This is a genomic window from Delftia sp. S65, assembly GCF_016516495.1.
Lineage (GTDB): Bacteria > Pseudomonadota > Gammaproteobacteria > Burkholderiales > Burkholderiaceae_C > Comamonas > Comamonas acidovorans.
This window is the reverse complement of the sequence record NZ_JACVUR010000006.1, coordinates 166,012-221,441: the sequence shown is the minus strand read 5'-3', so window position 1 is coordinate 221,441 and position 55,430 is coordinate 166,012. Positions and strand designations below refer to the sequence as shown.

Here is a 55,430-nt window from a genome sequence, read left to right as displayed (position 1 = left end):
GACGAATCGCAAACGGGCGCGGCGCAGGCCGCGCACACCGAACAGGACCTGGGCCCGCTGGCCTGGGTGCTCGATGAGCTGCGCAAGTCGCTGGAAGGGGCGAGCAAGGCGGTGGCCCGTTTCGTGCGCGATGCCGATGCGGCGCGCGCCTCGGACCTTGAGGAGCTTGACACCTCGGCCCTGCGCATCGCCCGCCAGCAACTGCACCAGGCCTGCGGCGCCCTCGAAATGGTGGGCCTGGGCTCTCCGGCCCTGGTGCTGCGCGGCATGGAAAGCGCCGTGCAGCGCTTTGTGCAGCGCCCCGAGCTGTGCACCGACCAGGCCGCCGCCACGCTGGAGCGTGCCAGCTTCGCGCTCATCGAATACCTGGAAACCGTGCTGGCCGGCAAGACCGTCTCGGCCGTGGCCCTGTTTCCCCAATACCGTGACACCCAGGCGCTGGCCGGCAATGACAAGGTGCATCCGGCCGACCTGTGGCCTGCCGAGCGCCGCGCGCGCGAGCCTGAGTGGGCGCGCCAGCCCGAGCCGCTGGCCTACGGCCCCGATGCCCGGGCCCTGCTCGACGGCGTGGTGCTGCGCATGGTCAAGAGCGACGACCGCGAGGCCGCCGCCCAGATGCGCGACCTGTGCCTGCGCTTTGCCGTGGGCCAGACCGAGGATGTCACCGCGCGCAGCTTCTGGAAGGTGGCGGCCGGCTTCTTCGACGCGCAGTCGCGCGGGATGATCGTGGTCGACCTGTACGTCAAGCGCATGGCCTCGCGCGTGCTCATGCAGTACGCGGCCATGGCCAAGGGCGACCGCACGCCGCCTGCGCGGCTGCTGCAGGACCTGCTGTTCTTCTGCGCCCAGGCCCGCCCTGCCGAGCAGGCCGGCGCCGCCCTGCAGGCGGTGCGCCAGGCCTACGGCATGCAGGCCCAGCCCCAGGTGGACTACCAGCAGACACGCTTTGGCCGCTACGACCCGGCGGTGCTGGTGCAGGCGCGCAAGCGCATCACCACGGCAGCCGATACCTGGTCCGCCCTGGCCGGCGGCGATCGTGCCCGCACCAAGACCGTGGTGGACCAGTTCGCCCAGGTGGCCGAATCCCTGGTCAAGCTGCATCCGGCCAGCCATGGCCTGGCGCGCATGCTGATCAAGGTGGCCGAAACCGTGGCCCGCATCGGCGAGCCGCCACCGGCCGAACTGGCCATGGAAGTGGCCACCTCCGTGCTCTACCTGCAGGCGGCCTTTGCCACCATGGACATGGGCGACGAGGAACTGGCCGAGCAGTCCGCCAACCTGGTCCAGCGCCTGGAGGAATCCCTGCAGGGCGCGCCCGCGCGTCCGCTGGAGCCCTGGATGGAGGAGCTGTACCGCCAGGCCAGCGACCACCAGACCATGGGCTCGGTCGTGGGCGAGCTGCGTGCCACGCTGGCCGAGGCCGAGCGGCACCTGGACCAGTATTTCCGCAATCCTGCCGATGCCACCGTGCTGGCACCCGTCTCGGGCCAGATGGCCCAGATGCGCGGCGTACTGTCCGTGCTGGGCCTGGACCAGGCCACGCAGGCCATGCAGCGCATGCGCGAGACCGTGGAACGGCTGGTGCTGGGTGAGATCGACGACGCAGAACGTCCCCAGGTGTTCGAGAAACTGGGCAACAGCCTGGGCGCCATGGGCTTTCTGATCGACATGCTGAGCTACCAGCGCAGCATGGCGCGCAAGCTCTTCGTCTATGACGAGGCCGAAGGCGGCCTGCGCATCCTCATGGGCCGTCGCGGCCACCGGGCCGATGATGCGGGCAAGGCGCCCGAGCAACTGCCCGCCCTGGATACCGCCGCCGTGCCGCCGCAGCGCGAAGCCGTTGCCGTGGCCCAGCCGCTGCCCGTGCCGCAGGACGCCATCGCCGAGCCGGAATCTGCCGCGCCCTCCACGCCGCCCCCGCCGCCCCCGGCTCCCGTGGACATCGCGACCGAGCCGCTGGCGCAGCCCGCCGCCGCCGAGCAGGACGTGCTGGCCGATGCCGCGGAACTGGCGCAATTTGCCAAGGCCCTCGAAGCACCGGCCGAGCCGGTCTTCCAGCTGGACCAGTCCCTGGCCGAGCCAGAGCCGGCAGCCGAATCTGCGCCTGAAACCGTCTCTGCATCCGTGTCCGTGTCCGAGCCCCTGCCCCCGCCGGCCGGCCTGTCGGTCTCGGAAGAAGACTCGGACGACGAACTGCTGGGCATCTTCCTGGAAGAGGCTCGCGAGGTGGTGGACAACGGCCTGCAGGCCCTGCGCGCCCTGGCCGACGAGCCCGGCAACCTCAGCGAGCAGACCACGCTGCGCCGCGCCTTCCATACGCTCAAGGGCAGTTCGCGGATGGTGGGCCTGGATGAATTCGGCGAAGCCGGCTGGGCCATGGAGCAGATGCTCAACGCTTGGCTGGCCGAGCAAAAGGCCATGCCCCAGCCCATGCAGGAGCTGGCCAGCGATGCGTTGCGCGCCTTTGGCGCCTGGGCCTCGGCCATAGAGCGCCACCAGGCCGACGCCTGGCAGGCCACGCCTTTCCGCGCTGCGGCCGATGCCATGCGCCTGGAAGGCCTGCGCGCCGACGTGGCCCTGGTGCCGCGCACACCGCGTGCCGAGCCCCTCGCACAGCCCGAACCCGAACTCGAGCCCGCACCCGCTACCGTCGCAATCGAGGAATTCGCGCCCGTGGCCCAGGAGCCGCAGGCAGAACACCTGGATGCGCCCGAGCAGGCCACGCCCGCCCAGCCCGTCCAGCCATCTGGCGAGCTGGACTTTGCGCTGGACTTCGACCTGCTGGAGCCGGACCCCCAGCCTTCGGCCGCCGCGCCTCAGGAGTCGCTGGAGGCACTGACGCCGCAAGCCGCCGAGGCGCCTGCCGAACTGGCCACCGACGCCGTCGAGGAACTGGACTTTGCGGCCTTCGAAGCCGCCATGCGCGACAGCGAGCAGGAGGCCCTGGCCGTCGTCGCGGGCGACCCGCCCGCGTTGCCCGAGGCCGCCGCCATCGAAGCCGAAGCCATCGAGGCCGAAGCTGGAACCGAAACTGAAACTGAAGCACCGCAAGCCGCCGTGCCCCTGGCGCCCTTCGAGGGGCTGGACCTGGATCTGGGCCTGACCCCGGCAGCGGCACCCGCCGAAGCGATCGAGATGATCGCGGTGCCAGAAACGGTTGAGGCGGTTGAAGCGGTCGAAGCGCCAGAAGCGCCAGAAGCGCCAGAAGCGCCAGAAGCGCCAGAAGCGGTTGAAGCATCCGACGCAGTCGAGTCGGTCAAGGCGCCCGAGGTGCCCGAGGCAGAAACCCCGCAGGCCGAAAAGTCCGGCGACGAGGATCTGTCCGGCATCGACGCCGATGGCTTCAAGGTCGTGGATGGCCTGCGCATCAGCGCGCCGCTGTACAACGTCTACCTCAACGAGGCCGACGAATGGTCGCGCCGCCTGGACCTGACGCTGCAGCAATGGGCGACCGAGCCCGGCGAGCCCGTGCCCGACGACGCCGTCGCCTTTGCGCATTCGCTGGCGGGAAGCTCGGCCACCGTGGGCTTCAAGGCCTTGTCGGACCTGGCGCGCCTGCTGGAACATACGCTGACCCATCTGCAGCCGCAGCGCTGTGGCACGCCCGACCAGGTTGCCGCCTGCGTGGCGGCCTCCGACGAAGTGCAGCGCCTGCTGCACCAGTTCGCCGCCGGTTTCCTCAAGACGCCCCAGCCGGGCGTGGAAGAGGCCCTGCAGGCACTGCTGGCGCTGGACATCGAGGCCGCAGACGCGCCGGACAGCCGCCTGGACGCGCTGGAGCAGCTGGACCAACTGGACCAACTGGACCAACTGGACCAACTGGAGCCTCAGGACGCCAGCGATGGCACGGACGCCGTGCTCGACGCCGGTGCCCAGGCGCAGACACCGTCGGTGGCGCCCCTGGCCTACTCCATGCGTCCCCTGGTCAACGATGCGCGCCACGAAGCCGAGCTGCAGCGCCGCATCGACGAGGCCATCGCCCATGCCGTGGCCGTGGGCAGCGACCTGGACGATGACATCGATGCGCTGGACGAGGTCGATCCCGACCTGTTCCCCATCTTCGAGGAAGAGGCCATCGAGCTGCTGCCCCGCCTGGGCGCCGCGCTGCGCCGCTGGCATGGCCGGCCCTCGCTGGACGAGGCGCGCCACGAAACCCTGCGCGCCCTGCACACGCTCAAGGGCAGTGCCCGGCTGGCGGGCGCCATGCGCCTGGGCGAGATGGCCCACCGCCTTGAATCTGCCGTGGAGCGGGTCGATGGCGAATCTCCGACCGCCGAGCAGATCGAGCCCTTGCTGGGCAGCTTCGACGCGCTGCAGGCCGGCTTCGACGTGCTGCGCGTGGCCGGTGAGCAGGCGCAGGAAGCGCCGCTGGACCTGGGCGATGAAATCTCCCACGACGAGCCCGCAGCGGCTGCGGCCTCCGACGCATCGGCAGCGGCTGGATCACCGGCGGCCGCGGCCCCTGTGCCAGCGCCTGTCACTGCGCCGCTGCGCGCCGGTGCCCAGCAGACGGTGCGCGTGCGCGCCCAGCTGCTGGACCGCCTGATCAGCCAGGCTGGCGAGGTGCTGATTGCGCGCTCGCGTGTCGATGCGCGCCTGGCCCAGGCCCGTGGCTCGCTGGACGAGCTGGCCGGCAACCTGGAGCGCCTGCGCATGCAGCTGCGCGACATCGAGGTCCAGGCCGAGAGCCAGATGCAGTCGCGCCTGGCCCTGTCCAAGGACTCGGCCGTGGGCTTCGACCCGCTGGAGTTCGACCGCTTCACGCGCGTGCAGGAACTCACCCGCATGATGGCCGAGTCGGTCAACGACGTGGCCACCGTGCAGCGCAACCTGCAGCGCGACATGGCCGGCGCCGAGGACGACCTGGTCGCCCAGGGCCGCCAGGCCCGCGAGTTGCAGCGCGACCTGCTGCGCACGCGCATGGTGGAGTTCGACTCCCTGGCCGAGCGCCTGTACGCCGTGGTCCGCCAGACCTCCAAGGAGATGGGCAAGCAGGTGCGGCTGAACATCCTGGGCGGCACCATTGAAATGGACCGGGGCATGCTGGACCGCATGATGCCGGCCTTCGAGCACTTGCTGCGCAACTGCGTGGCCCACGGCATCGAGTCGCCCGAGCAGCGTGCCGCCGCAGGCAAGCCCGCCATGGGCACCATTGAAATCATCCTGAGCCAGGAGCGCAACGACGTGGCGCTGTCGGTGGAGGACGATGGCGCCGGCCTGAACCTGCAGCGCATCCGCGACAAGGCCGTGGCCCAGGGCCTGTGGCCCGAGGACCAGACGCTGACGGAGCAGGACGCCGGCCGCCTGATCTTCGAGCCCGGCTTCACCACGGCCACCGAGGTGACCGGCGTGGCCGGGCGCGGCATCGGCATGGACGTGGTGCGCTCCGAAGTCAACGCGCTGGGCGGCCGCATCGAAACCCACAGCGAGGCGGGCAGGGGCAGTGCCTTCCGCCTCGTGCTGCCGCTGACGACCGCCGTCACCCAGGTGGTCATGCTGCGCGCGGGCCAGTTGCTGGTCGGCGTGCCCGCCAGCCTGGTGGAAATCGTGCGCCGCGCGCCGCTGGAGCTGCTGCAGCAGGCCTATGCCAGCCACAGCTTCGAAGACGGCAGCGAGACCCTGCCTTTCTACTGGGCCGGCGCGCTGTGGCAGTCCTCGCTGCGCAGCGAGGAAACCGTGGGCCGCACCCGGCCCGTGGTCATCCTGCGCAGCGCGGCGCAGCGCATTGCGCTGCACGTGGACGAAGTGCTGGGCAACCAGGAAGTGGTGATCAAGAACCTCGGCCCCCAGCTGGCCCGCCTGCCCGGCCTGACCGGCATGTCGGTGCTGGCCTCGGGCGCCGTGGTGCAGATCTACAACCCCGTGGCGCTGGCCAACGTCTATGGCGACGAGGTGCGCGCCCGGACCGAAGAGGCCGAGCGCGCCGCAGGCCAGGGCGACGGCGAAGCCGTGCTGGCCAGCGCAGGGCCGGCCTCGGTGCCGCTGGTGCTGGTGGTGGACGACTCCATCACCGTGCGCCGCGTCACCCAGCGCCTGCTGCAGCGCGAAGGCTACCGCGTGGCCCTGGCGGCCGATGGCCTGCAGGCCATGGAACGCCTGGCCGAGGAGCGCCCGACCCTGGTGCTGTCCGACATCGAGATGCCGCGCATGGATGGCTTCGACCTGCTGCGCAACATCCGCGCCGACGAGGCCCTGCGCGACCTGCCCGTGGTCATGATCACCTCGCGCATCGCCCAGAAGCACCGCGAGATGGCGCGCCAGCTGGGCGCCAACCACTACCTGGGCAAGCCCTACTCGGACGAGGAACTGCTGGGCCTGATCCAGCACTACTCCCTGCAGGGCGGCAGCATCAGCGGCGGCCCGCTGGCGCCGCAGTCGCTGCAGGCGCAGCAGGTGGACAGCGAGCCCCTGGGCGAAGGGGCCTGAAGGCTGGTGGCCTGAACAAAAAAGAGCAGCATCCGCTGCTCTTTTTTGTTTCAACGGCCCGTGCGTGAGGCCCATTTCGAAGTGCTTATGATGTGCAGGATTCTGTACAACTCCTGGGGGAGCCGAACATGGCCATTTCTGCCGGTGACGTGATTCCGCTGTCGCAAGCCAGGGCACACCTGTCTGAACTGGCCGACCAGGTGAAGGCAGGGGCCGAGAAGATCATCACCAAGAACGGTGAGAGCTACGTGGCCATCATCGACGCCCAACGGCTGGGCTACTACCATCAGCTGGAGCGCGAGCGAATCCATTTGCTGCTGATCGACGATGCCAGCCAAGGCCTCGCGGATGTGGCGGCGGGCGAGGTCAAGGATGCGCGCAGCACGCTGGGCGCCATCAAGCGCCGACGTGCTGCCAGGGCGGCCGGGTAATGCATAGCACGCCCTGAACGCGGCCTCGCAGCATGGCAGTCAGGAGCACCGTCAAGCTCACGGGCAACTTCGAGCGGAACCTGCAAGTGCTTGAGGACTTCCTGATCGAGGCCCAGGCCCCGCACGCCTTCGACGCGCTGCTGGACGAACTGACGGAGACCGTCATCCCCAATCTGGAAAGCTTCCCTGGCATGGGTCGCTCGTTTCTTGAGCTGCCGGCTCGCTCGGTCGAGGGCGCCAGGGGTTTGGCACGTCTGAAGAAACAACTGGGCTCACTCGACAAGGACGGCGAGCTGCGTGAGTACGTGATGGCCCACTATCTGCTGCTGTATGCGCGGATCAGGGGCACGGTTTACCTGCTTTCGATCCGCCACCAAAGGCAGCTTTCCTTCGATTTTCCGAATCACTGGACCCTGCAGCGATGAGGTGGGCAGTGGGAATCATTTGGAGTCATCGGCCGCCTGCTTGACCACGCCGTAGCGGGCCAGCGTGCGCTCGCGCGCGGCGGCGTGGTCCACAGCGGGATGGGGGTAGTCCGTGCCCAGCACCACGCCGGCCTCGGCCAGCTCCAGCGGCCGGGCCTGCCAGGGCGCGTGGCGAAGCGCGGCGGGCAGGCGAGCCAGTTCGGGCACGTAGCGCTCGATGAAGCGCGCATCGGCATCGAACTTCTGGCTTTGCGTGATGGGGTTGAAGATGCGGAACCAGGGCTGGGCGTCGCAGCCCGTGGAGGCCGCCCACTGCCAGCCGCCGTTGTTGGCCGCCAGGTCGAAGTCGTTGAGCTGGCGCGCAAACCAGGCCTCGCCCCGGCGCCAGTCTATGCCCAGATCCTTGACCAGAAAGCTGGCCGCCACCATGCGCAGCCGGTTGTGCATGTAGCCCGTGGTGTTGAGCTGGCGCATGGCGGCATCGACCAGCGGATAGCCGGTGCGGCCCTCGCACCAGGCGGCGTACAGCGCATCGGCCTCGGAGCCGGTATCCCACACGATGGCGTCGTAGGCGGGCTTGAAGCTGGCGTGCACCACGTGCGGATGGTGGGCCAGGATCTGGAAATAGAAGTCGCGCCAGATCAGCTCGGACAGCCAGGTGGCGGCGCCCTCGGCATCATGGGGCTGGCTCTGCGTCTGCTCCCAGGCCAGCCTTGCCAGGCGGCGGATGGAGACCGTGCCAAAGCGCAGGTGCACGCTCAGGTAGCTGGGGCCCTTGACGGCGGGAAAGTCGCGCGCCTGCTTGTAGCGCGGCAGGCGCGGCAGGAAGTCGGCCAGCAGTTCCTCGGCGCCAGCGCAGCCCGTGGGCAGGCGCAGGCCGTCCAGCGTGCCGGCTTCGAAGCCCAGGTCGGCTGCGGTGGGCACGGGGCGGCGCTCGCCTTCGGGGCGCGGGGCCAGGCGCTCGGGCAGGTCGCGCTCGCTGGGATAGGCGGACAGGAAGAAGGGCGTGATCTGGCGCAGCCAGGCGTTCTTGTACGGGGTGAACACCGAGAACGGCGCGCCGGCCTGGGTCAGTACCTCGTCGCGCGCAAAGACCATATGGTCCTTGAAGCTGTGCAGGGCCACGCCCTCGGCGGCCAGGGCCTGGCGCACGCGGGCGTCGCGGGCCAGGGCGTCGGGCTCGTCGTCCCAGTTGCAGAACACGGCCTGGGCGCCGAGCTGCCGGGCCAGGTCCGGGATCTGCTCAGCGGGCTGGCCACGGCGCACGATGAGGCCGGTGTCGGCGCGGCCCGAGGCCTCGCGCAGCGCATCGTCCAGCCCGCTCAGGCTCTGGCAGATGAACTCCACGCGCCGGTCTGCACGGGGCAGGGGGGCGAGGATGTCGTCGTCGAAGATGAACACGCAATGCACCTGCCTGCACTGGCGCAGCGCGTGGTAGAGGGCAGCATGGTCGGCCAGGCGCAGGTCGCGCCGCAGCCAGACCAAGCCCACAGGGTAAGAAGGTGGCATGGATCGCCGGTAAAATCCGTGGTTATGTCTGCTGAAACTGCGCCTATCAATCTGACGCACCACTTCCTGATTGCCATGCCTGGCCTGGAAGACGAAGCGTTCTCGCGCAGTGTGATCTACCTGTGCGAACACAGCGAGCGCGGTGCGCTCGGTCTGATTATCAACAAGCCCTCGCAGCTTACGCTGGAAGGCTTGCTGGAAAAGGTGGATCTGGCCCTGGGCCGCGAGGACCTTCGCGGCAACCGTGTCTTCAACGGCGGACCCGTGCAGACCGATCGCGGCTTTGTGCTGCACGACCCCATGGTCATCGAAGGCGCGCCCGACGACGAGTCCGCCTACGCCTCGACCATGACCATCCCCGGCGGCCTGGAGATGACCACCTCCAAGGACGTGCTCGAAGCCCTGTCCGACGGCGCAGGCCCCAAGCGCCTGCTGGTCACCCTGGGCTACGCGTCCTGGGGCGAGGGCCAGCTGGAGTCGGAGCTGGCCGAAAACGCCTGGCTCACGGTGGGCGCCGACGCCAACGTCATCTTCGATACCCCGGTCGACGACCGCTATGACCGCGCCCTGGGCCTGCTGGGCCTGCAGCGCTGGATGATCTCGCCCGAAGCGGGGCGCGCATGAGCCTGCCCGCTCCCGAGTCCCAGGCAGCAGCGGCAGCCGGCACGGCCGTGCCGCCCACCGTTCCCTCCCATTTCCAGAGTTTCGTGGCCTTCGACTTCGGGGCCAAGCGCACGGGCTGCGCCGTGGGCACGCGCCTGCTGCGCTCGGCCAACCCGCTGCCCACCATCCGCGCCGAGGCCGGCGAGGCCCGCCTGGCCCAGGCCGGCGAGCGCATCAAGGAGTGGCAGCCCGATGCGCTGGTCATCGGCGTGCCCTACCACCCCGACGGCAATGCGCACGAGAACACGGCGCGGGCGAAGAAATTCGGCCGCCAGCTCAAGAGCCGCTTCGGCCTGCCTGTCTACGAGGTGGACGAGCGCTATAGCACCACCGAGGCCCTGGCCGGTGGCGCAAGGGATGCCGATGCGGCCTCGGCCTGCATCATTCTTGAACAGTTTTTGAGGAGTCTTCCATGAGTGAAACCATTGCGGGAGCCGGCAGCCTGGTGCTGGACGCCGAGGCCCTGTACCGCGAACTGCTGCGCGGCGTGCGCAGCCTCATGGGGCCTGAAACCCGCCTGGCTGGCATCACCTCGGGCGGCGCCTGGCTGGTGGAGCGCCTGCACAAGGACCTGAACCTGCCCGGCAACCCCAGCGTGCTGTCCTCGGCCCTGCACCGCGACGACTTCGCGCAGCGCGGCATGGCCACCAGCGCCCAGACGCAGATCGACTTTGACGTCAACGGCGCCGACATCCTGGTGCTGGACGACGTGCTCTACACCGGCCGCACCGTGCGCGCCGTGCTCAACGAACTCTATGACTACGGCCGCCCGGCCTGCGTGCGCCTGGCGGTGCTGGTGGACCGGGGCGGGCGCGAGTTGCCCTTCCAGGCCGACTTTGCCGCCGCGCGCATCGCGCTGCCGGCCGACCGCCTGCTGTCGCTGGCGCGCGATGACGCCGGCGTCTTCCAATTCCGCATCCAAGAGGCCTGACCGTGCTGTACAAGCGCAATCCCCAGCTCAACAAGAACGGCGAACTGATCCACCTGCTGTCCACCGAAGGACTGTCCAAGGACATCCTCACCCACATCCTGGACACGGCGGCCAACTTCGTCAGCGTCAATGACCGCGAGGTCAAGAAGGTGCCGCTGCTGCGCGGCAAGAGCGTGTTCAACCTGTTCTTCGAGAACAGCACGCGCACGCGCACCACGTTCGAGATCGCGGCCAAGCGCCTGTCGGCCGACGTGTTCAACCTGGACATCGCGCGCAGCTCGGCCAGCAAGGGCGAGTCGCTGCTGGACACCATCGCCAACCTCTCGGCCATGGCCGCCGACATCTTCGTCGTGCGCCACAGCGAGTCGGGTGCGCCCTACCTCATCGCCCAGCATGTGGCGCCCCATGTCCACGTGGTCAATGCCGGCGACGGCCGCCACGCCCACCCCACGCAGGGGCTGCTGGACATGTACACCATCCGCCACTACAAGAAGGACTTCGCCAACCTGCGCGTGGCCATCGTGGGCGATGTGCTGCACTCGCGCGTGGCGCGCTCCGACATCCATGCGCTGACCACGCTGGGCGCGGCCGAAGTGCGCGTCGTCGGCCCGCGCACCCTGGTGCCGCCGGACCTGGCGCAGATGGGCGTGCGCGTCTTCCACACGCTGGAAGAGGGCATCCGGGACTGCGACGTGATCATCATGCTGCGCCTGCAGAACGAGCGCATGAGCGGCGCCCTGCTGCCGTCCAGCCAGGAATACTTCAAGAGCTTCGGCCTCACGGCCGAGAAGCTGCGCCTGGCCAAGCCGGACGCCATCGTCATGCACCCGGGACCCATCAACCGCGGCGTGGAGATCGACTCCGAAGTGGTCGATGGCCCGCAGGCCGTGATCCTGTCGCAGGTCTCGTTCGGCATCGCGGTCCGCATGGCCGTCATGTCCATCGTCGCCGGTAACGAGGCTTGAGCCTCCACACACGCAAATGTTTTTGATCGCCGCAGGCCGCAGCCCATGCGCCGCCTGCGGTCTACGGGGTAGCAAACCATGAAGATACTCATCCGCAACGGCCGAGTGATGGACCCGGCACGGGGTCTGGACCAGCAGGCCGACGTGGCCATCGACGGCGGCAAGGTGCTGGCCATCGGCAAGCCGCCCGAGGGATTTGCCGCAGAACGCGAGATCGATGCCGCCGGCTGCTGGGTGCTGCCGGGCCTGGTCGATCTGGCCGTGCGCCTGCGCGAGCCCGGCCACGAGCACGAAGGCATGCTGCAGTCCGAGATGGCTGCATCGGTGGCCGGTGGCGTGACCAGCCTGGTCTGCCCGCCCGACACCGATCCCGTGCTCGACGAGCAGGGCCTGGTGGAGATGCTCAAGTTCCGCGCCGAGAAGCTGCACCAGTCGCGCCTGTTCCCGCTGGGCGCGCTGACGCTGGGCCTCAAGGGCGAGGTGCTGACCGAGATGGCCGAGCTGACCGAGTCCGGCTGCATCGGCTTCAGCCAGGCCGAAGTGCCCATGACCAGCACCCAGACCCTGCAGCGCGCGCTGGCGTATGCGGCCACCTACGGCTACACCGTGTGGCTGCGCCCGCAGGAGCTGTACCTGGGCAAGGGCGTGGCCGCCAGCGGCCCGCTGGCCACGCGCATGGGCCTGTCCGGCGTGCCCGTGGCGGCCGAGACGATTGCCCTGCACACCATCTTCGAGCTGATGCGCGGCACCCAGGCGCGCGTGCACCTGTGCCGCCTGTCCAGCGCCGCAGGCGTGGAACTGGTGCGCCGTGCCAAGGCCGAAGGCCTGCAGGTCACGGCCGACGTGTCCATCAACTCGCTGCACCTGACCGATACCGATATCGGCTACTTCGACAGCAGCGCCCGCGTCACGCCCCCGCTGCGCCAGCAGCGCGACCGCGATGCGCTGTCTGCCGCGCTGGCCGATGGCACCATCGACGCCCTGGTCTCCGACCACACGCCCGTCGATGAAGACGCCAAGGTCCTGCCCTTTGCCGAGGCCGAGCCCGGCGCCACGGGCGTGGAACTGCTGCTGTCGCTGGCCGTCAAGTGGTCGCAGGAAAGCGGTGTGCCCCTGAGCCGCGCACTGGCCGCCATCACGGCGTCGCCCGTGCAGGTGCTGGGAACGGCGCTGGGCGAGCTGCAGGAGCAACTGGGCCGTCTGGCCGAGGGCGGCGTGGCCGACCTGTGCATCGTCGATCCGCAGGCGGCCTGGACCGTGAAGCCCCAGGAGCTGGCCAGCCAGGGCAAGAGCACGCCCTTCGGCGGCTACGAGCTGCCGGCCCGTGTGCGCTGCACGCTGGTCGATGGCCGTATCGCTTACGAACGCCGCTGAAATGAAGCGCCCCCTGAGTCGCTTCGCGACTTCCCCCTCTCTACTCGCTACGCGAGGGAGGGGGACGACACCCTCGGTGCGGGGCGGCCCTTCCTCGGTGTCCCTGAGATGGAGCGTGCCTGTTTCACGGGCATGGGCGTTGCCAAACGCTCTGAATGGCTGAAATGAAACGCTTGCGTAATGGAGGGCGCGCCACGCTGCGCGCAGCGCGCCTGTTCGGCCATGTGTGCAAGGGGCTGTGGATCGTGGCCCTGCGCTTTCCGCAGCTGCCCGAGGCGCGCCAGCACGCCCATGTGCAGGCCTGGGCCCTGCAGTTGCTGGCCCATGCGGGCGTGCGCCTGGAGATCCAGGGCGAGCCGCCGCGCCAGGGCCCCATGCTCATGGTCAGCAACCATATTTCCTGGCTCGACATTCCCGTGCTGCATGCGGCGCGGCACTGCCGCTTCATCTCCAAGTCCGACGTCAAGGGCTGGCCGCTGATCGGCACGCTGGCCACGGCGGCGGGCACGCTGTACATCGAGCGCACCTCGCGCCGCGATGCCCGGCGCATGGTGCAGAGCATGGAGGAATCCCTGCAGCGCCGCGAGATCCTGGCCATCTTCCCCGAAGGCACGACGGGCGACGGCCGCAAGCTGCTGCCCTTTCATGCCAACCTGCTGCAGGCGGCCGTGCAGATCGATGCGCCCGTGCTGCCCGTGGGCCTGCGCTTCATCGACGGCGCCACCGGGCAGATCAGCCACGCACCCAGCTACGAGGGCGACGAAACCCTGCTGGGCTCCATCTGGCGCACGCTGTGTGCCGACGACCTGGTGGCCGTCGTCCACTATGGCCAGCCTCAGACGGCCGAAGGCCGCGACCGCCGCGTCTGGGCCCAGGACCTGCATGCCGAGGTGGACCGGCTGCGCCAGGCCTGAACGCTGCCAGAGACATGACTGACACCCTCACGCTTCGGCCCTCGCGGCCTGATGACCTTCCCGCCCTGAACGCCGTGCTCTGGGCCACCTACGAGAGCACCTGGAAGCCCCAGCTGACGGCGGACAAGCATGCGCAGTTCTGCGCCTCCGGCAAGACCGCGCAGTACGTGCAGTCGCGCGGCCACCTGTTCTGGGTGGCCGAGTGCGATGGCGTGGTCGCCGGCTTCGTGGACTGGGTGGATGATTTCATCGGCGCCCTGCATGTGCTGCCGGCCTGGCAGGGGCGCGGCGTGGGCCGTGCGCTGCTGGCCCATGCCGAGCAGGCTCTGCGCGCCGCCGGCCACGCCCAGGTGCGCCTGGAGACCGACAGCTTCAACACCCAGGCCCTGGGCTTTTACACGGCGCAGGGCTACGCCACGCTGGACACCTATCCCGACGAGGAATGGGACTGCGGCCTGACCACGGTGCTCATGGGCAAGCCGCTGGCCTGAAAGGCCGGCCCCTCAGTTGCTGTAGGGCTGTCGCTCCAGTACCAGGTTGGCGAAGTCCTCCACCAGGTCGGCGCCCAGTTCCTCGATGGCGTCGTCTTCCTCGTCGAAGGCCCAGAGCACGCGGATGTCCGTGCCCTTGCTGCCTGCATGGTCGAGCAGCTCGAACAGCGAGCGCAGTCCCATGGTCGATGCGCTGTTGATGTACTGCAGCTTCACCTCGGCCACGAAGCGTGCGGGCTGGCTGGCCTCGAAGTACTGGCCCAGCATGGCCAGCAGGGGGTTGAAGAAGGGCAGCGGGTTTTCGGGATAGCACTCGCCTTCGATGCGCAAAAGCTGCTCGGCCGGCGAGAAGACCACTTCGGGCGTGACGGAAGTGCGTTCGGATTTCAGTGCTTGCATGGCGGCGTCATTCGGATTCGGGAAGGGGTCCCGGCGCTCAGATCAGCGCCTTGACGTGGAACACGGCATGGGGCGCGGTATCTGCGGCGTCCTCTCCCGTGGCGATGTGGTATTGCAGCGGTGCCGAGGCGTCGCGCGCAATGGTCAGCCAGCCCAGGCCCGCGCCGCGGCTGATGTCATCGCTGGCGCTGTGGTCGGTGTTGTGCAGCTGGGCCTTGTAGGCGGCCTTGATTTCGGGGTGGCTCATGGCGCGCACGGCATCCAGCTTGGCGGCCAGGCGCGGCACATGTTCGCGGCGCACGGCGTTGCTGCAGGCAATCCAGAAGCGCGCCTGTGCCTGATCGGCCCCCGCGTCCGGGACACCGGCCGGTGCATCGATGCGGCCCACGCCTATGGCGCCCTGCGCCACGGGTTCGCCGAGTGCCTGGCTGGCTCCGGCGTCAGAGGCAGGCAGCGGCGCCGCGTAGTGCAGCACGTTCTGCGCCATCTCGATGAAGGTGGAAAACAGCTTGCGCTTGGCGCTGCTCGATCCGTCCTCGCTGGCCAGCCGGCACTTGAGCGTGTCGGCTGCCGCCTGGATCACGTTGGGGTTGAAGGTGCCCGCGTAGTACAGCAGCAGGCCGTTGTGCTCGGCCTGGGCGCGCAGGTGCGCGAATTCGGACGGGCTCATGGCTGCAGGGCCTGGTTGCGCCACACCAGCAGCGAGACATCGTCGCGGCGGCGCTGCGTGCCCTGCCACTGGGCAAAGGCCTGCCGGAATTCGGCGCAGGCCTGGGCGGCGGGGCGGTCGTGCTGCTCGTGCAGGAAGCGCGCCAGGCGCTTTCTGCCATGGGCGATCTGGCGCGGGCCGCCCAATTGGTCGATGACGCCATCGGTGGCCACCATCAGCAGCGAGCCGGGCGCGACCTCCAGCTCCTGCGTGCTCCAGGCCGCGTCGTCGGGCGTGGTCGCATAGCCTATGCCCAGCTTGTCGCCGGCATGGATCTGTACCTGGGCCGCCTCCTGCACGCCGGGTGGCGCCACCAGCAGGTCCAGCCGGGCCGAGGCAAAGCGCAGTTGCGTGCCGCAGGGCGACTGCAGGAACAGCGCGGCGTCCAGGCCGTCGCTGGAGGATTTTTCGGCGGGCAGGCCGTCGGCGGGCGCTGCCGGTGCGCCCCAGGCGGGCTGGACGTCGCGGCTGCGCTGCTGCAGCACGCGCTTGATGTAGCGGTTCATCTGGCCCAGCAGGGCGCCGGGGTCGATGGCGGCGCCGGTGCCGGTGCCGATACCTGCAGGCGCCACGGCCTGTTCGAGAAAGGACAGCGCAATCAGCGTCATGAAGGCGCCCGGCACGCCGTGGCCCGTGCAGTCGAACATGCAGCCCAGCAGGCCCTGCGGAGTGGCGCGGAAGAAGTACGCATCGCCGCCCACCACGTCGCGCGGCTCCCACAGCAGGCCGTGGTCGGCCAGCTGGCTGGCGAGCACGCGGTCGGATTCGACCAGGTGCGAGCGCTGGATCAGGCTGGCGTAGTCGATGCTGGCCATGAGCTGGCGCGTCTTGTCGGCCTCGATGTCGGACATGGCGGCCATCAGCGCGTGGCCCGTGCCTATGCCTGCGTAGCGGCCTTCCTCCACGGTGATGAAGCCGTCCTTGAGCACGCGGCTGCCGCTGGCCAGCGCCTGCTGCACCAGCTGGTCGATGGGCAGGCCGGCCGCCACCACCATGGGCGCGGTGTCGGTGAATACCAGGCAGCTGCGGCGGCCGAACACGTCGCGCGCAAAGGGCCGCGCGTACTGCTCCATGAAGCGCTGGCGGTTGATCAGGCCCAGCGGCCGGTCATCGGCCACCACGGCCAGGGTTTCGAGCAGGGGCTGCTCGCTGAACAGCCGGTGCACATCCTCGTTGCTGGCCTCGGGGGGGATCGGTGCCGTGGGCTGGCTGAGCTGGCCCGCACGGGCCACAAGGCGCGGCGCGGCGGGCGCCGGGGCCAGCGCGGGAACGGGTACAGGGTCAGGTAGCTGATCCGCTGCGGGGTGCTGCGTGGAGGAGGGGTCCAGAGCAAACATGGGTGGCCTTGAATTGTCACAAGATGTGACTGATTCTGGGTTCCACCCGTGACCGTCGAATGACAAAGCCCGGACGGCGCGGCGGACGCCGCTGGTTCAGGCTGCAGCGGACTGCGGGGCGCCCTGTGTTTCTCGCGGGAAGGCGACCACGTGATTCATGTCGAGCCGGATTCCCACCCACTCGCCCACCGCATGGTCGTGGTGGCTGGGCACATGGGCCATCACGCTGTGGCCGCTGGCCAGCTCCAGCGTGTAGAGGAACTCCGAGCCGCGAAACGCCTTGCGCAGGATGCGCGCCTGCACGGGCGAGGCATCGTCGTGCACCACATCGTCGGCGCGCAGCAGCACATCGCATTCGCCGCCCGGAAACTGCGCGGGCAGCGGGCAGGTGGCCGGATCGACCAGATCGCCCAGCGCCGTGCGCGCCACCACGCCGCCGGCCCCGGAAGGCGCCAGCGTGGCCGGCACGAAGACGCCGTGGCCGATGAAGTCCGCCACGAAGCGCGTGGCAGGGCGGTGGTACAGCGAATAGGCGTCGTCCCACTGCTGCAGCTGCCCCTGGTGGACCACGCCGATCATGTCGCCGATGGCAAAGGCCTCCAGCTGGTCGTGCGTGACGAACAGGGCCGTGGCGCCTGCGGCCTTGAGGATGCCGCGCACCTCATGCGCCAGGCGCTCGCGCAGGTCCACGTCGAGGTTGGAGAACGGCTCGTCCAGCAGCATCAGCTGCGGGCTGGGCGCCAGTGCGCGCGCCAGTGCCACGCGCTGCTGCTGGCCGCCCGACAGCTCATGCGGAAACCTCCCTGCGCTGCCGGCCAGGCCCACCAGCTCCAGCACCTCGGCCACGCGCTCGGCCTGGCGCGCCTTGGGCAGATGGTGGATGCCGAAGGCCACGTTGCGGCCCACGTTCAGATGGGGGAACAGCGCATAGTCCTGGAACACCATGCCGATGCGCCGCTGCTCGGGAGGGAGCGAGAAATCCGCGCTGCCCACGAGCTGGCCGTCGATGCGGATCTCGCCGCCGCTCACGGGCTCCAGGCCCGCCACGGCACGCAGCAGCGTGGTCTTGCCGCAGCCCGAGGGGCCGATGAGCACGCCGATGTCGCCAGCGGCCAGATTCAGCGTGACGCCCTGCACGGCAGGCCTGTCGCGGCCCGGGTAGCGCACCTCGAGTTGGGAGACGGTCAAAAACATGCGGCGATTGTAGAACCGCGCAAATGAATAGAATTCGCATTTGCATTGGCGGGCCAGGGGCATGCCCGGAGCCCGCCGACTCCAGCAGCCTGCAGGCACGCCCGGTCTCGGCGGCGCATCGGCCCACAGGCCGGCGGCAGCCGCAGATCCCGGCCCGTTCCATAGCCCGGCAGCCAGATCCTCCCCTCATCCTCTAGCCGAGACCTCCGCTTTGCGCCGTCTGTCGTCCGTACTCCGCTCCCTTCCCCTGCTTCTTCTGGCCCTGGTGCTGATGCTGCCCGTGCTGGCCGTGCTCGGCTCCTGGCTGCCCGTGGGGCAGGGCGATGCCCTGGCCGGCTCCATCCTGCGCGAGATGGCGGCCACCGTGCTGCCCGGCTATCTGTGGACCACGGTCTGGCTGGGCCTGCTGGTGGCGCTGGGCGCGGCCATCGTGGGCACGGGCACGGCGGCGGCCGTGACGCTGTTCGACTTCCGTGGCCGGCGCCAGCTCGAATGGCTGCTGCTGCTGCCGCTGGCCATGCCGGCCTATGTCACGGCCTATGCCTATACCGACTTCCTGCAGTTCAGCGGCCCGCTGCAGACCTGGCTGCGCGACACCTATGGCCTGGAAGGCCGGCTCCTGCCCGAGGTGCGCAGCCTGGGCGGCGCGGTCTGGGTCTTCATCTTCTCGCTCTACCCGTATGTCTACCTGCTGGCGCGCACCGCGCTGGGCGAGCGCGCCGCGCACCTGATGGAGGCCGCGCGCCTGATGGGCGCGCCGCTGTCGCGGCGCATCTGGTCGGTGGCGCTGCCGCTGGCGCGCCCGGCCGTGGCCGCTGGCGTGGCCCTGGTGGTGATGGAGACGCTGGCCGACTTCGGCGTGGTCAGCTACTTCGGCATACAGACCTTCACCACGGGCATCTACAAGGCCTGGCTGTCCATGGACAACCGCATTGCCGCCGCGCAACTGGCGACCTTCCTGCTGGTGCTGGTGGTGCTGCTGCTGCAGCTGGAGCTGCGCGCCCAGCGGCGCATGCGCTTCGTCACCGGCAGCACGGGCCGCGCCAGCTCGGCCGAGGCGCAGCCGCTGCGCCTGCGCGGCTGGCGCTGCGCGCTGGCCTGGCTGGCGTGCCTGCTGCCCGTGCTCATGGGCTTTGTGGCGCCCGTGTTCTTCATGCTGCGCCCGCTGGCGGCCGACTGGTCGGTGCTGCCCTGGGACCGCTTCCTCGACTGGGCGCTCAACAGCGTGCGCCTGGGCACCATCACCTCGGTGCTGGCCGTCATCATCGCCGTGGCCCTGGCGTTTGCCGTGCGCCGCCACAAGGAGTCGGCCGTCACGCGCGGCGTGGTGCAACTGGCCAGCCTGGGCTATGCGGTGCCGGGCGCCGTCGTCGTCGTCGGCCTGCTGCTGCCCGTGGGCTGGGTGCAGCAGGTGCGGCCCGAATGGGGCTTTGCCGGCCTGGTCACGGCCACCGCCGTAGGCATTGTCTGGGCCTACCTGGTGCGCTTTTGCGCCGTGGCCCTGCAGTCCATGCAAAGCGGTTATGCGCGCATCGCGCCCAGCCTGGACGACTCGGCCCGCATGCTGGGCACGGGCGCCTGGGGCATGCTGTCGCGCGTGCACTGGCCGCTGCTCAGGCGCTCCACGGCGGCGGCGGCGCTGCTGGTCTTCGTCGATGTGATGAAGGAGCTGCCCGCCACCATGGTGCTGCGCCCCTTCAACAGCGACACCCTGGCCGTCGTGGCCTACCAGCTCGCGCGCGACGAACGCCTGGGCGAGGCCGCCCTGCCGTCGCTGGCCCTGGTGCTGGTGGGCCTGATCCCCGTGATCATGCTCAGCCGCACGCTGCGCGCCGAGCGCCCGGGCACGGCCCGCTGAGCCTGCGCTGCCGGGTGCTGCAAAGCGCGGCCCGGCAAACCCCGCTACGCTCGCGCCATGCACGCCAGAGTCCTGCGCTATCTCGACGAAGTGGTCCGCCGCGGTTCCATCCGCAAGGCGGCCGAACATCTGCACGTGGCCCCCACGGCCGTCAACCGCCAGATCCTCGACCTGGAGGCCGAGCTGGGCACGCCCCTGTTCGAGCGCATCCACAAGCGCCTGCGCCTCACCCCGACGGGCGAGATGGTGCTGGCCCATGTGCGCGCCACGCTGCGCGAGCATGCGGCGCTGCGCGAGCGCATTGCCGAACTGCAGGGCGCGCGCAGCGGCGAGATCACCGTGGCCGCGACCACAGGGCTGGCCGGCTCGCTGCTGCCCTCGCTGGTGCATGAATTCCGTCAGCGCCACCCGGGCATCGTGGTGCGCATCATCGACCTGCCCCTGAGCGACATCGCGGCCGCCGTGGAAGGCGGCGACGCCGACCTGGGCCTGGCCTACGACCTGTCCGAACGCCCCGCGCTGCGCGCGCTGGCCACCAGCGAATGGCAGATCGGCGCCATCGTGCCGCCCCGGCATGCGCTGGCGCGCCAATCGTCCGTGCTGCTCAGCGAGTGCATAGGCCATCCGCTCATCCTGCCCGCGCCGCCGCTGTCCATCCGCAGCCTGCTGGACGAAGCCTTTGCGCGCAACGCCATCGAGGTCACGCCCGTGGCCGAATCCACCTCCATGGCGCTGATCCAGCGCCTGGTCATGCTGGGCGAGGGCATTGCCCTGCTCAACCCGCTGGACGTGATGGAGGAGCGCAGCCGCAATGCCCTGGTCTTCGTGCCTTTGCGCGATGCGCATCTGCGGCGGCAGACGCTGGTGCTGACCGGCCGGGCCAGGGGGCAGTTGAGCGCGGCGGGGGAGCTGATGGCCCAGTCCATCGGCCAGGCGCTGGCAAGGCTGTTCGCCGGGGGGCGGTGAGTCTTAGTCACTTGTCCACTTTTTGTGGACACATCGGGCGGAATTCAGCGCTATCGGCAATGGCTTGTCCTTCCTAGACTGGCGGCTTTTCCATTTCGAAGAAGAGAACGCCATGACCTTGATCGCACTGAACGCCGATGTACTCGTCACCATGGATGCGCAGCGCCGCGAGATCCGCGACGGCGCCCTGGTGGCCGACGGCCCGGCCGTGCAATGGGTGGGCGCCACGGCCGATCTGCCGCCGCAGTACCGCCGCATGGTGGACGACGGCACGGCCCAGGTGCTGGACATGCGCGGCCGAGTGGTCATGCCGGGCCTGGTCAACACGCACCACCACATGTACCAGAGCCTCACGCGCGCCGTTCCGGCCGCGCAGGATGCGGAGCTGTTCTCGTGGCTCACCAACCTGTACATGCTGTGGTCGCACCTCACGCCGGAGATGATCCACGTCTCCACCCAGACCGCCATGGCCGAGCTGATGCTGTCGGGCTGCACCACCACCAGCGACCACCTGTACCTGTATCCGAATGGCGCTCGGCTGGATGACTCCATCGCCGCGGCGCAGCAGATGGGCATGCGCTTTCATGCGGCGCGCGGCTCCATGAGCCTGGGCCGCAGCAAGGGCGGCCTGCCGCCTGACGCGGTGGTGGAGGAAGAGGAAGCCATCCTGCGCGACAGCCTGCGCCTGATCCAGCAATACCACGACAGCGCACGCCACTCCATGCTGCGCGTGGTGCTGGCGCCGTGCTCGCCGTTCTCGGTGACGCGCGAGCTGATGCGCGAGTCCGCCGTGCTGGCGCGTGCGCACGGCGTGTCGCTGCACACCCACCTGGCCGAGAACGACAACGACGTCGCCTTCTCTCGCGAGAAATTCGGCCTCACCCCCGCGCAGTACGCCGAAAGCCTGGGCTGGGTCGGCCCCGATGTCTGGCATGCCCACTGCGTCAAGCTCGATGCCGAGGGCATTGCGCTGTTCGCGCGCACGGGCACGGGCGTGGCGCATTGCCCGTGCTCCAACATGCGCCTGGCCTCGGGCATTGCACCCGTGCGCACCATGCGCGATGCGGGCGTGCCCGTGGGCCTGGGCGTGGACGGCAGCGCCTCCAACGACGGCGCCCACATGCTGGGCGAGGCGCGCCAGGCCCTGCTGCTGCAGCGCGTGGGCCACGGCCCTGCCGCCATGGGCGCGCGCGAGGCGCTGGAGATCGCCACGCTGGGCGGCGCGCGCGTGCTGGGGCGCGACGACATCGGCGCGCTGGCGCCGGGCATGTCGGCCGACTTCGTGGCCTTCGACATGTCGGGCGTGGGTTACGCGGGCGCAGGCCATGACCCCGTGGCCGCGCTGGTGTTCTGCACGCCCACCGACGTGTCCACCAGCGTCATCAACGGCCGCGTCGTGGTCCGCGACGGCCACCTGCTCACCGCCGACCTGCCGCGCGTGCTGACACGCCACCGCGAACTGGCCCGCACGCTGTTCGAGCGCGCAGCGGGCCACTGACATAACCCTGCAGCGCGGCAGGCCGGCACCCAGGCCATCGCGGGTGCTGGCCTGCCGCGCTGCGCCATTCCCCCGAAGCATCTCCAGGAGGCTCGAAGACCCGGACAGCACTTTCAGGACCCCCACCCTTTTCCGGCACCACTGCCCCGACATACATACAAGCGCCTCTGAAGAGGCCGACGGCCAGGACACAAGGAGACAAGACAATGGAACAACTGCTTTACAAGGTGGAAGACCGACCGCCAATGCTCATCACCACGGTGCTTCTGTCGCTGCAGCACCTGCTGGCGGCGCTGGGCGGCATCATCGCCGTGCCCCTGGTCTTCGGCGGGGCGCTCAAGCTGCCGGCCGACCAGATCGTGGCGCTGGTGAATGCAGCGCTGCTGGGCTCGGGCGTGGTCACCATCGTCCAGTGCAGGGGGGTGGGGCCCGTGGGCATACGGCTGCCATGCGTCATGGGCACAAGCTTCGCCTTCGTGGGCGCGGGCATCAGCGTGGGACTGGAGCATGGCGTGGCCGGCATCCTGGGCTCCTCGCTGGTAGGGTCGCTGGTGATGATCGTGGGCAGCTACTTCATGCCCGTGATCCGCCGCTTCTTTCCGCACACCGTGACCAGCGTGGTCGTGACCATGATCGGCCTGTCGCTGACTCCCGTCGCCGTGGACTGGGCTGCGGGCGGCGTGGGCCGCAGCGACTACGGCGCGATCGGCCACCTGGCCATCGCCGGCTTCGTGCTGGTGCTGGTGATCGGCTTCGTGCAGTGGGGCAGGGGCATCGTCTCTGCCTCGGCCGTGGTGCTGGGCATCGCCTGCGGCTATGTGCTGTGCCTGGCGCTGGGCCTGATCGACTTCACCCAGGTGAGCGAGGCCGCGGTCTTCGCCATCCCGCAGCCGCTGACCTTCGGCATGACGTTCCCGGTGGCCGGCATCGTCGCCATGTCCATCGCCTTTCTGGTGACCATCGTCGAGACCACGGGCACCTTCATGGCCCTGGGCGCGGCCACGCAGACGCGCATCGACGGCAAGCGCCTGTCCAGCGGCATGCTGTGCGATGGCGTGGGCTCGGCCTTCGCCGCCGTGATGTCCAGCCCTCCGCTGTCCACCTTCGCCCAGAACGTGGGCGTGGTCTCGCTGACCGGCGTGGCCAGCCGCCACGTGGTCATGCTGACGGGCGTCATGCTGCTGCTGGCCGGCCTCTTTCCTGTGCTGGGCGCACTGGTGGTGACGATTCCGCAGCCCGTGCTCGGCGGCGCGGGGCTGATGATGTTTGCCATGATCATTTCGGCCGGCATCCGCATGCTCAGCGGCGCCGAGCACTCGCGGCGCGCCAGCCTGATCATCGCGGTCTCGCTGGGCTGCGGCCTGGCGGTCACGGTGCGCCCGGACCTGCTGGCCCGCATGCCTGCCTTCGTGCGCGAAGTCTTCGGCTCGGGCATCACCGTCGGCGCCCTGGTCGCTGTGGGGCTGAACCTGCTGCTGCCCGGCCGCGAGGTCGATGCCCATCCCGAGGAAGCCGTGGCCTGATGCGCATTTTCATGGGCCTACACTGCGGCCCATGAACACCACCGCACCCCGCACCGACATCACCATCTACCACAACAACCGCTGCAGCAACTCGCGCGGCGCGCTGGCCCTGCTGCGCGACAACGGCGTGGAGCCGACCATCGTCGACTACATCGCCCAGCCCCTGGACGCTGAGCAACTGCAGGCCCTGGTCCGGCAGCTGGGCATGCCCGTGCGCGAGCTGCTGCGCAGCAAGGAAGCCGTCTACACCGAGCTGGGCCTGGGCGATGCATCCGTCAGCGATGCGCAGCTCATCGCCGCCGTGGCCGAGCACCCCGTGCTGCTCAACCGCCCCATCGTCGTCACCCCCAAGGGCGCGGCGCTGTGCCGCCCGCCGGAGAAGGTGCTGGCGCTGATCTGAGATGCACGGCGAGGGTTCTAAGCCTCGCCTAAGTCTGCCCCTTCAGACTTCTCCCCAACGCAGCAAGGAACGCTGCTTTTGAGGAAAGGTCTGCGATGAACAAGATTCTGTCCACTCCCCGCCGTCTGGTGCTGGCCCTGGTGGCCGCAGGTGCCATCGGCGCCCTGGGCGCCACGGGCGCCGGTCTGGTTGGTGTGGTGCATGGCGATGCGCGTGCCGCCACGTCGCTGTTTGCGCCTGCAGCACAGCCTGCTTCTCCAGCTTCTCCCGCCGCTGCCGTGGTGGCGCCCAACTTTGCCGACATCACGGCGCGCAATGGCGCGGCCGTGGTCAACATCAGCGTGGTCGGCAGTTCGCGTGCCATGGGCGAGGATGGCGACGAGGCCGCTGCGCGGCAGGGCCAGGGCCAAGGTCAGGGCCTGCAGGGCATGGACCCCAACGATCCGTTCTTTGAATTCTTCCGCCGCTTCGGCGTGCCCGGCATGCCGGGCATGGGCCAGGGCCAGCCCCAGCGCGATGTGCCCACGCGCGGCGAAGGCTCGGGCTTCATCGTCTCCAGCGACGGCCTGATCCTGACCAACGCCCACGTGGTGCGTGGCGCCAAGGAAGTCACTGTCAAGCTCACCGACCGGCGCGAGTTCAGCGCCAAGGTGCTGGGCGCCGATCCCAAGACCGACGTGGCCGTGCTGCGCATCGAGGCGAAGAACCTGCCCACCGTATCGCTGGGCAAAACGGCCGATCTGCGCGTGGGCGACTGGGTGCTGGCCATCGGCTCGCCCTTCGGCTTCGAGAGCAGCGTGACGGCCGGCGTGGTCAGCGCCAAGGGCCGCACCCTGCCTGACGACTCCTTCGTGCCCTTCCTGCAGACCGACGTGGCCATCAACCCCGGCAACTCGGGCGGCCCGCTGTTCAATGCGCGCGGCGAGGTGGTGGGCATCAACAGCCAGATCTACTCGCGCTCGGGCGGCTACCAGGGCGTGTCCTTCGCCATTCCCATCGAGGTGGCCACGCGCGTGCAGCAGCAGATCGTGGCCACGGGCAAGGTGCAGCATGCGCGGCTGGGCGTGGCCGTGCAGGAGGTGAACCAGGCCTTTGCCGATTCCTTCAAGCTTGACCGTCCCGAAGGCGCCCTGGTGTCCAGCGTGGACAAGAGCGGCCCCGCCGCCAAGGCGGGCCTGGAGCCCGGCGACGTGGTGCGCAAGATCGATGGCCAGCCCATCGTGGGATCGGGCGATCTGCCGGCCTTTGTGGGCCAGGCGCTGCCGGGCCAGAAGGTCACGCTGGAGATATGGCGCAACGGCGAGGCCCGTACCCTGAATGCCGTGCTGGGCGATGCCAGCGACAAGGCCGCCAAGGTGGCCAAGGACAAGCCCGACGCCGGCAAGGGCAAGCTGGGCCTGGCCCTGCGCCCGCTGCAGCCCGAGGAAAAGCAGCAGATCGGCGTGAAGGACGGTCTGGTCGTGGCCGACGCCGCAGGCCCGGCCGCCGAGGCCGGCATCACGCAGGGCGATGTGCTGCTGTCCATCAATGGCACGCCTGCCGGTGATATCGAGGCCGTGCGTGCCGCCATGGCCAAGGCCGGCAAGACCGTGGCCGTGCTGATCTGGCGCGATGGCAACAGGATCTTTGTCCCCGTACGTCTCGGGTAAGTGAAAGGAGGTAAGGGACCAGAAGCATCCACACACTTGATTGATCGCACGGCCCCGGCGTGAATGCGCCGGGGCTATCGCTTTGGGAAAACCCAGAGAAAAATGCCAGCGGTCCAAGGAGCGGTAAGCCAATGTGATGGTTGTATCGTGTGAAATGACGCCCATTTGCGTTAGTAATGTTTCTTTTTGTGACGGATTGATGTAAGGGAAACCGCTTAGACTGCCGGCCCATCGAGGCGTGCGCTGACCGTCTTGATTCACGGAATACGGCCCCTGGGGGCGCAACGCATCACAGGAAAGGCACGGCTTTGAATCAGGACTACAGCTTGCAGGTGGCGGGTTTGGGCGCATCGTTCGGTGCGCGCGTCATCCTGGCTGAGGTGGACTTCGCACTGCCCGCCCGGGGCGTCAACGTTTTGCTGGGGCCTTCGGGATCGGGCAAATCCACCCTGCTGCGCACGCTGGCCGATCTCAATGCCGCCAACCCGCGTTTTCGCCGCTGGGGCAGCACGCGCTACGCGGGCCAGCCATGGCGCAGCGGCCTGCAGGCGCCGCGCCTGGTGCAGCAGCAGGCCAGGCTGATGATGGCCAGCACCTTCGATGCCATCGTGGAGCTGGCGCGCCCCCGTCTCAAGCTGGTGCCGCATGAGCTGCGCGACTGGTGCCGCGCCCAGGTGCAGGCCTTCGGCTTCCCCGAGCTTGCGCTGATGTTCGACCAGCCGGCGCTGCAACTGTCCCCCGTGCAGCAGCGGGCCGTGGCCATCCTGCGCGAGGCGCTGGCCGAGCCGGTGCTGCTGATGGTGGACGAGCCCACGGCCGAGCTGGAGGGCTACGAGGCCTTCGTGCTGCTGGAACTGCTGCGCCAGGTGGGTCAGCGCACTGCCGTGCTGATGAGCACGCACCAGCAGCAGCACGCGCAGGCCGTGGCGCAGGACATGCTGCTGCTGGCCGGCGGCCGCATCGCCGAGGCGCAATCCATGGAAGCCTTTCAGCGTGCACCGCTGTCGCTGGCGGGCCAGCAGTTCCTGCGCACCGGCAGCTGTGCCGTGGCCTCTCCCGATGCGCGGGCCGAAGACCTGGAGGAGGGCGTGCCCCTGCCTCCTCCGCTGCCTGCAGCGGCCATGGCCGCGATCTCCGAATTTCTGTCGGATGCAGTGGCCGCCGAGCCTGCATCCGAGCCCATGCCTGCACCTGAGCCTGCGCCTGCGCCTGCGCCTGCGCCTGCACCCGTGCCTGCACCCGCACCCGCACCCGCACCGACACCCGCTCCCCGTCCACGCGCCGTCAATCCCGCCGTGCTGGTGGACTGGCAGCCGCTGGCCGCAGACCCGCAGGCCGTGCCCGCCAGCCGTGGCCCCAACGGTTTTGCCTGGCTGGTGCCGGGCCGGCTGGCCGGTGCGCCGCAGCCCGGCGTGGTGCAGTCCATGGACTTCGACCTGAAGGCCCTGCGCGGCTGCGGCGTCACCGTGCTGATCACGCTGACCGAAAACGACCTGCCGCAAGAGCCGCTGCAGCGGCACGGCCTGCGCAACCTGCACCTGCCGGTGCGCGACCACGAATCACCCACGGTGGCCCAGATCCAGATGCTGCTGGCGCGCATGTCGGCCATGCTGCGCGCGGGCGAGGTGCTGGCCGTGCACTGCCTGGCCGGCCTGGGCCGCACGGGCACGGTGCTGGCCGCATGGCTGGTGCGCGAGGGCCTCACCGCCGACGAGGCGCTGCGCCGCGTGCGCCTCATCGACGCCCAGTACGTGCAGTCCCAGGCCCAGGAGGACCTGCTCTACGCGTACGAAGTGGCACTGCTGCTGAAGATGGGCTGACCGATCACATCCATTCACAATAAAAGGAAAGCTGCAATGAGCCTGGATAACGTTTTGAGCGAGGTGGCCGGGTCCGTGCCCGAGTGCCTGGCCATCGGCTACGTGGATGCCGCCTCCGGCATGCTGCTGGCCATCCGCACGGTGGACTCGCATCCGCGCGAAGTCATCGACCTGGTGGCCGCCGCCACGGCCGACCTGTTCAACGGCCCCAATGTCTCGATGATCGAGAGCCTGTTCAAGAAGTCGCGCGGCCTCAAGGACGACGGCCACCACTATTTCCAGGAGCTCATCGTCAACAGCGACAACCTCATCCACGTCTTCCTGCGCGGCAAGCTCATGCCCGACTACGTGGCCGTCTTCGTGTGCCGCCGCACGGCCAACCTGGGCATGGCGCTGACCAAGGCCCGGATGGCCATGCCTAAGATTGAAGCGGCGGTGTGACCGCCGCTCACCCCCTGAGTCGCTGCGCGCCTTCCCCCTCTCTAATCGCTTCGCGAAGGAGGGGGACGACAGCCTCGCGGCGGGGCGGCCCTTGCTCGCTGTCCCTGACGTTTGAGCGCGCCAGTTTCGGGCGGCATGTGCCTCAGAACTGAGCCAGCCTTCCAGGGAGCTATTCTTCAACCATGCGCTTACTGCTTGTCGAAGATGACGCCATGATCGGCGAGGCCGTGCAGACCCTGCTGCGCGGCGAGGGCCATGCGGTGGACTGGGTCCGTGACGGCCTGCAGGCCGATGCGGCCCTGTGCCCCGGCCCGGGTGGCGGCCATGGCTATGACATGGTGCTGCTGGACCTGGGCCTGCCCGGGCAGGACGGATTGCAGGTGCTGCGCCATCTGCGCGGGCGCCGCGACCGCACGCCGGTGCTGGTGGCCACGGCGCGCGATGCCGTGCGCGACCGCATTGCCGGGCTGGATGCGGGGGCCGATGACTACGTGGTCAAACCCTATGACCTGGACGAGCTGCTCGCGCGCCTGCGCGCGCTGGCGCGGCGTGCCTCTGGCGGGTCCGACCCGCTGTACGAGCGCGAGGGCGTGCGGCTGAACCCCGCCACGCGCGAGGCCAGCGTCGATGGCCGCGACGTGGTGCTCTCGGGCCGCGAATGGGCGGTGCTGGAGACGCTGCTGGCGCGCCCGGGCAGCACGCTGTCGCGCCAGCAGATCGAGGACAAGCTCTACGGCTGGGGCGACGAGGTCAGCAGCAACGCCATCGAGGTCTACATCCACGGCCTGCGCAAGAAGCTGGGCGCGGGGCTGATCCTCAATGTGCGCGGCGTGGGCTACATGGTGCCCAAGCCATGACGGCGCCGGCTTCCTCCCTTGTTTCCTCCCTTGTCGCCCGGGCGCGCAGCCGCCTGCCCGGCGCACTGGGCACGCGGCTGCTCATGTTCCTGGGGGCGGCCATCGTGCTCACGGCGCTGCTGCAGGGCCTGCTGGCCTACCGCAATGCGCTGCTGCAGACCGACACCCTGTTCGACTACCAGATGCAGCAGACCGCCTTTGCGCTGCGCGCCGGCCTGCCGGTGGACGCGCGCGGCAGGCCCCAGGGCACGCCGCCCGAGGATGAGAACCACGAATTCATCGTCCAGGTCTGGACCAACGAAGGCCTGCGCATTTTTGAATCCGCCCTGGGCGCCGCCCTGCCGCAGATGGCCGTGCTGGGCTTTGCCGACGTGCCCGCGCGCGGCACGGTCTACCGCGTGTTCTCGCTGCAGACGCGCTCGCAGGTGATCCAGGTGGCGCAGGACATGCGCGTGCGCCGCACCCTGGCGCGCGATGCCGCCTGGCAAAGCCTGCTGCCCATTGCCCTGCTGGCGCCCGTGCTGGCGCTGGCCGTGTGGTGGGTGGTGCGCAGTTCGCTGGCGCCCGTGCAGCGCGTGCGCCGCGAACTGGCCACGCGCCGCCCGCAGGACCTTGCGCCCGTGCCTGCCGAGGGCCTGCCCGACGAGGTGCGGCCCCTGGTGGCCGAGCTCAATGCGCTGCTGCAGCGCGTGGGCCAGGCCTTCGAGGCGCAGCAGCACTTCGTGGCGGACGCCGCACACGAGCTGCGCTCTCCGCTGGCCGCGCTCAAGCTGCAACTGGTGGCCTTGCAGCGCGCGCCCGATGCGGCCGCGCATGACGAGGCCGTGCAGCGTCTTTCGGCCGGCATAGACCGGGCCACACGGCTCGTCGAACAATTGTTGACATTGGCGCGGCAGGAAGCCCAAGGCACGGTACAAGGCACGGCCCCAGGCGTGCAAGGCATGCAGGGCCGGCACGGCGCTGCCGCGGCCGCACCTGCCGACGTGGACCTGCGCGAAGTGGTGGAGCAGGCCCTGGCGGACCAGGCCGTGGCGGCCCAGCAGCACGGCCTGGACATGGGCCTGAGCGAGTCCCCGCAACTGCGGCAGTCCTTTGCCGTGGCGGGCGACGCACAGTCCTTGCAGATGCTGGTGCGCAACCTGCTGGACAACGCCGTCAAGTACGTTCCGCAAGGCGGCCGCGTCGATGTCGGCTGGCGCAGCGATGCCCAGGGCCGCGCGCTGGTGGTCGAGGACTCGGGCCCCGGCATTGCCGAAAGCGAGCGCGAACTGGTGCTGCGGCGCTTTGTGCGTGGGCCTTCAGCGGCTTCTGCGGGCCAGCCGGCGCAGGGCAGTGGCCTGGGCCTGGCCATCGTGCAGACCATTGCCGAGCGGCATGGCGCACGCCTGCTGCTGGACCGCTCGCCCACGCTGGGCGGCCTGCGCGTGCAGGTGATGTGGCCGCCTGTGTCGGGCCGCTGACAGCGGCGCGTGGCGCGCAGGCCTATCGGCGTGTAGCGCGCGGCGGGAATGCTTCCCGCCTGCGTCCGGCCGGGTCACAATCCCCAAATTGGTGCCGGCCCGCCTGCCTTGCCATTCCCTCATCAGGCGCGCGGGCAGTCTGCATCCGTAGTTATTTCGAGAGGTATTTCATGGAGTCCCTTGTCCAGCGCCTGTCCCAGTCCGTGACCCAGGCGCATTCGTTGGAAGAGTTGACGCGGCCCCTGCTGCAAATGCTCGAAGAGAGCACGCAGCTGGAGTCCACCTATCTCACCACCATCAACGAAGAACAGGGCCAGCAGCGCGTGCTGTACGCGCGCAACGCCAGCGAGATGCAGATTCCCGAGGGCCTGGTCGTTCCCTGGGGCGACACGCTGTGCAAGCGCGCCCTGGATGAGGGCCGCATGTACACGCCAGATGTGGGCGCCTGCTGGGGAGACTCCGAGGCCGCGCGAGAACTGGGCATACGCACCTACGCCAGCGCGCCCGTGCGTTTTTCGGATGGCCAGCTCTACGGCACGCTGTGTGCGGCCAGCAAATCCTCGCAGGCCCTGAGCAGCGAGGCCGAAGGCATGCTGCGCCTGTTCGCCAACCTGATTGCCGAGCGCGTGGAGCGCGAGCAGCTCATCGCCAGCCTGAACCGGACCAACCGGGAGCTGGCGGCGCTGGCCTTGCTGGACCCGCTGACCGGCCTGCCCAACCGGCGCTGCCTCACCGATGAGCTGGGCCGGCTCATCGCCCGGTGCGCGCGCAGCCAGGAATGCGTGGTGGTGGGCTTCATCGACCTGGACCGCTTCAAGAACGTCAACGACGAGCACGGCCACGAGGCCGGCGACGCGCTGCTGCGTGCCATGGGCGAACGCCTGTCCGCCCACCTGCGCAGCGCCGACATGCTGGCGCGCTTTGGCGGGGACGAGTTCGTCTTCATCGGCGTGGGGCCCTTGTTCGGCAGCGAGGCCGATGCCGTGGCGCGTGAACTGCAGCAGCGCCTGTCGGATGCCTCGGCCTTCCAGGTCGATCTGCCCGATGGCAAGACGCTGGACTACGGCGGCGCCAGCGTGGGCGTGGTCTGCCTGCGGCCGGACTCCATTGACGCCGACGACGCGCTGCAAAAGGCCGATGCGGCCATGTACCGCGTCAAGATGGCGCGCAGCCGCGAAGCCAGGGGCAACGCGCTGCATTGAGCCAGCCGCAGGCTTGGCCCGGCGGCCAAGACCTGCTGCTGCCTTGCTCCGGCCTGCTTCGCTGCTTCTCGCGTGCGCTCTTTTTTCTTGCCGTCTCAGCCTGCTGCCAGCATGGGCTGCCTGCGCTGCAGCTCCACGGCGGCATGCTGATGGCCGCTTGCCGCCTCCAGCTTGAAGGCGCCCACCGTGCGCACCAGGTCGCCGGCCTGGCCACGCAGGCTGGAAGCGGCGGCGGCCATCTCCTCCACCAGTGCCGAGTTCTGCTGGGTGGCCTGGTCCATCTGCGTGACCGCCTGGCCGATCTGCGCCACGCCCGAGCTTTGCTCGGAACTGGCGGCGCTGATCTCGCCCATCAGATCGGTCACGCGGCGTATGGCGTCCACCACCTCGGCCATGGTCGTGCCGGCCTGGTCGGCCAGCGCGCTGCCGTTGTGCACGCGGCTGGCGCTGTCGGTGATCAGTTGCTTGATCTGCTTGGCGGCCTCGGCACTGCGGCTGGCCAGGCCGCGCACCTCGGTGGCCACCACGGCAAAGCCCCGGCCCTGCTCGCCCGCACGCGCGGCTTCCACGGCCGCGTTCAGCGCCAGGATATTGGTCTGGAAGGCAATGCCGTCGATCACATTGATGATGTCGGCGATCTGCCGGCTGGAATCACTGATGCCGCGCATGGTGTCCACCACCTGCCGCACGACCTCGCCGCCCTGCTCGGCCACGGTGGAGGCACCCAGCGCCAGCTGATTGGCCATCTGCGCGTTGTCGGCGTTCTGGCGCACGGTGGAGCTGAGCTGCTCCATGGAGGCGGCCGTCTGCTGCAGCGCGCTGGCCTGGCTTTCCGTGCGTGATGACAGGTCCTGGTTGGCCTGCGCGATCTGCCCGCTGGCCGCTGCCACGCTGACCGATCCCTGGTGCACCTGGCGCACCACGCCGCGCAGCCCCTCCTGCATGGTCTGCAGCGCGCGCAGCAGCATGGACACCTCGTCCTTGCCGCGCACATCGATGTGCCGTGTCAGGTCGCCCGCCGCCACGGCATCGGCCGTATGAATGGCCAGGCGCAGCGACCGTGCCATGTTGCGGATGATGGACCAGCCCAGCAGCACCCCGAGCAGCACGCCCGCGATGATGGAGCCCACGGCCACCGCAAAAATCACCTGGTAGAGCGATTGCGCGGCGTCGTATTCCTCCTTGGCGACGCGGGTCTGCAGCGCGGTCAGCTGCACGATCACATCACGCAGCGGCGCGTACAGGGCCTCGTCCTTGTCGATCAGCAGCTGCCGGGCCAGCTCCAGGTCGCCGGACTGCAGCGCCTGCTGGGCCGGCTTCAGAAAGCCTTGCAGGAACAGCGCGCGCACGGCCTCGAAGCGGTCGGCCAGCTGCGCCTCTTCCTCGGTCATCCGGGTCTGGCGGAACGAGGCCCAGGCCTTGTTCACGTCGTTGATGTTGATCTGTATCTCCTGCTGCTTTTGCTGCGTGTACTCGGGCAGGTGCACCGCAATGGCGCCCGAGACCGCATGGCGGTTGCGCAGCAGAAGGCGCTGCACTTCCAGCAGATCGCCCAGTGCGACCAGGCGCTCTTCATAGACCACCTTGAATCGGCGGTTGGACTCGCTGATTCCATATAGCCCGAAAGCGCCGATCACGATCATGAGCAGTGAGAGAAAACCAATCAAGGCGGTCAGGCGAGTCGATAACTTGAAATTATTCATACTGCGTCCTTTGCATGCATTGCGGATGGTTGGTGGGTACTTGCGTTGTCAGGCCGCCCCGTGATGACTCGCATCTCTCATAACGGAATCGGTAATGAAAATGAGATTTCATTAACGGGAAATGCCCGGTCTGCACAAATGCTCACAGGCATCCGGAAACGGCGATGCTGGCTTGCCGATGGCCTGCGTGGCCAATGGCGATCCATGTTGTATTGGTTTGTAAACTATTTGTTACAAACTATAGTATGAATCGAATGGGCCAGGCAATACCAGTTTTTCAGGCATTGGCCTTGGCCTGATAGGGGCTCTCTGCGTATTGCTTCGCTATTGTTTCGCTATGAAAAATACAGGTGGCAACGGCCCTGGCAGTGGCTGCGGCGCCGAACGGCCCGCCTAGAATCCGCCTTTATGCGCTGTGCATGCGCGTTCATCCGCGCTTGCGCGAGGCCCCTGGCCTGCCTTCACGAAAGAGATCCATGAAACCCAAAACCCTTGCCGGCGCGTTGGCCGCCCTCTGCGTGGCTGCGGCCGGACTGCTCTACGCATCGCCCTACATCGCCCTGCACCAGATCGGCAAGGCCGTGGAGCGCCGCGATGCCCAGGCACTGTCCGGCTACGTGGACTTTCCCGCGCTGCGCGAAAGCATCAAGGGCCAGATGATGGCCAGGCTGCAGTCCCAGATGGGCGGCTCGGGCGACAGCGCCTCCAACCCCCTGGCCGGCTTTGGCCAGCAACTGGCCCAAGGCCTGGTCAGCCAGTTCACCGAGGCGCTGGTCTCGCCCGACGGCGTCATGCTCATGCTGGAAAAAGGCAAGCCCGGCAAACCCACGGACGTGGCCGCCGCAGGCGTGGGCGTGGACACCCAGGGCGGGCCGCCGCGCAAGGACTACTCCGTGGAGTACCAGGGCTGGTCCAAGGTCTTCGTGCACCCGCGCGGCGAGCCGGGCGGCTTCATCTTCAGGCGCGAAGGCCTGATGGGGTGGAGGCTGGTGGCCGTGAAGATGGATTGAGGGGCGCGGGCAGGCCGCCTGCACCCCGGTCCCTCAGCCTTGATGCAGCACCTTCATCACATGGCGCTTGCCCAGCCGCAGTGCGCGGGCATCGGCCTCTGGCTGCGTATCGCAGGGCTGGTCATCGGTGACGGCCTCCAGGGCCTTGCCGCTGGCCACCTCCAGCAAGGTGGCGCGCGGCAGCCAGGCGCCTGGCGAGGCATCGCTGGGCAGTGATGCGGGCGTGATCCGCACGCCCATGTAGAGAAGGCTGTCCATGGCCTGCCGTATCCGTTCGGATCAGCCTGCCAGGGGCGGGCGGGGCAGGGCCAGCCACTGCTGGACGGCGGGGTGCTGCCACTGCCGGCGCGCATAGGCGGCCAGCGGCGCAGGCACGGCGTCGCCGTTGAGCACCAGGCGGTTGAGCATCAGCGCCAGATCCACATCGGCAATCGACCATGGGCCGGCAATGTGGTCGTCCTCCGAGCGGATGAAGGCTCCCGCCACCGAGAACAGCTTGCGCGCCGCCGCCTGGCCCGCATCCGACAGCGGCGTGGGCGTGGGGCGGTAGAACACCACCTCGGTGCTGCGCTCCGAGCGCAATGCCATCAGATCGCTGCGCAGCCAGGCCTGGACCTGGCGCACACGGGCACGCGCCTGCGCATCCTGGGGGTAGAGCGGGGCGCCGCCAAAGCGGTCCTGCAGGTACTCGCAAATCGCCGAAGACTCCGACAGGCTGAAATCGCCATCCACCAGCGTAGGCACCCGTGCCGTCAGCGATGCGGCCACATAGTCCGCCCCGGTGTTCTGTCCCGCCGAAAGGTCCAGCGTGCGCAAATCGAAGTCAATCCCCTTGACCTTCAGCGCAACGAATACGGACATGGCATAGGGAGAGGCGAATTGCGAATCGGCGTACAGCAGCATGAGGGCCTTTCGGGAGACTGCATCAGTGATTGGGGCACTGATGGTAGCCGAGCAGCCCGGGCGCATAGGCCATGATCGGTCATGCGTCGTCCGGCGGATCGCCGCAGATGCGGCCCATGCCGCCTTCAAAGACATCGCGCACGTCACGAAGGGTCTGCGAACCCCATTCATCACGGTGCTCGCCATGCAGGGCGGCCGCCACGTAAACGATCTCCGACAACTGCGAGATGCGTGCCGCCATGCCGTGCGCCACGATATGGCTCTCCGTGTTCTGGTGGTCGCCCATTTGCATCAGCACCTGCGCCAACTGCTGGACCTCGTAGTTGGCCTCGCGGGCCAGTTCGCGCCACTGCGATGGCGTTGCGCCGGTGTCCAGCCTGGCTTGCAATTCATACAGCGTGGTGCGCGGAAACACGATCCCGTCCACCGGCGTCTCTGATATCTGCGCCAGCGCCTGGGCCGCTTCTGCCAGCAGGCGAGTGCGTGGGCCGGACTCCGCATCGCCGGGCACCAGCCGCGCCGAATTGATGCAGGCGGCCACATCAAACGCCGTGTTCTGCAGATCGCACGTCGAGCCGGGCTTGGCTGCGTGGCGTGCCACATCGCTGGCGATGCGCAGCAGGCGGTCGGATTCCCCGCTGTGCCGGTGCGTCTCATCGGTCATCGCGGCCTGCTTGAGTGCTTCAGCGGCCTGCAGGAACAGCGCGCGGTCCGCCTTGGCGAGCTTCTTGCGCGATGGTTTTGCGGCAGCGTGCTTCATGGACCTCCTCCGAGCAACGTACAGGGCGCAGCAAAGGAGCCGCCTGAGGGGTCAGGTAGTATTTGGCGCTTGTAGTGACAACGCTTCATAGACTATCAAACGAAAATTTGATCGTCAATAGTTTATATAAAAAATGTTTGACTTCTCTGCGCGCCTGACGGAGGAAAGAAATAGGCTGGGCCTTAGCCAAGAGGCGTTTGGCGCTATTGCGGGAGTGTCAAAGATGTCCCAACTCAACTATGAGAAGGGCGTCAGAAAGCCTGATGTGGGTTACCTCATGGCTGTGGCGGAGCAAGGGGTTGACGTTGCCTACCTGCTAACAGGTCAACGTTTGTTTGACCCGAACGCCATCCAGCACGAGCGCTCCGAACCGACCCTCGCGGCCCGCCTGCAGCAGGAACGCCAGCGCCTGAACCTCACCGAAGCCGAACTGGCCCACAAGGCCGGGCTGGACAAACAGACCCTGAAGCACTTCGAGTCCGGCGACCTTGTCCCCGACGCCACGGCACTGCAGCAACTGCACCTCGCTGGCGTCGATATCGGCTACGTGCTGCTCTCCCTGCGCTCCACCCCGCCCGACGCCGATGTGCAGGCATTGCTGGAGCACTACGGCAAGGCGACGCCAGCAGCGCGTGCGCTGGTGAGAGGGGTGGCGGAGCTGGCCGGGCGGGGGTGAGGCTGCAGGCCTTCAACTCTCCCGGCCTGCGCGGCACATATCTGAAAAGCGTCAATAGCTACTGAATGAATAGCAAAATTGCAGCGAACACAAGCCGTGCTGGACAGAGTGAAAAGCGGTAGCTACCATTGGTGATTACCAATCAAGGAGCCCGCCATGGACACTGCACGCCTTTTCCAATCCGGCCGCAGTCAAGCCGTGCGGCTGCCCAAGGAATACCGTTTCACGGGCACTGAAGTCGTGGTGAAGCACTTCGGCAACGGCGTGTTGCTGCTGCCCGCAGACGACCCTTGGCAAACACTGCAAGCCGGGCTGGCTGAGTTTGAACCGGGCTTTGTGCTCGAGCGCGAGCAGCCTGATGCCCAGCAGCGGGACGAGATCAGCCCATGATCCTGCTCGACACCAACATCTGCATCTACATCATCAATGCCAAGCCCCCGGAGGTGCTGGCGCGCTTTCAGCAGTACCGCATGGGCGAGGTGGGATTGTGCAGCGTGGTGGCTGCCGAACTGGCCTTTGGTGTGGCCAAAAGCGGCTCGGCCCGTAACCGCCAGGCCCTGGAGATGTTTCTTGCCCCGCTCGCCATCCTCCCGTTTGACGAGGCGGCCGTGTGGGCCTATGGCGACCTGCGTGCCGATCTGGAGCGTCGAGGCAGTCCCATAGGCGCGCTTGACACCATGATCGCTGCCCACGCCCTCAGTCAGCGGGCCCTGCTGGTCACCAACAACACCCGCGAATTCGCCAAGGTGCCCGGCCTGCAGTTGGACAACTGGGCTGTCGCTACCTGATTCCCTGGGTAAATCCGATCCTAGTGCTTGCTGTATGAGCGCAAGCAGCTATCAAATGTGAAGTAATCGATATCTTTTCATCGAAACCCGGCTACCCAGTTCGCGCCTCTGGACAGCGCCTGCATGCATGCTGGCTGGCCGGCTTGCACTGACCCTGGACCGAACGCAAAAAGCCCCTCGGCACCTTTCTGGTGCCGAGGGGCTTTTCTTGTTTCTACGCCACCTGTGCCCAGACATGTCCCCGGGGGCCAAGTGCAATTCGCAAGCCATTGATACAGAAGCAATTCAATGGTCCCTCCGACAGGAATCGAACCTGTATCTGGCGCTTAGGAGGCGCCCGTTCTATCCATTGAACTACGGAGAGGAGCAAACGGCGATTGTAAACCCACGCCGGACCCGCCCCGCGCACCGCCGGGAGGGCGGCATGCGGGGCGCTGGGGCGTCAGTCCTTGCGCACGGTGTAGATGAGGTCCAGCGCGCTGGTTTCCCCGGTCTGGCCGCGCAGGGTGAGGCGGCGCGAGAGGTCGTAGAAGATGTACAGCGTGCCCATGGCCCCCGAGAGGCTTTGCTCGTAGGTGACGTAGAGATCGCTGGACAGGCGCTTGCCCAGGGTGAGGGCGGCGCCGGTGGAGCCTTCGCCGCCCGGTCCCTTGAAGCCGATTTCGTCCAGGCCCAGGTTGCTGGCGATCTTGCCGCTGTTGTTGCGCCCGCCGCTGAGCAGGGACAGCGCGGCCTGCTGGAGCAGGGCGCTTTCGGCGCCGCCCGTGGCGGGGTCACGGCCCATGACCACCCAGGAGAGCTTTTCGGCATCGGGCATTTCGGGGTCGGAGTACAGGCGCACGCGCGGGGCGTTGGCCGTGCCCTGCACCTGCACGCCTGCGCGCACGGCGATGTTCGGGCGCAGCGCCAGGATGTCCAGCGAGGGGTTGGCGTAGGGGCCGTTGAAGCGGATGAGGCCGGTCTCCACGTCCAGCGACTGGCCCCAGGCGCGGTAGCGGCCCTGCACGGTGCGGATCTCGCCGGTAATGCGCGGCGGGCCGCCCGCCACGGTGGGGCCTTGCACTTCCAGCGCGCCTTCCAGGCGGGTGGTGATGCCGTAGCCCTGCAGCGCGAAGTCGCGGCCCAGGTCGAGCTTGACGAGGATGTCGGGCAGCTTGATGGTTTCCGCGCGGGCCTGGGCCTTGCGGTCGGCCTGCTGCTGTTTGCGCGCCGCTTCCTGCTCGGCCTTGCGCGAGGCGGCCGAGTGCACGACCACGTCGGAGTCCAGCGAGGGGGCGGATTCCTCGGGCAGGATGATGGTGGCGCGGTCGGTAGTGAGGTCGCCGCGCAACGTGAACTGGCCTTGCTCCAGCTTGGCCTGCAGGCCGCCGGAGATGCTGACCTGGCGGTCCGCGCGCACCAGCACCTGCAGCCTGGTGGCCTGGGCGCGCAGGTCCATGCTCAGGCCGGAGTTGCTGCCATCGGCATTGGGCGGATCCCAGCGCACGAAGCCCGAGCCTGTGAGTTCGCCGCCTTCGCGCGGGGCCGTGGTGAGGTTGCCGCTGTAGCCCAGGATGCGCGCATTGCTGCCGCGCCCGCCCTGCATGCGCAGTTCGGTCAGGTCCAGCCGGTTGCCTTGCAGGCGGGCGCGCAGCACGCCGTTTTGCAGGTCGATGCCGTCCAGCGCGGACAGGATGCTCAGGCCGTCGGCCGAGAGATTGCCCTGCCACTGCGGGTTCTGGCGGTCGCCGCTGATCTCGGCCTTGGCCTGCAGCGAGCCGGTGACGCGCCAGCCGGGCGGGGCGAACAGCGCCCAGATGCCGATGTCGGGCATGCGGGCGTCGATCTGGCCGGACAGCGGGGCCTTCTCGGGCCAGGTCCAGGTGCCGTCCTGCTGGGCCAGGCGCGTGCCCAGCTGGGCGGTCAGGGTGCCGGCGCGTTCGCTGTCCCAATCGAGCTTGGCCTGCACGTCGTCGCCCTGGGCACGCACGCTCAGGCGGGCTTGCTTGATGTGGGCGCGCATGCCGGCGCCGCGCACGGTATGCGTGCGCACTTCGCCGGGCTTGCTGGAGCGCGGGCCGGTGGTGTGGATGACGGTGGTGCCCGAGCCGTCTTCCACGGCCAGGCGCAGGTCGCCCGCGGCACGCTCGACCAGCAGTTCGGCCTTGAGCGCGGGGCCGGTGGTGTCCAGGTCCCAGCGGGCGTTGAAGCTCAGGTCGCCGCTCAGGCCCATGGCGGCCAGCGGGGGCTCCTCGGCCATGGACAGGGCATCGACCCAGGCCAGCGGCAGGGCCTGGGCGCGGCCGGTGCTGCGCAGGGCCCAGCGGCCGTCGCCGCCCTGGGTGGCGCGGGTGTCGTCCCAGGCCAGCAGCACGGGCTGCGGCGCCTCGGCATTGGCGCGGCGCTGGGCCAGCGTGGGCGGCGTGACCTGCAGGCTGCCGGCCGACGCCGTGAACGTGGTGGACAGTACGGTACGGCCCGTGGTGCGCTGGGCGATCTGCACGGGCTGCTTGCCTGCCAGTTGCAACTGCCAGGGGCCGGGCAGGTCCTGGCCCGGATTCAGCCGTGCCTGCAGCCTGTCAATGCTGGCCTGCCAGTCCAGGGGCGCGGCACCGCGCGCCGTGGCAAGGCCTGCCTGCAGGGCCGTGTCGATCTGCGCGGTCTGCGTGCCACGCTTCGCCTGGCCGGTGAGGGTCAGGCTGGCCTGCTCGGGCGAGCCCTTGAGGGCCAGGCGCAGCTCGGGCAGCTCCAGCGCCTGCTCGGGCGGCGTGTTGGCGGGCAGGTAGCGCAGCTTGGCGGCCTGCAGGTCGGCCTGCAGTTGCAGGCCGCTGGCGGGAAGCGGGTCGCCCACGGCGGCCTTCATGCGCTTTTGCAGTGCGCCCCATCCGCCGCGCCAGCTGGCGTCCAGCTGGGCCTGACCTTCGATCAGGGCGCCGGCCAGCGGGTCCTTCATGCCGGGCAGCTTGCGCAGCCATTGCGTGAGGGCGGTGAGTGACGACAGCTTGAGCTGGCTGCTGCCCTGGCCTGCGGCGGGGCTGATGTGGCCGTCCAGCGAGAACTCGGCGCCGGGCAGCTCGGCCTTCAGCACGGTCTGCAGTTTTTGCTGTTCGGTGTCGAACTGCAGGCTGCGGCTGCGCACCGAGGCCTGCAGCGCATCAAGCTGCAGGTTCTCCAGCGACAGCACGGGCTGGGCCCAGCGGCCCTTGGTGGCGAGTTTCTCGATGCGCAGGGGCTGGCGCTTGCCGCCCGCGGGCGCGGCTGCGGCCTGGATGTCCACGCTGAAGTCCACCTGCTGCTCGGCCGTGGTGCTGGCGCGCAGCTCGCCCTGCAGCGGTGCGGCTTCCAGGATGCTGTAGAGCGCGGCGGGGTCCAGGCGCTGGACCTTGGCCTGGCCTTCGAAGACCTTGGTGGCGGGCTCGAAGCGGCCCTGGGCGTCGATGCTGCCCGAGCCTATGGCGATCTGCGCCTGCTCCAGCAGCCACTGCTGGCCGTCATAGCGCACCGCGGCCTCGATCTGGTCCAGCGGCAGGCGCTGGCGGTCCCAGGGGCCAGGCATGGCGTTGTTCAGGCGTGTCGTCAGCTGCCAGGCGGTGGTGGCGATGGCCGAGCCTGGTGCCTGGTCCGATGCCTGTTCCGTGGCGGGTGCTGTGCCTGGTGTCGTGGCTGGTGCCTGGGCTGCATCAGCTGCCTTGCCATCCGGCCCGGCCTGCAATTCGCCGCTGATGCGTGTGCGCGGTCCCTGGGGCCAGAAGGCGGCGATGTCGATCTGGCTGAGCTGGGCGCGCGCGGTCTGCAGCGGCTGGGGCTGCCAGGGCCGGATGCTGGCCTCGATGTCCGCATGCATGGGTTCGGACACGGGGGCGGCTTCCTTGCGCTCCCTGGCCTTGCCGTTCTTGCCATCGGCCTTGGCGGATTTCTGTACGGCGGGAGGGGCGGGCGTTTCCTCGGACACCGTCCCGGGCTTGGCATCAACCTGGAGCTTGATGCCCAGTTGCGCAGCGGCGGTGGCCAGGGTGCCGTCGATCTGTGCCTTGGCCTGCACGGCCAGCGGTGCAGGTTTGGGGGCCTTGGCCGTGGAGGCCTCGTCGTCCGAAGCCAGGGCCGGCGCCTGCAGGTCGCCCTGCAGCTCGGCCTGGATGGCCATGGGCGCACGGGCCTGCAGGCGCAGCCTGGCCTGGTAGTTGCCATCGGCCCATTGCAGGTCGCGCACGTCCAGCTGGTGCTCGCTGCCGTCATAGACGTAGTGGCCTTGCAGGCCCAGTACCTCGGCCTGGGGCGGGCCTTGCCAGACGATGCGCTCCACATGGAAGGGCACGTCGATCTTCACGGGCAGCACGAGCTGCTGCAGTGGCTCGACGGGTTTCTTGTCCTCGGGGTCGGGCGTGCTGGCAATGTTCAGCTCGGCGATGCGCACTTCGCCCAGGCGCACGGTGCGCGACAGCAGGGGGCGCAATTGCCAGCCGATGGTGGCGTCGCGCAGCTCCACCTTCATGGTGGGGCTTTGCCATTGCAGCCAGCCGATGCGCCCGCCCTGGCGCACGGTGCCGGTGACTTCCTTGGCCTGCAGGCTCTGGCCTGCGGGCAGCCAGCCGGCCACGCGCTGCAGGGTGTAGGCCAGCGAATCGGCACGGCCGCTCCACCACCAGGCGGAACCCAGCAGGGCGGCCAGCAGCAGGACCAGGGCCAGGAAGAACCAGAGCAGGGCACGCAGCCAGCGGCGGCGGCGCCGGGGCGCGGGCGCAGGCGGGGGAGGGGACGCCTGGGGGCTTTGATCTGGCGCGGCGGAGGAGGCAGGGGTATTCAAGCGGGAATCCACCATGGTCAGAAGTTGAAGCCCAGGCGCAGGTGCAGGCGCAGCTGTTTTTCCTGGGCGCCCCAGGCGATGTCGGCCTGCACGGGGCCCACGGGGCTGCGCCAGCGCAGGCCGGTGCCCACGCCCACGCGCATGTACATGGAGTCGGGCGCATCGCCCACGGTGCCGGCGTCCAGGAAGACGGCGTGCTCCCAGTCCTGCGTGTTGCCCTTGATGACGATGGGCCGCTGCCATTCGATGCTGCCCACGGCCATGTAGCGCCCGCCGATGACCTTGCCGCTGTCGGTGCGCGCACCGATGCTCTGGTAGCCATAGCCGCGAACGGTGTTGTCGCCGCCGGTGATGAACAGCTGGGTGACGGGCAGGTCGGCATCCTTGCGGGCCAGCAAGGCACCGCCCGAGGCGCGCAGCGCCAGGCGGCTGCGGCGCTTGGTCTCGGGGTCGACCTCGCCGATGGGAATCAGGCTGAGCCAGCGGCCGGAGACGCGGCCGAACGGCGTGCGCTGGGGCGTGAGCGTGGTGCCCGCGCCGACTTCCCAGGCGAAGCCGAAGCCCGAGGAGGGCGCCAGCGTGCTGTCGAAGTAGCGCCCGGTCCAGCCGTAGTTGGCCGTGACCGACGAGCTGGACGGCGGCGCGCCCTCGCCCTGGGTCTTGGCGTAGTCGTACTGCAGGTAGTAGTTGCGGTCGATGTGGTCTTCGGACTTGGTGCGGCCGGCGCGCAGCTGCAGGCTGTTGACATCGAAGTCGCCCGAGGGCGCGCGCTCGGCCTTGGCCGTGGTGAACCAGCGCCACAGGGTTTCATCGGGCAGGGCGGTCCACTGCGTGGAGATCAGCGGGTTCTTGCGGTCGAAGCGCATGCGCGTGACGGCACGCCAGCCCAGCCAGGGCAGGCGGTTGTGGATGTGGTCCACGCTCAGGCGCGGGCCGGTGTCGGTGCTCATGCCCACGCCGAAGACCCATTTCTGCATCTGGGCCTCGCGCACCTGGGCGATGACGGGCGTGGTGACCTGGGCGCCCTTGCGCTTGAGGGCCTCCTCATCCTCGGCGGCGCTTTCTCCCTGCTGGGGCACGTTGGCCAGCGTGAGGAAGACGGAGTCGTAGTAGCCGCTGCTGGCCAGGCGCAGCTGGGCGTCGACCAGGGCGGTCTGGTCGTATTCCTCGCCCTCGGGCAGGCGTGCGATGCGGGCCGTGCCCACGGGGTCGTAGCGCTGGGCGCCTTCGATGCGCAGCGGGCCGAAGGTGTAGGCCGGGCCGGGTGCATAGGCCACGCTGACATCGGCCTCATGCGTGTCGGCGTCGATGTCGGCCAGGCTGGAGTCGATGCGCGCCAGCGGGTAACGGCGCGACTGCAGCGTGCGCAGGCCCTGGCTCTTGGCCTGGCTCCAGTTGGCCTGGCTGAAGCGCTGGCCGGGCTGCAGCGGCCAGTCCTCTTCGATGGTGGCGCGCTGGGAGGCGCCGTCGGGATCATCGGCATTGACGCCCGCAAAGCGCACCTGGCTGCGCGCAATGGTGGCGGGCTCGCCCGGGTCCACCTTGACGGTGACCTGCAGCGGGGCCTCTTCGGATTCGGGCGTTTCCTTGATCTCCACCGTGACCGTGGGGCTGAAGTAGCCCAGCGTGCCGATCAGGTCGCGCACGTTGGCGTCGGTGGCGCCCAGCAGCCGCGTGAGTTCGCGCCGCTGCAGATCGCTCTGGTAGCGGTAGCGGCGCAGTTCGAGGTGCTTTTCCAGCAGCTCGCGCACTTCCTTGGGCGCATCGACGACGAGCGAGAAGGCCGGGTCGCCGGTCGCTGCAATCAGCGACGGGTCCGTGTCCTTGTCATCATTCTTGGACGGCAGGAGGCTGCAGCCGCCGAGCATCAGGGCTGCACTCAACAGAAACAAAAACGCCGGCCCTCGGGCCGGCGCTGTCGCGGGGGGGAGCTTGGGCATCGGCCTATTTTGACAGCAGGCGCATGGCGTCTTCCAGACCTTTGAGTGTCAAAGGGTACATGCGGTTGCCCGTGAGCTGCTGGATGATGCTGATGCTCTGGCGGTACTGCCAGACGCCGGGCGGCTCGGGGTTGATCCAGGCAAAGCGCGGGAAGGCATGCGTCAGGCGCTGCAGCCATTCGGCGCCGGGCTCTTCGTTCATGTACTCCACGCTGCCGCCGGGCTGCAGGATCTCGTAGGGGCTCATGGTGGCGTCGCCCACGAAGATCAGCTTGTAGTCCTTGTTGTACTTGCGGATGATGTCCCAGGTCGGAAACTTCTCGGCGAAGCGGCGGCGGTTGTTCTTCCACATGAAGTCGTAGACGCAGTTGTGGAAGTAGTAGAACTCCAGGTGCTTGAACTCGCTCTTGACGGCGGAGAACAGCTCTTCCACGCGTTGCACGTGCTCGTCCATGGTGCCGCCCACGTCCATGAGCAGCAGCACCTTCACGTTGTTGTGGCGCTCCGGGATCATCTTGATGTCCAGGTAGCCCGCGTTGGCGGCCGTGCTGCGGATGGTGTCGGGCAGGTCCAGCTCCAGCTCGCCGCCTTCGCGGGCGAACTTGCGCAGCCGGCGCAGCGCGACCTTGATGTTGCGCGTGCCCAGCTCCTGCGTGTCGTCGTAGTCGCGGTAGGCGCGCTGCTCCCAGACCTTGACGGCGCTCTTGTTGCGGCCCGGCCCGCCGATGCGCACGCCGGCCGGGTTGTAGCCGCCGTGGCCGAAGGGGCTGGTGCCGCCCGTGCCTATCCATTTGTTGCCGCCTTCGTGCCGCTCCTTTTGCTCTTCGAGCCGCTTCTTGAGCGTCTCCATCAGCTCGTCCCAGCCCATGGCCTCGATGGCGGCCTTTTCCTCGGGCGAGAGCTCGCGCTCCAGCAGCTTCTTCAGCCAGTCCTGGGGAATTTCGCGCGTGAGGTCGGCCACCATCTCCACGCCCTTGAAGTAGGCGGCGAAGGCGCGGTCGTACTTGTCGTAGTGCTTCTCGTCCTTGACCAGCACGGTGCGGCCCAGGTGGTAGAAGTCGTCCAGGCTCCAGGCGTCGTCGCTCTTGGGGCCGACCACGCCGGCCTGCAGTGCCTCCAGCAGGGTCAGGAACTCCTTGACCGAGACGGGCAGCTTGGCCGCGCGCATGGTGTAGAAGAAGTCGATCAGCATGGCATCTCCCGAGGGCCCGGCGTACGCGCCCTCATGTGCGCGCCACGGCGGTGCTGCCGTCCGAATGGCGCTGCAACTGGTCCAGCAGCTGGGCGCGCGACTCGGGCCATTCGCCGCTGCGCAGGCTGTACATCACGGTGTCGCGGATGGTGCCGTCGCGGCGCAGCGCGTGGCCGCGGATCACGCCGTCCTTCTTCGCGCCCAGGCGCTCGATGGCGCGCTGGCTGGCGAAGTTGAAGCAGTCCGTGCGCCAGCCCACCACATGGCAGGACAGTGTGTCGAACGCGTGGCCCATGAGCATGAGCTTGGCCGAGGTGTTGACATGGGTGCGCTGCACGCTGCGCGCGTACCAGGTGTAGCCGATCTCCACGCGGCGCACCTCGGGCAGGATGTCGTGGTAGCTGCTGGTGCCCAGCACCTTGCCGCTGTCGTCGTCCAGCACGGCAAAGGCGAAGCGCTTGCCCAGGCTGCGCTGCTCCAGGGCGGCTTCGATATAGGCGCGCACATCACCGGGCTCGGGCGCCGAGGTCACGCGGATGCGCCACAGCTGGCCGTCCTGCACGGCCTCGCGCAGCCCGGCTTCATGGGCGAGGGCCAGGGGCTCCAGCCGCACGCCGTTGAAGCGCATGACCACGGGTCGCACAAAGCCCTGGTGCGCCACCGCGCCGGCCACGGGAATGGTCGTCACCTGGCCGGTGAGGGCCGGCACGCCCGTGTCGTTGGTGTGTTCTGGATGGGGCATGGGCGCAGGCCTCAGCGGTTGCGCTGGTTCATGAAGACCAGCTTCTCGAACAGGCTCACATCCTGCTCGTTCTTGAGCAGGGCGCCCACCAGCGGCGGCACGGCGACCTTGCCCTCGGCGGTCTGCAGCGACTCCACGGGAATGTCCTCGGCCACCAGCAGCTTGAGCCAGTCGATCAGCTCGCTGGTGGAGGGCTTCTTCTTGAGGCCGGGCAGGTTGCGCACGTCGTAGAACACCTTCATCGCGGCGGTCAGCAGCTCGCCCTGCAGCTTGGGGAAGTGCACGGCCACGATCTGGCGCATGGTGTCGGCGTCGGGGAACTTGATGTAGTGGAAGAAGCAGCGGCGCAGGAAGGCGTCGGGCAGCTCCTTTTCGTTGTTGGAGGTGATGAACACCAGCGGCCGGTGCTTGGCGCGGATCATCTCGCGCGTCTCGTAGCAGTAGAACTCCATGCGGTCGATCTCGCGCAGCAGGTCGTTCGGGAATTCGATGTCGGCCTTGTCGATCTCGTCGATCAGCAGGGCCACGGGCCGGTCTGCCGTGAAGGCCTGCCACAGCACGCCCTTGATGATGTAGTTGTGGATGTCCTTGACGCGCTCGCCGCCGTCGATGTCGGACAGCTGCGAGTCGCGCAGGCGGCTGACGGCGTCGTATTCATACAGGCCCTGCTGGGCCTTGGTGGTGGACTTGATGTGCCACTGCAGCAGCGGCATGTCCAGCGCTGCGGCCACTTCCTCGGCCAGCATGGTCTTGCCCGTGCCGGGCTCTCCCTTGACCAGCAGCGGGCGCTGCAAGGTGGCTGCGGCATTCACCGCGAGCATCAAATCCTGGGTGGCGACGTAGTTCTCGGAACCTTGAAATTTCATGGGCGGTATCAGCGTAAGTATTGATGGGGACGCTTGACGGTGACTGCCATAATCGTTCGCGCTACCCGCTCAGCAGTAGGCATCCGTCAGAACTCTTGAAGGATTGTGCGCGCAAAATGATAAAAACTTTGACCACGGTATTGGCGCTGACTGTCGCATCTGTGACCCCTGTGGCACAGGCCCAGCAAAGCAAAGGTGACGCAAAGGCAGGGGAGGGGAAGATCGCCATGTGCATTGGCTGCCATGGCATCCAGGGCTACCAGGCCAGCTTCCCCGAGGTGTACAAGGTCCCCAAGATTTCAGGACAGGGCGCACCCTACATCGTGGCCGCGCTGCAGGCCTACCAGAAGGGCGAGCGCAAGCACCCCACCATGCGCGGCATCGCCGATCCGCTGACCGAGCAGGACATGGCCGACGTGGCCGCGTACTACGCCGAGCATGGCGTGGCCAAGGCCGCCGACGCCAAGGTCCGCGAGCCCAGCACCCAGGTTGCCGCGCTGCTGCAAAAAGGGGCCTGCGTCTCCTGCCACGGCCAGGGTTTTTCCAAGCCCATCGACCCCAGCTATCCGAAGGTGGCGGGCCAGTATGCGGACTATCTGTACTCTGCCCTCAAGTCCTACAAGACCGAAGGCAACCCCCACATCGGCCGCAGCAACGGCGTGATGGCCGGCATTGCCAAGCAGTTCACCAACAGCGAACTCAAGGCGCTGGCCAACTACATCGGCAGCCTCGATGGCGAGCTGCAGACCCTGCCCCAGCCCCATTTCCGCCTTGGCCAGAAATCGCAGTAGGTCGCGCCTTTCCTCCAAAGCAAAAGCCCGCAACTGCGGGCTTTTTTCGGGCTTTGTTTCGGGCTTTGTCTTGAGGCGCTGAACGGCCGGGACTATGCGCCGCCCGTGGCCTTGGCGCCGTCGCTGGTGGCGCGGCGCTGCACGGCGGCAATGTAGGCCTCTCCATCCGGGGGGCGGCCCGAGCGCTGGCTTTCCCAGAGCATCTGCCCCAGGCATTCCATGGTGGCGTGGTGGGCGTCGTGCAACGAGTCCAGGCGGCGGCTGAGCAGCTCCACGGCCTGGCGTATGCCGCGCGGCTGGTCGATGCTGCACTGCTCGCTGATGGACAGGTGCATGGACAGGTGCAGGAAAGGATTGGTCACGCCGGGCGTGGCGTCGTAGTCGCGCAGCAGGGCGGCGTCCACGTCGGCGAGGTCATCGAAATACTCGGGATGCTCGGCAATCCAGAGGCTGGCCAGCGTCTCTATGGCCTCCATCGGCGCGCCGTTCAGCATCTTGGTGCGCACGCCGCAGAAAAAGCGCCGCACATCGGCTTGGGTGGGGTTGAACATGGTGGCGCGCAGCGTAGCACGCAGCCTTTTTGGGCGGGCACGCAAGGACTTTGCCGAGGGCCCGCCGCAAGACAGGGATCAGAGCACTTCGAAGACCCTGCCGGTCTGTGCGCCTTCCACGCTGCGCTGGTAGGCCAGGGCCACGCGCGCGGCGGGCACGGTCTCGAAGCCGGGGAAGACCGAGCCATAGGCCTGGGCCGATTCGGTCAGCAGGGTGGGGCTCACGGCATTGATGCGCAGGCCGCGCTGCAGTTCGACCGCGGCGCCGGTGACGAAGCCGTGGAGGGCGGCATTCACCGTCGATGCATTGGCGCCGTGGCGGATGGGCTCGGTGGCGGCGACGCCGCTGGTCAGCGTGATGGAGCCGCCGTCGCGCAGCCAGCGCTGTCCCAGCAGGGCGAGCCGCACCTGGCCCAGCAGCTTGTCCTGCAGGCCGGAGTTGAACTGCTCGGCCGTCATCTCGGACAGCGGGCCGAAGTGCAGTTTGCCGGCCGTGCTGACGATGGCGTCCACCTGGCCGGCGGCTTCGAACATTTTCTGCAGCGTTTCGGGCTGCGTGAAGTCGGCGCGCAGGTCGCCGCTGTTGCGGCCCACGGTGACGATCTCATGGCGCGGGGCCAGCAGGGCGTGGACAGCGCGGCCGATGGTGCCGGTGGCACCGATGAGCAGGATCTTCATGCGGTTTTCTTTCGGAAGGAGTGAACAGGCCTCCAGTGTTTTGCAAATCGCTCATGCCATAAAGTAGCGAAATATTTTTGTACTACTAAGCATTGGTTAGCAATCCATGGACAAGCTGCGCAATATGGAGGTCTTCATGGCCGTGGTCGAGGACGGCAGCTTTGCCCAGGCCGCGCGGCGCCTGGACATCTCGGCCGTGATGGTGGGCAAGCATGTGCAGCAACTGGAAACCCATCTGGGCGCGCGCCTGCTGCAGCGCACCACGCGGCGCCACAGCCTGACCGAGGTGGGGCGCAGCTTCTACGAGGACAGCCGCCAGGTCTTCGAGCAGTTGCGCTGGGCCGAGTCTGCCGTGGAGCGCAGCCGCAGTGCCCCGCAGGGCCTGCTGCGCATCAGCGCGCCGACCACGCTGGGCAACCATGTGATCGCGCCGCTGGTGGCCGACTACCAGCTGGCCAATCCGCTGGTGCGCGTGGACCTGCAACTGAGCGACAGCATGGCCGACCTGGTGGGCGAGAACATCGACGTGGCCGTGCGCATCGGCCCCGTGGGCGGCGAAGGCCTGGTGGCGCGGCCGCTGCAGCCCTATCGCATGGTGATTGCGGCGGCGCCCTCGTACCTGCGGCGGCGCGGGCATCCGCGTGGCGTGGACGATCTGGCGCGCCATGACTGCCTGAGCTACGCGGTCTGGCAGCGCCGCTCGGAATGGATTCTGCGCGGCGACGGCTCGGGTTCGGTGCAGTGGCCCGAAGACGCCCGCCTGCGCTGCAACAGCGGCGACGGGCTGCGCCATGCGGCGCTGCGCGGCCTGGGCCTGATCCTGCAGCCCGAGGTGCTGCTGGCCGCCGACATGGCCGCGGGCCGTCTGGTGCCCGTGCTGCAGGACTGCGTGCCACTGCCGCGACCGGTGCACCTGGTCTATCTGCCGGACCGCCGCCAGCTGCCCAAGCTGGCGCAGTTCGTGGACCACATGGTGCGGGCGCTGGGCGCGGCCTGAGGCCCGGTTTTCAGGGGCCGGGCGGCGGCGGGGCTTCCTGCGGCGCCTGGTCCTTCTCCTGCTGCGCCTGGGCCTCCTGCCGCTCCTTGGCCATCTGCTCGACCAGCTGCTGGCGGCCCTGCTTGGCCACGGCAATGAGCTGGGCCTGGTCCTTGTGGTGGGGGTACATGCGCTCGATCAGCTCCAGGTTGTGCTCCCGAAAGCGCGTGGTGGTGCGCTGGGCCTCGGCAGGGCTGTGGCCAGCGAGTTCCAGCACGGTGCGCGCCGACACCAGGCTGGACTCGAAGACTTCGCGCTCGACATGGTGCACGCCCAGGTCGCGCAACTGGTACCAGTGGGCCATGTCGCGCGCGCGGGCCACGATCTCCAGGTGCGGAAAGCGCTTGCGCACGCGGGCGGCGATCTTCAGCGATTGCTCGGAAGAGTCCACGGCGATGACCAGCACCCGCGCCTTGTCCGCGCCGGCAATGCGCAGCAGGTCCATGCGCGTGGCATCGCCGAAGAACACGCGGTAGCCGAAGGTGTGGGCCACTTCCAGCATCTCCACGCTGTGGTCGAGGATGGTGGCCGGCACGCCCTGGGTCAGCAGCACGCGTGCCACGATCTGGCCGTAGCGGCCAAAGCCCGCAATGATGATTTGCGCGTCCTGCGGCTCCGATATTTCATGGGGCCTGGCAGTCTGGCCCGCGCCGTCGACCTGGCAATCCTTCATGTCGGCAAAGCGCTTGAGCAGCAGCTTGTCCATCAGCACCAGCACCAGCGGGCCGATCAGCATGGACAGGGCCACGGCGGCCACCAGCATGGACGAGATGCTGTGGTGGAACACCTTGTACTGCGCCGCCGTCTGGAACACCACGAAGGCGAACTCCCCGCCCTGGGCCAGCAGCAGGGCGAACACCGGGCGCTCGCGCCAGGGCAGCTTCAGCACGCGGGCCAGGGTGTAGAGCACGGCGCCCTTGAGCGCCAGAAAGCCCAGCACCATGGCCGCCATGGCCCAGGGCGCGCGCAGCAGCACGCCGAAGTCGATGCTCATGCCCACGGCCATGAAGAACAGGCCCAGCAGCAGGCCCTTGAAGGGCTCGATGTTGGTCTCCAGCTCGCTGCGGTACTCGCTGTCGGCCAGCAGCACGCCGGCCAGGAAGGCGCCCAGCGCCATGGACAGGCCCACCTGCACCATCAGCATGGCAATGCCCACCACCAGCAGCAGCGAGGTGGCCGTGAAGATCTCGGGCGTGCGGCTGCGCGCGATCCAGCGCAGCAGGGGGCGCAGCAGCAGGCGGCCGCCCACCACCACGGCGGCGATGGTGCCCACGGTCTTGAGCACCTGCAGCCACAGGTGGCTGTCGGTGTGCGTGGCATTGGCGGCCTTGACCGCGCCCAGGATGGGGATCAGCGCCAGGATGGGAATGGCGGCCACGTCCTGGAACAGCAGGATGGAGAAGCTGGCCTGGCCGCTGGGCGTGCGCATGAGGTTGCGCTCGGCCATGACCTGCAGGCAGATGGCCGTGGACGACAGGGCCAGGCCCATGCCCGCGATCAGGCTCACGCGCCAGGAAAAGCCGAAGGCCCAGGCCGCCAGGAACAGCACGCCCGTGCAGGCCAGCATCTGCGCCAGCCCCCATCCCAGGATGGGCCGGCGCAGCTCCCACAGGCGGCTGGGCTGCAGCTCCAGCCCGATCACGAAGAGCATCAGCACCACGCCGAACTCGGCGAAATGAAGAATGTCATCCACATTGCTGACAAGCGACAGTCCCCAGGGGCCCATGGCAATGCCGGCACCCAGGTAGCCAATGATGGCGCCCAGGCCCAGGGCACGCGCAATGGGCACGGCCAGCACGGCGGCGGTGAGATAGAGAAAGCCGTAGGTCAGCCAGATGGGGGCGCTGTGTTCCATGGGAGCTCGGGATCTTGGAGTTGGTGTTTACCCTGGGGCAATTGATTGTGTCACTCTCACAGCCGGGTCAGCTTCCTGACAGGGTTGAAAATGCCCCCCACGCTCCCCTTGCTGCGCAAGGTCCGCTGCCCCTGGCCGGGCGCCCCCCGAGGGGGCCGTTTTCATCTTGGGGCGGCCCGGCGATGAAAAATGCCACCGAATGCTTCACCGCCCCATCCGGCTTTGCCGCGGCAGTGCGTCATATCGGCTGCACGGTTTTAAGATGCGGCCTGCTCCGTATTTTTAAGGTGTTTGGCATGGATTGGCATACTTGGATCGCCTACTTTGTGGCCTGCTGGATCATTGCGGTCTCCCCGGGCTCGGGCGCCGTGCTGTCCATGAGCCATGGCCTGTCGTATGGCGTGCGCAAGAGCAGCGCCACCATCTTCGGGCTGCAGCTGGGGCTGCTGACCATCTTGCTGATCGCCGGCGCGGGCGTGGGCTCGCTGCTGCTGGCCTCCGAATGGGCGTTCAACGCCGTGAAGATCGTCGGCGCCTGCTATCTGATCTACCTGGGCATCAGCCAATGGCGCTCGGGTGCCGCACCCCTGGCCACCCAGGAATCCATGCCCGAGCTCAGCGTGCGCCGCCGCGTGCTCACGGGCTTCCTGACCAATGCCACCAATCCCAAGGGCATCATCTTCATGGTGGCCGTGCTGCCCCAGTTCATGACCACCAGCCGCCCGCTGTGGCTGCAGTTGCTGATCCTGGCCGCCACCATGCTGGCCGTGGACACCATGGTCATGCACGGCTATGCGGCCAGCGCCAGCGCGCTGCGCGGCTTCATGCGCAGCGCGCGTGCGGTGCGCAGCCAGAACCGGGTCTTCGGTGCGCTGCTGATGGCCGTGGGCACAGGCCTGTTCTTTGTTCAGCGCGCGTCCAGGTGACATCCACCCTGGACTAACCCTAGCCTGTCGCGCGCCCGACATGGAGCGCGCGGCACCGGCCCCTACCATTTGGGGCATGAAAACCTTCCATTCCTATTCCGAAGTGCGTGCCTGCGTGGGGCAGGAAGTCGCCGTCAGCGACTGGATCACCATCACCCAGCAGCAGGTGCAGCTGTTCGCCGATGCCACGGGCGACCAGCAATGGATCCATGTGGACCCCGAGCGCGCGTCCAAGGGCCCCTTCGGCGCGCCGATTGCGCACGGCTTTCTGACGCTGTCGCTGATCCCCCAGTTTTTCCAGAACTGCTTTCACATCGAAGGCGCGCAAATGGGCGTGAACTACGGCCTCAACCGCGTGCGCTTCACCTCTCCCGTGCCCGTGGGCAGCCGCCTGCGTGCGCGCCTGACGCTGCAGGCCGCCGAGCCCATCGAGCCCGGTGGCCTGCAGATGACCTGGCTGGTGACCGTGGAGCGCGAAGGCGCGGACAAGCCCGCCTGCGTGGCCGAGTCCGTGGCCCGCAACTACGGCGCCAAGGCCTGAAGCAAAACTGACCCCCACGCGACCCTTGCTACGCAAGGTCCGCTGCCCCCCAAGGGGCGCTTTTCGTCTTGGGGCGGCCCGGCGATGAAAAAAAGCCCGCAGGGGGCACCTGCGGGCTGGCTGCGTGGTGGCAGCGGTTGCGGGGGGCTGAGGCTCAGGCGCCGAAGTTCAGCTGGCCCGAACGCTCGGCGGCGGCGGCTTCGCGGCGCACTTCATCGCGGCTCACGGTGGCGGTGGCAGTGTTCTGGATGGGCAGGTAGCCTTCTGCGACGGAGGGCATGGTGCCATTGGCCTGGGCGGCCTTGAGGTCGGCCATGACCTGGGCACGTGTCAGCGTGCTTTGGGTCTTCACTTCGGGCGGGTAGCTGCTGTTGTCGGCATAGTCGAAGCCGGCAGCCTGGGCGGCGATGGCGGAGATGGAGAGGGCGGCCAGGACGGCAAAACGGCGGGTGTTCTTCATGATTCAAGTCCTTTGTTTTGTTTCTGGGACAGGGCGTTCTTCGCGGAAATCGCTTGGTAACGTAGAGCCCATGACTCAAATGTAGGACGGCTTGGAATCGGGAAAAACCCTTGGATTGGCAATGCGCTTTTTCAGCTGTTGAAACAATCGGCCGGGAACTTTCCGCCTGGTCCGGCCGATCGCTCAGGCCGCGCCGGCTGCTCCCTCGGCCAGGGCAGCGCCCACGAATTGCTGCTGGCGCCAGGCTTCGAACACGGTCACGGCCACGGCATTGGACAGGTTCAGGCTGCGCTGCTGCGGCAGCATGGGCAGGCGCAGGCGCTGCTGCGGCGGGAACTGCTCGCGCACCTCGGCGGGCAGGCCCTTGCTTTCGGAGCCGAACACCAGCCAGTCGCCGGGCTGGAAACCGATGGCGTGGGCGGGGCTGCTGCTGTGCGTGGTCATGGCGAACATGCGCTGGCGCTCCGGCTGGCAGTCCTGCAGGAAGGCCTGCCAGTCGGCATGGCGGCGCACGGGCGCGTACTCGTGGTAGTCGAGGCCGGCGCGGCGCATCAGGCGGTCTTCCATGGAAAAGCCCAGCGGCTCGATCAGGTGCAGGCTGCAGCCGGTGTTGGCGGCCAGACGGATCACATTGCCGGTATTGGGCGGGATCTCCGGCGCGACGAGAACGATATGGAACATGGCCCGTATTGTCTCGCGGCGGCCTATGCCCCCGGGCCCCGAACCCCCACGATCAGGGCGTGCGCGCCAGCACCAGGGCGCTGACCTCGGCCGCGCCTGCGCGGCGCAGGCAGGTGGCCAGCGCATGCAGGCTGGCACCTGTGGTCATCACATCGTCGATCAGCAGGACCTTGCGGCCGCGCACATGGGGCAGTTGCGCCGGCGGCACCGCAAAGACCCCGCGCAGCTGGCGCAGGCGCAGGGCGCGCGGCAGGTCGTGCTGGGCCTGTGCCGTGTGGGCGCGCTGCACGGCCTGGTGCCGCAGCTTGCCGCGGGTGGATGGGCCGGACAGCGCACGGGCCAGCACCAGGGCCTGGTGAAAGCCGCGTTCGCGCAGGCGCTGGGCAGACAGGGGCATGGGCAGCAGCAGATCGCATTGCTCCAGCTGCTCGCGGGCCCCGTGCTGCTCCAGCAGCAGGGCGGCCAGGCTGCGTGCCAGGCCGGTGTCTCCCCGGAATTTGAAGTCGCCGATCACCGTGTGCCAGGGATAGGCGTAGTCCAGCGCGGCAAGGCAGTGCGTCAGTGGCGGAGGCTTGACCAGGCAGGCGCCGCAGACCTGCTGGCCGCCGCTGGCGCCGTGCCCCGCTGGCAGCGGCATGGCACAAAGCCCGCAGCGCAGCAGCGGCCTGGCCCAGCGCAAGCGGCAGTCCTGGCACAGGCGCTGCGCCGGCCAGCGGCGGCAGACGGCGCACTGGCTGGGCAGGCCGGCATGCCAGTGCGAAAGCCATGACGCAGGCAGGTTGGGCATGGAGTCAATATACTCGCGCCGCGTCCGCCACCCCTTTGCTCCGGGGCCGGGCGCCTGTCTTTCGAGGAGCCCGGATTCCCCGCCCAGCCATGTCCCACGAATTGCCCCCCACCATCGATCCGGCCGCCGCATTGCGCTGGCAGCAGGCCGCGCCTGCGGCCTCGCCGTGGCTGCATGAGGAGGTGGCGCGCCGCATGCAGGAGCGGCTGGACTGGATCGTCAAGCCGCCCCAGCGCTGGTGCCACTGGCAGCCCGTGCGCGGCGGCCTGCAGGCCCATGCGCTGCTGCGCCAGCGCTATGCGCAGTCCGAATGCCTGGT

At 68.5% G+C, this 55,430-nt stretch carries 50 protein-coding genes and 1 tRNA gene (2 of these 51 only partly in view); 30 read left to right on the top strand and 21 right to left on the bottom strand.

Going from position 1 to position 55,430, the window contains the following annotated elements:
- The 3 genes from IAE24_RS08510 to IAE24_RS08500 all read left to right on the top strand — a co-directional run.
- Window positions 1–6,426 carry the 3' portion of an Hpt domain-containing protein gene (locus IAE24_RS08510; RefSeq protein ID WP_200016362.1) on the top strand. Its footprint begins 12 nt before the window's first position, so only the last 6,426 of its 6,438 coding nucleotides appear in the window; its start codon lies off the left edge, out of view; its stop codon occupies window positions 6,424–6,426.
- Window positions 6,427–6,554: 128 nt separating this feature from the next.
- A complete protein-coding gene (locus IAE24_RS08505) occupies window positions 6,555–6,857 on the top strand; it encodes a type II toxin-antitoxin system Phd/YefM family antitoxin (RefSeq protein WP_043824197.1) in 303 nt (100 codons plus the stop codon).
- Window positions 6,858–6,889: 32 nt separating this feature from the next.
- Window positions 6,890–7,282 carry a type II toxin-antitoxin system RelE/ParE family toxin gene (locus tag IAE24_RS08500; protein WP_043824195.1) on the top strand — a complete coding sequence of 131 codons (393 nt, stop codon included), beginning with the start codon at window positions 6,890–6,892 and terminating at the stop codon, window positions 7,280–7,282.
- A 15-nt stretch (window positions 7,283–7,297) separates the two neighbouring features.
- Here IAE24_RS08500 and IAE24_RS08495 read toward each other — a convergent pair whose 3' ends face one another.
- The gene (locus tag IAE24_RS08495; RefSeq protein ID WP_199960182.1) at window positions 7,298–8,791 is read right to left on the bottom strand and encodes a cryptochrome/photolyase family protein; all 1,494 of its coding nucleotides are present in this window, start codon (window positions 8,789–8,791) and stop codon (window positions 7,298–7,300) included.
- A gap of 24 nt (window positions 8,792–8,815) precedes the next feature.
- Between IAE24_RS08495 and IAE24_RS08490 the strand changes: the two genes are divergently transcribed.
- The 7 genes from IAE24_RS08490 (at window position 8,816) to IAE24_RS08460 (ending at window position 14,129) form a co-directional block, all read left to right on the top strand.
- Window positions 8,816–9,415, top strand: a complete 600-nt coding sequence (locus IAE24_RS08490; protein ID WP_012203507.1) for a YqgE/AlgH family protein — start codon at window positions 8,816–8,818, stop codon at window positions 9,413–9,415.
- Window positions 9,412–9,870 (top strand): Holliday junction resolvase RuvX, encoded by a 459-nt coding sequence (gene ruvX, locus IAE24_RS08485; RefSeq protein ID WP_016447930.1) that lies wholly within the window; start codon window positions 9,412–9,414, stop codon window positions 9,868–9,870. The genes IAE24_RS08490 and ruvX overlap by 4 nt, the downstream gene beginning before the upstream one ends.
- Entirely contained in the window at window positions 9,867–10,385 is a 519-nt protein-coding gene (gene pyrR / locus IAE24_RS08480) for a bifunctional pyr operon transcriptional regulator/uracil phosphoribosyltransferase PyrR (RefSeq protein WP_012203509.1), read from the top strand. Before ruvX ends, pyrR begins: the two co-directional genes overlap by 4 nt.
- Before the next feature lie 2 nt (window positions 10,386–10,387).
- Complete coding sequence (locus IAE24_RS08475) at window positions 10,388–11,350, top strand: aspartate carbamoyltransferase catalytic subunit (RefSeq protein WP_012203510.1); 963 nt, start codon at window positions 10,388–10,390, stop codon at window positions 11,348–11,350.
- Between the two features lie 78 nt (window positions 11,351–11,428).
- Window positions 11,429–12,724, top strand: coding sequence for a dihydroorotase (locus tag IAE24_RS08470; protein ID WP_199960181.1), 1,296 nt, complete (start codon window positions 11,429–11,431; stop codon window positions 12,722–12,724).
- Window positions 12,725–12,888: 164 nt separating this feature from the next.
- Window positions 12,889–13,638, top strand: a complete 750-nt coding sequence (locus IAE24_RS08465; RefSeq protein WP_043824190.1) for a lysophospholipid acyltransferase family protein — start codon at window positions 12,889–12,891, stop codon at window positions 13,636–13,638.
- Between the two features lie 14 nt (window positions 13,639–13,652).
- Window positions 13,653–14,129, top strand: coding sequence for a GNAT family N-acetyltransferase (locus IAE24_RS08460; RefSeq protein WP_199960180.1), 477 nt, complete (start codon window positions 13,653–13,655; stop codon window positions 14,127–14,129).
- 12 nt (window positions 14,130–14,141) lie between these two features.
- Here the strand turns inward: IAE24_RS08460 and IAE24_RS08455 are convergent, their stop codons facing one another.
- The 4 genes from IAE24_RS08455 to IAE24_RS08440 all read right to left on the bottom strand — a co-directional run bounded on the left by IAE24_RS08455 (window position 14,142) and on the right by IAE24_RS08440 (window position 17,768).
- The gene (locus IAE24_RS08455) at window positions 14,142–14,528 is read right to left on the bottom strand and encodes a DUF1987 domain-containing protein (protein WP_012203514.1); all 387 of its coding nucleotides are present in this window, start codon (window positions 14,526–14,528) and stop codon (window positions 14,142–14,144) included.
- A gap of 37 nt (window positions 14,529–14,565) precedes the next feature.
- Window positions 14,566–15,198, bottom strand: a complete 633-nt coding sequence (locus tag IAE24_RS08450) for a DUF6272 family protein (RefSeq protein WP_099752510.1) — start codon at window positions 15,196–15,198, stop codon at window positions 14,566–14,568.
- Window positions 15,195–16,574, bottom strand: a complete 1,380-nt coding sequence (locus IAE24_RS08445; RefSeq protein WP_099752509.1) for a SpoIIE family protein phosphatase — start codon at window positions 16,572–16,574, stop codon at window positions 15,195–15,197. The genes IAE24_RS08450 and IAE24_RS08445 overlap by 4 nt, the downstream gene beginning before the upstream one ends.
- A gap of 96 nt (window positions 16,575–16,670) precedes the next feature.
- Entirely contained in the window at window positions 16,671–17,768 is a 1,098-nt protein-coding gene (locus IAE24_RS08440) for an ABC transporter ATP-binding protein (protein WP_013804019.1), read from the bottom strand.
- A 211-nt stretch (window positions 17,769–17,979) separates the two neighbouring features.
- Between IAE24_RS08440 and IAE24_RS08435 the strand changes: the two genes are divergently transcribed.
- The 11 genes from IAE24_RS08435 (at window position 17,980) to IAE24_RS08385 (ending at window position 31,442) form a co-directional block, all read left to right on the top strand.
- Window positions 17,980–19,626, top strand: a complete 1,647-nt coding sequence (locus tag IAE24_RS08435; RefSeq protein WP_096915293.1) for an ABC transporter permease — start codon at window positions 17,980–17,982, stop codon at window positions 19,624–19,626.
- A gap of 57 nt (window positions 19,627–19,683) precedes the next feature.
- A complete protein-coding gene (locus tag IAE24_RS08430) occupies window positions 19,684–20,592 on the top strand; it encodes a LysR family transcriptional regulator (protein WP_012203519.1) in 909 nt (302 codons plus the stop codon).
- Between the two features lie 112 nt (window positions 20,593–20,704).
- Entirely contained in the window at window positions 20,705–22,090 is a 1,386-nt protein-coding gene (locus IAE24_RS08425; protein ID WP_013804017.1) for an 8-oxoguanine deaminase, read from the top strand.
- Window positions 22,091–22,296: 206 nt separating this feature from the next.
- Window positions 22,297–23,613, top strand: coding sequence for a nucleobase:cation symporter-2 family protein (locus IAE24_RS08420; protein ID WP_013804016.1), 1,317 nt, complete (start codon window positions 22,297–22,299; stop codon window positions 23,611–23,613).
- Between the two features lie 31 nt (window positions 23,614–23,644).
- Entirely contained in the window at window positions 23,645–24,013 is a 369-nt protein-coding gene (arsC, locus tag IAE24_RS08415; RefSeq protein ID WP_199960179.1) for an arsenate reductase (glutaredoxin), read from the top strand.
- A gap of 95 nt (window positions 24,014–24,108) precedes the next feature.
- Window positions 24,109–25,662 (top strand): Do family serine endopeptidase, encoded by a 1,554-nt coding sequence (locus IAE24_RS08410; RefSeq protein ID WP_199960178.1) that lies wholly within the window; start codon window positions 24,109–24,111, stop codon window positions 25,660–25,662.
- A 308-nt stretch (window positions 25,663–25,970) separates the two neighbouring features.
- Window positions 25,971–27,482 (top strand): phosphatase domain-containing putative toxin, encoded by a 1,512-nt coding sequence (locus IAE24_RS08405; protein WP_199960177.1) that lies wholly within the window; start codon window positions 25,971–25,973, stop codon window positions 27,480–27,482.
- A 36-nt stretch (window positions 27,483–27,518) separates the two neighbouring features.
- Window positions 27,519–27,923, top strand: a complete 405-nt coding sequence (locus IAE24_RS08400) for a hypothetical protein (protein WP_012203525.1) — start codon at window positions 27,519–27,521, stop codon at window positions 27,921–27,923.
- A gap of 182 nt (window positions 27,924–28,105) precedes the next feature.
- The gene (locus IAE24_RS08395) at window positions 28,106–28,780 is read left to right on the top strand and encodes a response regulator (RefSeq protein WP_012203526.1); all 675 of its coding nucleotides are present in this window, start codon (window positions 28,106–28,108) and stop codon (window positions 28,778–28,780) included.
- Window positions 28,777–30,240 (top strand): ATP-binding protein, encoded by a 1,464-nt coding sequence (locus IAE24_RS08390; RefSeq protein ID WP_199960176.1) that lies wholly within the window; start codon window positions 28,777–28,779, stop codon window positions 30,238–30,240. The genes IAE24_RS08395 and IAE24_RS08390 overlap by 4 nt, the downstream gene beginning before the upstream one ends.
- A gap of 170 nt (window positions 30,241–30,410) precedes the next feature.
- Window positions 30,411–31,442 (top strand): GGDEF domain-containing protein, encoded by a 1,032-nt coding sequence (locus tag IAE24_RS08385; protein WP_043824172.1) that lies wholly within the window; start codon window positions 30,411–30,413, stop codon window positions 31,440–31,442.
- A 95-nt stretch (window positions 31,443–31,537) separates the two neighbouring features.
- On the opposite strand, the gene IAE24_RS08380 is transcribed toward IAE24_RS08385, so the two are convergent.
- Entirely contained in the window at window positions 31,538–33,145 is a 1,608-nt protein-coding gene (locus IAE24_RS08380; protein ID WP_013804004.1) for a methyl-accepting chemotaxis protein, read from the bottom strand.
- Between the two features lie 476 nt (window positions 33,146–33,621).
- On the opposite strand from IAE24_RS08380, the gene IAE24_RS08375 reads away from it, so the two are divergent.
- Entirely contained in the window at window positions 33,622–34,155 is a 534-nt protein-coding gene (locus tag IAE24_RS08375) for a DUF2939 domain-containing protein (protein WP_046987310.1), read from the top strand.
- A gap of 33 nt (window positions 34,156–34,188) precedes the next feature.
- Here IAE24_RS08375 and IAE24_RS08370 read toward each other — a convergent pair whose 3' ends face one another.
- The 3 genes from IAE24_RS08370 to IAE24_RS08360 all read right to left on the bottom strand — a co-directional run bounded on the left by IAE24_RS08370 (window position 34,189) and on the right by IAE24_RS08360 (window position 35,818).
- Window positions 34,189–34,413, bottom strand: a complete 225-nt coding sequence (locus IAE24_RS08370; protein WP_012203534.1) for a hypothetical protein — start codon at window positions 34,411–34,413, stop codon at window positions 34,189–34,191.
- A gap of 21 nt (window positions 34,414–34,434) precedes the next feature.
- Complete coding sequence (gene yfcF / locus IAE24_RS08365; protein WP_099752077.1) at window positions 34,435–35,058, bottom strand: glutathione transferase; 624 nt, start codon at window positions 35,056–35,058, stop codon at window positions 34,435–34,437.
- A 79-nt stretch (window positions 35,059–35,137) separates the two neighbouring features.
- Window positions 35,138–35,818 (bottom strand): hypothetical protein, encoded by a 681-nt coding sequence (locus IAE24_RS08360; protein WP_199960175.1) that lies wholly within the window; start codon window positions 35,816–35,818, stop codon window positions 35,138–35,140.
- A gap of 133 nt (window positions 35,819–35,951) precedes the next feature.
- On the opposite strand from IAE24_RS08360, the gene IAE24_RS08355 reads away from it, so the two are divergent.
- From IAE24_RS08355 to vapC, 3 genes are all read left to right on the top strand, one after another.
- Window positions 35,952–36,494 carry a helix-turn-helix domain-containing protein gene (locus IAE24_RS08355; RefSeq protein WP_199960174.1) on the top strand — a complete coding sequence of 181 codons (543 nt, stop codon included), beginning with the start codon at window positions 35,952–35,954 and terminating at the stop codon, window positions 36,492–36,494.
- Between the two features lie 156 nt (window positions 36,495–36,650).
- Entirely contained in the window at window positions 36,651–36,884 is a 234-nt protein-coding gene (locus IAE24_RS08350; protein WP_043824440.1) for an antitoxin, read from the top strand.
- Complete coding sequence (vapC, locus tag IAE24_RS08345; protein ID WP_180318010.1) at window positions 36,881–37,282, top strand: type II toxin-antitoxin system tRNA(fMet)-specific endonuclease VapC; 402 nt, start codon at window positions 36,881–36,883, stop codon at window positions 37,280–37,282. Before IAE24_RS08350 ends, vapC begins: the two co-directional genes overlap by 4 nt.
- 289 nt (window positions 37,283–37,571) lie before the next feature.
- On the opposite strand, the gene IAE24_RS08340 is transcribed toward vapC, so the two are convergent.
- From IAE24_RS08340 to IAE24_RS08315, 6 genes are all read right to left on the bottom strand, one after another.
- Window positions 37,572–37,646, bottom strand: a tRNA-Arg gene (locus IAE24_RS08340).
- Window positions 37,647–37,724: 78 nt separating this feature from the next.
- Window positions 37,725–42,080, bottom strand: coding sequence for a translocation/assembly module TamB domain-containing protein (locus IAE24_RS08335; RefSeq protein WP_199960173.1), 4,356 nt, complete (start codon window positions 42,078–42,080; stop codon window positions 37,725–37,727).
- A gap of 2 nt (window positions 42,081–42,082) precedes the next feature.
- The gene (locus IAE24_RS08330) at window positions 42,083–44,005 is read right to left on the bottom strand and encodes an autotransporter assembly complex protein TamA (RefSeq protein WP_170962082.1); all 1,923 of its coding nucleotides are present in this window, start codon (window positions 44,003–44,005) and stop codon (window positions 42,083–42,085) included.
- 4 nt (window positions 44,006–44,009) lie between these two features.
- Window positions 44,010–45,197: a vWA domain-containing protein gene (locus tag IAE24_RS08325; RefSeq protein WP_012203587.1), complete on the bottom strand. Its 1,188-nt coding sequence runs from the start codon at window positions 45,195–45,197 to the stop codon at window positions 44,010–44,012.
- A gap of 31 nt (window positions 45,198–45,228) precedes the next feature.
- Entirely contained in the window at window positions 45,229–45,939 is a 711-nt protein-coding gene (locus IAE24_RS08320; protein ID WP_013803995.1) for a GNAT family N-acetyltransferase, read from the bottom strand.
- Between the two features lie 11 nt (window positions 45,940–45,950).
- A complete protein-coding gene (locus IAE24_RS08315) occupies window positions 45,951–46,805 on the bottom strand; it encodes an AAA family ATPase (RefSeq protein WP_012203589.1) in 855 nt (284 codons plus the stop codon).
- A 116-nt stretch (window positions 46,806–46,921) separates the two neighbouring features.
- Between IAE24_RS08315 and IAE24_RS08310 the strand changes: the two genes are divergently transcribed.
- Window positions 46,922–47,596, top strand: coding sequence for a c-type cytochrome (locus IAE24_RS08310; protein ID WP_012203590.1), 675 nt, complete (start codon window positions 46,922–46,924; stop codon window positions 47,594–47,596).
- Between the two features lie 92 nt (window positions 47,597–47,688).
- On the opposite strand, the gene IAE24_RS08305 is transcribed toward IAE24_RS08310, so the two are convergent.
- Both IAE24_RS08305 and IAE24_RS08300 read right to left on the bottom strand, forming a co-directional pair.
- Complete coding sequence (locus IAE24_RS08305; RefSeq protein ID WP_012203591.1) at window positions 47,689–48,147, bottom strand: DUF1841 family protein; 459 nt, start codon at window positions 48,145–48,147, stop codon at window positions 47,689–47,691.
- Window positions 48,148–48,225: 78 nt separating this feature from the next.
- Entirely contained in the window at window positions 48,226–48,825 is a 600-nt protein-coding gene (locus IAE24_RS08300) for a short chain dehydrogenase (protein WP_012203592.1), read from the bottom strand.
- 106 nt (window positions 48,826–48,931) lie between these two features.
- Between IAE24_RS08300 and IAE24_RS08295 the strand changes: the two genes are divergently transcribed.
- Window positions 48,932–49,822: a LysR family transcriptional regulator gene (locus IAE24_RS08295; RefSeq protein ID WP_199960172.1), complete on the top strand. Its 891-nt coding sequence runs from the start codon at window positions 48,932–48,934 to the stop codon at window positions 49,820–49,822.
- A 10-nt stretch (window positions 49,823–49,832) separates the two neighbouring features.
- Here IAE24_RS08295 and kefC read toward each other — a convergent pair whose 3' ends face one another.
- Window positions 49,833–51,716, bottom strand: coding sequence for a glutathione-regulated potassium-efflux system protein KefC (gene kefC / locus IAE24_RS08290; RefSeq protein ID WP_012203594.1), 1,884 nt, complete (start codon window positions 51,714–51,716; stop codon window positions 49,833–49,835).
- 296 nt (window positions 51,717–52,012) lie between these two features.
- Here kefC and IAE24_RS08285 point away from each other — a divergent pair, with 296 nt between their 5' ends.
- Window positions 52,013–52,642: a LysE family transporter gene (locus IAE24_RS08285; protein ID WP_012203595.1), complete on the top strand. Its 630-nt coding sequence runs from the start codon at window positions 52,013–52,015 to the stop codon at window positions 52,640–52,642.
- A gap of 76 nt (window positions 52,643–52,718) precedes the next feature.
- Window positions 52,719–53,183, top strand: coding sequence for a MaoC family dehydratase (locus tag IAE24_RS08280; protein ID WP_034390662.1), 465 nt, complete (start codon window positions 52,719–52,721; stop codon window positions 53,181–53,183).
- 154 nt (window positions 53,184–53,337) lie between these two features.
- Here IAE24_RS08280 and IAE24_RS08275 read toward each other — a convergent pair whose 3' ends face one another.
- The 3 genes from IAE24_RS08275 to IAE24_RS08265 all read right to left on the bottom strand — a co-directional run bounded on the left by IAE24_RS08275 (window position 53,338) and on the right by IAE24_RS08265 (window position 55,111).
- Window positions 53,338–53,643 (bottom strand): DUF4148 domain-containing protein, encoded by a 306-nt coding sequence (locus IAE24_RS08275; RefSeq protein WP_013803990.1) that lies wholly within the window; start codon window positions 53,641–53,643, stop codon window positions 53,338–53,340.
- 183 nt (window positions 53,644–53,826) lie between these two features.
- A complete protein-coding gene (gene trmL, locus IAE24_RS08270) occupies window positions 53,827–54,324 on the bottom strand; it encodes a tRNA (uridine(34)/cytosine(34)/5-carboxymethylaminomethyluridine(34)-2'-O)-methyltransferase TrmL (RefSeq protein WP_199960171.1) in 498 nt (165 codons plus the stop codon).
- A gap of 52 nt (window positions 54,325–54,376) precedes the next feature.
- The gene (locus IAE24_RS08265; protein WP_199960170.1) at window positions 54,377–55,111 is read right to left on the bottom strand and encodes a phosphoribosyltransferase family protein; all 735 of its coding nucleotides are present in this window, start codon (window positions 55,109–55,111) and stop codon (window positions 54,377–54,379) included.
- Window positions 55,112–55,200: 89 nt separating this feature from the next.
- Between IAE24_RS08265 and IAE24_RS08260 the strand changes: the two genes are divergently transcribed.
- Window positions 55,201–55,430 carry the start of a class I SAM-dependent methyltransferase gene (locus IAE24_RS08260; RefSeq protein WP_012203600.1) on the top strand. It continues 673 nt past the right edge of the window, so the window shows 230 of its 903 coding nt (coding positions 1–230); its start codon is at window positions 55,201–55,203; its stop codon lies off the right edge, out of view.

Excerpts from the sequence above, each read along its gene's own strand:
- IAE24_RS08330 (WP_170962082.1), bottom strand. The coding sequence starts at position 44,005 with ATGCCCAAGCTCCCCCCCGCGACAGCGCCGGCCCGAGGGCCGGCGTTT.
- IAE24_RS08465 (WP_043824190.1), top strand. The coding sequence starts at position 12,889 with ATGAAACGCTTGCGTAATGGAGGGCGCGCCACGCTGCGCGCAGCGCGC.
- IAE24_RS08300 (WP_012203592.1), bottom strand. The coding sequence starts at position 48,825 with ATGAAGATCCTGCTCATCGGTGCCACCGGCACCATCGGCCGCGCTGTC.
- kefC (WP_012203594.1), bottom strand. The coding sequence starts at position 51,716 with ATGGAACACAGCGCCCCCATCTGGCTGACCTACGGCTTTCTCTATCTC.
- IAE24_RS08495 (WP_199960182.1), bottom strand. The coding sequence starts at position 8,791 with ATGCCACCTTCTTACCCTGTGGGCTTGGTCTGGCTGCGGCGCGACCTG.
- IAE24_RS08460 (WP_199960180.1), top strand. The coding sequence starts at position 13,653 with ATGACTGACACCCTCACGCTTCGGCCCTCGCGGCCTGATGACCTTCCC.
- IAE24_RS08505 (WP_043824197.1), top strand. The coding sequence starts at position 6,555 with ATGGCCATTTCTGCCGGTGACGTGATTCCGCTGTCGCAAGCCAGGGCA.
- ruvX (WP_016447930.1), top strand. The coding sequence starts at position 9,412 with ATGAGCCTGCCCGCTCCCGAGTCCCAGGCAGCAGCGGCAGCCGGCACG.
- IAE24_RS08315 (WP_012203589.1), bottom strand. The coding sequence starts at position 46,805 with ATGAAATTTCAAGGTTCCGAGAACTACGTCGCCACCCAGGATTTGATG.
- trmL (WP_199960171.1), bottom strand. The coding sequence starts at position 54,324 with ATGTTCCATATCGTTCTCGTCGCGCCGGAGATCCCGCCCAATACCGGC.
- IAE24_RS08430 (WP_012203519.1), top strand. The coding sequence starts at position 19,684 with ATGCACGCCAGAGTCCTGCGCTATCTCGACGAAGTGGTCCGCCGCGGT.
- IAE24_RS08470 (WP_199960181.1), top strand. The coding sequence starts at position 11,429 with ATGAAGATACTCATCCGCAACGGCCGAGTGATGGACCCGGCACGGGGT.
- IAE24_RS08285 (WP_012203595.1), top strand. The coding sequence starts at position 52,013 with ATGGATTGGCATACTTGGATCGCCTACTTTGTGGCCTGCTGGATCATT.
- IAE24_RS08400 (WP_012203525.1), top strand. The coding sequence starts at position 27,519 with ATGAGCCTGGATAACGTTTTGAGCGAGGTGGCCGGGTCCGTGCCCGAG.
- vapC (WP_180318010.1), top strand. The coding sequence starts at position 36,881 with ATGATCCTGCTCGACACCAACATCTGCATCTACATCATCAATGCCAAG.
- arsC (WP_199960179.1), top strand. The coding sequence starts at position 23,645 with ATGAACACCACCGCACCCCGCACCGACATCACCATCTACCACAACAAC.
- IAE24_RS08445 (WP_099752509.1), bottom strand. The coding sequence starts at position 16,574 with ATGTTTGCTCTGGACCCCTCCTCCACGCAGCACCCCGCAGCGGATCAG.
- IAE24_RS08385 (WP_043824172.1), top strand. The coding sequence starts at position 30,411 with ATGGAGTCCCTTGTCCAGCGCCTGTCCCAGTCCGTGACCCAGGCGCAT.
- IAE24_RS08350 (WP_043824440.1), top strand. The coding sequence starts at position 36,651 with ATGGACACTGCACGCCTTTTCCAATCCGGCCGCAGTCAAGCCGTGCGG.
- IAE24_RS08335 (WP_199960173.1), bottom strand. The coding sequence starts at position 42,080 with ATGGTGGATTCCCGCTTGAATACCCCTGCCTCCTCCGCCGCGCCAGAT.
- IAE24_RS08360 (WP_199960175.1), bottom strand. The coding sequence starts at position 35,818 with ATGAAGCACGCTGCCGCAAAACCATCGCGCAAGAAGCTCGCCAAGGCG.
- IAE24_RS08295 (WP_199960172.1), top strand. The coding sequence starts at position 48,932 with ATGGACAAGCTGCGCAATATGGAGGTCTTCATGGCCGTGGTCGAGGAC.
- IAE24_RS08265 (WP_199960170.1), bottom strand. The coding sequence starts at position 55,111 with ATGCCCAACCTGCCTGCGTCATGGCTTTCGCACTGGCATGCCGGCCTG.
- IAE24_RS08420 (WP_013804016.1), top strand. The coding sequence starts at position 22,297 with ATGGAACAACTGCTTTACAAGGTGGAAGACCGACCGCCAATGCTCATC.
- pyrR (WP_012203509.1), top strand. The coding sequence starts at position 9,867 with ATGAGTGAAACCATTGCGGGAGCCGGCAGCCTGGTGCTGGACGCCGAG.
- IAE24_RS08490 (WP_012203507.1), top strand. The coding sequence starts at position 8,816 with ATGTCTGCTGAAACTGCGCCTATCAATCTGACGCACCACTTCCTGATT.
- IAE24_RS08305 (WP_012203591.1), bottom strand. The coding sequence starts at position 48,147 with ATGTTCAACCCCACCCAAGCCGATGTGCGGCGCTTTTTCTGCGGCGTG.
- IAE24_RS08500 (WP_043824195.1), top strand. The coding sequence starts at position 6,890 with ATGGCAGTCAGGAGCACCGTCAAGCTCACGGGCAACTTCGAGCGGAAC.
- IAE24_RS08395 (WP_012203526.1), top strand. The coding sequence starts at position 28,106 with ATGCGCTTACTGCTTGTCGAAGATGACGCCATGATCGGCGAGGCCGTG.
- IAE24_RS08320 (WP_013803995.1), bottom strand. The coding sequence starts at position 45,939 with ATGCCCCATCCAGAACACACCAACGACACGGGCGTGCCGGCCCTCACC.
- IAE24_RS08450 (WP_099752510.1), bottom strand. The coding sequence starts at position 15,198 with ATGAGCCCGTCCGAATTCGCGCACCTGCGCGCCCAGGCCGAGCACAAC.
- IAE24_RS08370 (WP_012203534.1), bottom strand. The coding sequence starts at position 34,413 with ATGGACAGCCTTCTCTACATGGGCGTGCGGATCACGCCCGCATCACTG.
- IAE24_RS08425 (WP_013804017.1), top strand. The coding sequence starts at position 20,705 with ATGACCTTGATCGCACTGAACGCCGATGTACTCGTCACCATGGATGCG.
- IAE24_RS08440 (WP_013804019.1), bottom strand. The coding sequence starts at position 17,768 with ATGTTTTTGACCGTCTCCCAACTCGAGGTGCGCTACCCGGGCCGCGAC.
- IAE24_RS08380 (WP_013804004.1), bottom strand. The coding sequence starts at position 33,145 with ATGAATAATTTCAAGTTATCGACTCGCCTGACCGCCTTGATTGGTTTT.
- yfcF (WP_099752077.1), bottom strand. The coding sequence starts at position 35,058 with ATGCTGCTGTACGCCGATTCGCAATTCGCCTCTCCCTATGCCATGTCC.
- IAE24_RS08275 (WP_013803990.1), bottom strand. The coding sequence starts at position 53,643 with ATGAAGAACACCCGCCGTTTTGCCGTCCTGGCCGCCCTCTCCATCTCC.
- IAE24_RS08375 (WP_046987310.1), top strand. The coding sequence starts at position 33,622 with ATGAAACCCAAAACCCTTGCCGGCGCGTTGGCCGCCCTCTGCGTGGCT.
- IAE24_RS08455 (WP_012203514.1), bottom strand. The coding sequence starts at position 14,528 with ATGCAAGCACTGAAATCCGAACGCACTTCCGTCACGCCCGAAGTGGTC.
- IAE24_RS08280 (WP_034390662.1), top strand. The coding sequence starts at position 52,719 with ATGAAAACCTTCCATTCCTATTCCGAAGTGCGTGCCTGCGTGGGGCAG.
- IAE24_RS08355 (WP_199960174.1), top strand. The coding sequence starts at position 35,952 with ATGTTTGACTTCTCTGCGCGCCTGACGGAGGAAAGAAATAGGCTGGGC.
- IAE24_RS08390 (WP_199960176.1), top strand. The coding sequence starts at position 28,777 with ATGACGGCGCCGGCTTCCTCCCTTGTTTCCTCCCTTGTCGCCCGGGCG.
- IAE24_RS08310 (WP_012203590.1), top strand. The coding sequence starts at position 46,922 with ATGATAAAAACTTTGACCACGGTATTGGCGCTGACTGTCGCATCTGTG.
- IAE24_RS08325 (WP_012203587.1), bottom strand. The coding sequence starts at position 45,197 with ATGCTGATCGACTTCTTCTACACCATGCGCGCGGCCAAGCTGCCCGTC.
- IAE24_RS08410 (WP_199960178.1), top strand. The coding sequence starts at position 24,109 with ATGAACAAGATTCTGTCCACTCCCCGCCGTCTGGTGCTGGCCCTGGTG.